The sequence below is a fragment of the Amycolatopsis orientalis DSM 40040 = KCTC 9412 genome (genome assembly GCF_000478275.1).
Lineage (GTDB): Bacteria > Actinomycetota > Actinomycetes > Mycobacteriales > Pseudonocardiaceae > Amycolatopsis > Amycolatopsis orientalis.
Genome location: NZ_ASJB01000031.1, coordinates 1 through 57,671 on the forward strand (window position 1 = coordinate 1; position 57,671 = coordinate 57,671).

A 57,671-nucleotide genomic window follows, 5' to 3' on the forward strand; every position below is an offset into this window, starting at 1 on the left:
CTTTCACCGAATCGTGCGACGCCCCTACGCGCCACCGAACATCCGCAGCCTAACCACACACCTAGCCACCGTCGCACTAGGACATCACCGTCGCAGAAGGCAAAGCCGGTCAACCGGTGAAACCGCGGTCCTCGCGTACCGATGATCCTGGACGTCCCGACTGCTGTGGCGGCAGACCTGAGCGGCTCGGGCATGCCGTGGTGGTAGGACGGACAGGTCCTGGGCTGTATGTCACCACCATTGTGTCCATCTGGACTCCGCGGGTACTACCTGGGCGTTACTGGCAATGTCTGCTATCACAACCGGCGGAATAGCTTCTTCCGACGCATCCGAGACGACGCGATCAGAGCAGGTCCTATGGCACCCGGTCGTCCTCCATTGCCCGCGAGGCGAGTGTGCCAGCGCTACTCGGCACCGTTTCGCGCTGAAAGGTGCTCAGTTCCGGAGCGGTGAGGTCGGCTCGGCGACGCCGGCCTCTGGTGTCGGGTGTTGCGTTTTGGAGTCGTTCAGCGACCTTCTGGGTTGACGTCGAGTTCATGGGAGAGGGGATTGACGGTATGGGTTTGGAAGTGGTGGTTGGATTCTTGATCGCATGGGCAGTCGGGAAGGTACGACGGGCGGGTCAGCAGCTGGACGGGGTCGCTGACCAGGTGGTAGACGCCTCGGCGGAGCGGCTCCGGGACGTCGTGCTGCGCAAGCTGGGTACCGATTCCGCGGTCGAGCGGCTTCAAGTGGAAGCCAGCCAGCCCGACGGGGTCAGCGACCGAACGCAGCAGTGGGTGACCCTGGCACTGGAGGAGGCGGTCGAGCAGGACACCGACTTCGCCGCTGAACTCAAGTCCGCGCTGGCGGAGGCGGAGAAGAACGGCGTAGTCGCTATGTCCGGCGGGACCGTGGTCAGCGGCCCGGTGACCGCCAGCGGGCACGGTATCGCGATCGGCGCTGTCGCGCGGGACGCAAACATTAAGCAGGCGCCGGACCCTCGCCAGCCGGACCGGGCATAGAGCACCCCGCCACCGGCACCACCTCCGCTCACCCCGAACCTCCGCGCGTGCACGCCACGCACGGAGGCGCCGCCCTCGGCATCGTTGGCCGAGACGCTTATTTCTACCCACCCGCCGTGACGGGCGCGGCCGCGGTCGTCACCACCATCACCGGCAGCACACAGAACGCGCGAGAGCTGTTCGTCGGCCGCGACGAGCAGATTACGCAGCTTCTAAACCTGCTCGCCCCCTCCGGGCGGTGGCCGGGAACTATCGCAGTCTCGGGGATGGGCGGGCTCGGCAAGACGGCGCTAGCCAGCCACACAGCGTCAGCCGCCGCAGATCGAGGCTGGTTTCCCGGCGGTGTGCTATTTGTGAACCTGCGCGGCTACGAGCTGGACGACCAGCAGGTCATGCCTGGGCGGGTGTTCGCCTCGATGCTCCGAATCCTCGACCCCGACGGCCAGGTCCCAGCCACGGTCGACGAGCAAGCAGCGGCCTACCACTTGGCCCTGAACCGGCTCGCGACGCAGGAACGACGCGTCCTGCTGGTTCTGGACAATGCCGCCGCCAGCACCCAGGTGACCGACCTGCTACCGCGGCAGGGCCCGCATCGAGCGCTCATTACCAGCCGCGACACCCTTGCGTTGCCCTCAGCGCGCCAGTTCGTTCTCGACGTCCTACGCGCCGACGATGCCCTGCGGCTGTTGGTCGGCGGCCTTGCTCGACGTTGTTACGACGACCGGCGAGCCGAGCTCGAACTGGATGCCGCGGAACGACTCGCGGTGACCGTCTGCGGTGCACTGCCACTGGCGGTAGAAATTACAACTGCGGTCTTGGCCGACGAACCCGGCCTCTCCATCGCCGACCTGATCGCCGAGCTCACCGCAGCAGATGGAAACGGAGTCCACCGACTCTCCGACGGCGAACGCATCGTCGCCACGGCCATCGACCAATCCTGGCACCGTCTACGGGCCCGACACACAGATGCCGCACAGTTGCTGCCACTCCTCACCATCAACCCGGGACCGGACTTTCACACCGATGCTGCCGCAGCACTCGCCGGACGGCCCGCGGCGATCACGGTGGCCTGGCTACGAACACTGCGGCACGCCAGTCTCCTACGCCGCACCGAAAACGGGCGGTGGACGATGCACGACCTGATCCGCAGCCACGCCCGCGAGCATCTCCACCACACCGACACCACGAACCAGAGCGCGGCAACCCATCGGCTCCTCGAACACTACGCAAACACCACCGCCGCAGCAGAAGATCACTTGCAAGGTCTACCGGGCCAACCCGTTCCAGAGCGATTCGCCGGACAAGTAGAAGCACTTGCATGGCTCAACGCCGAGCGAGCCAACCTCACGGCCGCAGTCGACCTCGCCCTCACCGCACACCAATTCGCCCTTACCACGCGGCTGGCCTCCTCCCTCGGCCCGTACCTAAACTGGCGACGCCATCTCAACGACTGGCTTATTACCAGCCAACACGCTCTCACCGCCGCACAGCACCTTGACGACCCCCAGGCACTCGGCATCGGCTGGAACGACCTTGGGAACGCTTTACAAGAGTTGCGGCGCTTCGACGACGCCATCACCGCACACCAAACAGCCCGCGACATCAGCCAGGAACTCGGCAACCGCCACCTCGAAGGTATGGCATGGGACGCGCTCGGCAGCGCATTAGGGAGCTCGCAGCGCTTCGATGACGCCATCACCGCGCACCAAACAGCCCGCGATATTTTCCAGAAACTGGGCAACCGTCACCGCGAGGGAATGGCTTGGAACAATCTCGGAAACGCATTGCAAGACCTAAAACGCTTCGACGACGCCATCACCGCACACCAAACAGCCCGCAACGTCTATCAGGAACTCGGCGACCGCCGTCGCGAAGCCTCCGCCTGGCACAACCTCGGCCTGGCCCTACATGAATTACGGCGCTTCGACGACGCCATCACCGCATACCAAACAGCCCGCGACATCAGCCAGGAACTCGGCAACCGCCACCTCGAAGGTATGGCATGGGACGCGCTCGGCCGCACACTGCGGAAACTTCGGCGCTTCGACGACGCCCTCACCGCACACCAAACAGCCCGCGACATCTACCAACAACTCAACGACCACCACGGCGAAGGAATGACGTGGAGAAATACCGCGATCACACTGCGGAACCTAGGACACATCGAGGAAGCAAAGGCCTCTGGAGCAGAAGCACTCCGCGCGTTTCGCATAGCGGGAGATTTACACGCCGAGAAATATGTGAAAAAGTGGCTGGATAAGCTGCACTAGCTTTCAAACAGCGGTTTAACCTACCAGAAATAGGGGACACTAGCGCAATGGTGGTACAGTCGTTATGGTCGCAGTTGACTCGGCACTGCGTCGGCTACGATGGATCACCACCATTTCTTCGTCCATCTCGACTCTGCGGGCACCACTCCTTGTTCGATCTGGTGTGTGCACGGGTGCGGGCTCTGGGGGCCGACTGCTCCCACCGTGGCCCAGAACGCGACGGTGACGGGGTCCTCGCCCAGGGGCAGCATCGTCCAGTGGTAGCGGGTCGCGCGTGCTCGGGCGGCTGCCACCAGTACCCGTCCGGCGCCTCGTCGCCGGTGTTTCTCCTCCACTCCGACACTGACCAGGATCGCGCGCCGATCATGGCCGCAGAGCGAGAATCGGATCTCGCCGAACGCGGTGTGTCCCAGTCGTAGTTGGATGGCGCCTATTCCGGCGGCTGTCGGCGGCCGGAGCAGGACGAGGCGGAGTCCGTACTCGTCAACCTGGTCTTCGGTGACCTGCCTGCTGGAGCGGGGGTCGATCATGGCCCATACTCCGGACGTCGCGGACAGGCCATGGCAGGCCTCGCACGTCCATTCTGGCGCCTGGTAGTCCTGCGACCAGCTTTGCCGAACCCCCGCGACGGCGAGGTCGTGGCCCCAGGGGCATCGTGTGGGTGAGCCCGTGCCGGGGCGGATGGGGACTTCCAAGGTGCGCCAGTGCCGGTTCGCGCCGGTCACCGGAAGTCCCGCGATTTGGCCGCCAGGTCCCGGAGATCCAGCGGTCGTACGTGATCGGCGACCAGGGTGGCGGTGTTCGCGGCTACCTGCGCGATGCCGCGGAACAGCAACGCGTTGCTGGCCTGCAATATCTTGCGGTAGTTGTGGAACATTCCCGGTGAGACGAGAATGTTCGCCATTCCGGTTTCGTCTTCCAGGTTGAAGAACGTGATGCCGCCGGCGGTGGCGGGGCGTTGCCGGTGGGTGACCGCTCCCCCGATCCACACGCGCGCTCCGTCCTCGGCCTGGGTGAGGGCTTGGGCGGTGATGGCGCCGTGGTCGGTGAGCCACTGGCGGAGGTATTCGACGGGGTGGGAGCCGGGTGAGATGCCGGTGGCCCAGAGGTCGGCGGCGGTGACCTCGATCCGGGTCATCCCCGGCAGCGCGGGTGCGTTTAGGCCGGGGGCGAGGCCGGGGAGGTGTTCGGGCCGGGTGGTGGCCGCGGCGCCGGCGGCCCAGAGCGCTTGGCGCCGCTGGGGGCCGAGGCTGGTGAACGCGCCGGCGGTGGCGAGGGCCTCGTGGGCGGGTTTCTTCAGCCGGACGCGTTCGGTCAGCTCCCCGATGCTGCTGTAGGGGCCGTTGGCTTGGCGTTCGGTGACGATCGCCTCGGCGGCGGTGTCGCCGACGTTCCTGATCGCGGCGAGGCCGAGTCGGATCGCGTGGCCGCCGGTGCTGTCGGGGTGGGGTTCGAGGGTGGCGTGGGTGAGGCTTGAGTTGATGTCGGGTTCGTGCACGATGACGCCGTGACGGCGGGCGTCGGCGACCAGCGATTGCGGGGAGTAGAACCCCATCGGCTGCGCCCGCAACAGGCCCGCGCAGAACGCCGCCGGGTAGTAGAACTTGAGATGCGCGGAGGCGTAGACGAGCAGGGCGAAGGACATGGAGTGGGCTTCGGGGAAGCCGTAGCCGGAGAACGCCGCGATCTGCTCGAACACTCCCACCGCGGTGTCGCGGTCGACGCCGTTCGCCGCGGCGCCCTCGAAGAACCGTTTCGCCAGCTTCCTCATCTTCGCACTGGACCGCTTGGAGCCCATCGCGCGGCGGAGCAGGTCCGCTTCGGCCGGGGTGAAGGAGGCGACGTCGACGGCCATCTGCATGACCTGCTCCTGAAACAACGGCACCCCGAGTGTCCTATCAAGACTCCGGGCAAGCAGAGGATGCTTGTGTTTCCAGGTTTCCTCGCCGCGGCGGCGGGCGATATACGGGTGCACGGAGCCGCCCTGGATGGGGCCGGGCCGGATCAACGCGACCTCGACGACGAGGTCGTAGAACTTCCTCGGCCGCAGCCGCGGCAGCGTCGCCAGCTGCGCCCGGGACTCCACTTGGAACACGCCGATCGCGTCCGCCGCGCACAGCATGTCGTAGACCTTCGGGTCGGCGAGATCCAACGTGCCGAGGTCGATCGTCTCGCCGTGGAATTCGGCGATGAGGTCGATCATGTAATGCAAGGCGGAGAGCATGCCGAGGCCGAGCAGGTCGAACTTCACCAGCCCGACGGCGGCGCAGTCGTCCTTGTCCCACTGCAACACCGACCGGCCGGGCATGCGGGCCCACTCGACCGGCACCACCTCCGACACCGGTTCCCTGGAGATCACCATGCCACCGGAGTGGATCCCCAGATGCCGGGGAAAGTCCTCGATCGCGTCGGCGAGTTCGAGGATCTCGGACGGGATCTCCCCCGCCGCCTCCTCGCCGGTTTTCCGCACACCGGCCCAGCGGTTGACGACCTTGCTGTAGGCGTCCTGCTGGCCGGGGCTGTAGCCGAGGGCTTTGGCGGCGTCCCGGATCGCCGACGGCGCCCGGTAGGTGATCACATTCGCCACCTGCGCGGCGTGCAGGCGGCCGTGTGTGTCGTAGACGTACTGGATCGCCTCTTCCCGGCGATCGGACTCGATGTCGATATCGATGTCCGGCGGCCCATCCCGTTCCGGCGCCAGGAACCGCTCAAACAGCAAGCCCCACTTCACCGGGTCGGCGTGACAGATCTCCAGCGCGTAGCAGACCGCGGAGTTCGCCGCCGAGCCCCGGCCCTGGCAGAGAATGTTGGCGTCGCGGCAGAACCGGACGATGTCCCACACCACCAGGAAATACCCCGGAAACCCCAGCTTCTCAATCACGTCCAGCTCGTGTTCCAGCTGGGCGTAGGCCTTCGGATAGTCGTCGCGGTGCCCGTAGCGTTTCGCCGCACCCGCCCACGTCAGCTCCCGCAGGAACGACATCTCGTCATGCCCCGCCGGCACCGGGAACGGCGGCAGATCCGGCGCGACCAGCGAGAGGTCGAAGGCGCACTCCACACCGAGCAGGGCCGCGCGGGTCACCGCGCCGGGATACCGCGCGAAGAACTCCGCCTGCTCGGCGCCGGACCGCACGAACGCCATGTGCGCGGCCGGGAGCCAGCCCTCCATGTCCTCCAGCGACCGGCGGGCCCGGACAGCGGCCACCGCGTCACCCAGCGGACCGCGCCCGGGGTGGGCGTAATGGACGTTGTTCGTCGCCACCGTCACCACCCCCGCCGCCTCCGCCATCGACGCCAACGTGTCGTTGAACGTCGAATCCAGCGGCAGGGAGTGGTCGATCAGCTCCACCGCCACGTTGTCCCGGCCGAACCGGTCCACCAGGGACACCAGCTCCGACATCGCCCCGACCTTGTCCCCCGCCGCCAGGGCGCGGCGGATCCGGCCCTTACGGCAGCCGGTCAGCACCAGCACATGCCCCGCCAGATCGTCGACCAGCGCGGTCTCGTCGTAGACCGGGCGGCCTTTCTCCCCGCCGGCCAGCTGCGCCCGCGAGATCACCCGGCACAACCGGCGATAGCCCTCCAGACCACGGGCCAGTACCAGCAGGTGCGCGCCACCCGGATCCGCCACCCCGTTCTGCGGCGCGGGCAGATCCAGCGACAGCTCCGCGCCGAACCCGACCCGCACACCCAGCTCGCGGGCCGCCTCGTTGAACCTCACCGCCCCGTACATCCCGTCGTGATCAGTCAGGAAGATCGCGTCCAGGCCCTGGCGGGCGGCCTCCTCGACCAGCTCTTCCGGGTGGCTGGCGCCGTCGAGGAAGCTGAAGTTCGAATGCGCGTGCAACTCCGCATACGGAACCCGCGGCACCGCCCCGCCATCGTCATCGCCTTCACGGACCCGCAGATCCACCGGCGCCCCAACATAGCCCTCCCGCTTACGTGACCAGGCGGGCGAATCATTCCCGTCCCCTTGGACGCGCGGCTGGCCGGAGGCCACACGGGCGATCTCCGACCACGGGACAGCAGGATTGTTGAATTGGAGAGACGGTTCGCGACTGACCGTTGACCGCTTGTGTTCCACTGTGGACGCCGTCCTGCCCGTGACTATCGCCGTGGGGAGACAGCGTTCGTTTCAAACGAGTCGAACTATAGTTCGAATCTGCCAGCGGAGCCAGGTGACCCTTGCAACAGTCAGATCTCCGCCAAAGCCGCTGCTAGAGCAGCAGTCGCGGGCAGCAGCCTGTCTATCACCTAGGCGACCCAGTAAACGTCTTGAGTGGAGCTTGCGTCGCGACGTGCCAGATGGACACCTTGACTTAGCCGACCGGGCTGCGGCGTTCGAGGAAGACGGTGTCGTGCCAGACGCCGTCGCGTTGGGCGATGCGTTCGCGGATGCCGACGGTGCGGTAGCCGGCGGAGTGGTGCAGGGCGATGCCGGCGCGGTTGTCGGTGAAGATCGACGTCTGGAGGGTCCAGATTCCGGCCGTGTCGGCTTCGGTGACCTGCTTGAAGAGCAGCGCTTTTCCGACACCTCGGCCGCGTTGGGTTTCGGTGACGTAGACGGAGGATTCGGCGACGCCCTGGTAGCAGTCGCGCTCCGAGACCGGGGTCAAGGCGGTCCAGCCGACGATGTCGCCGTCGATCTCGGCGACCCAGCGGTGGCTGGGCAGCCATTTCGCGTCCAGGGCCGCGCGGGCGGGGACGCTGGTGTCGAAGGTGGCGAGCCCAGTGGCGATTCCTTCGCCGTAGATCCGGCGCACCGATTTCCAGTCGCCGTCGGCCAAGGGGCGGACGGAGACGTCGTCGGGCAGGTTGTCCGGGCAGCACGGGCGCGGGGCGAGCAAGCCCATGACCGCGTCGGCCGCGTGCGGAAGTCCGCTGCAGCAGGCCTGGTTGATCGTCACGACCGTCGCGGTGCCCTCTTTACGCAGGTGAACGAAACCCACATCGGCCAGTTTCCGGACGTGGTGCGAGCAGGTGGACTGGCTGGTCCCGAGGATCTCGGTGAGCGCACCCACGGTCAGGCCGCGGGGCGCGGTCGCGACCGCGTGCAGCAGTTTGACCCGCATCGGCTCGGCCAGGCAGGCGAACCACCCGGCGTAGGTCGCGGCTTCGCGCTCGGGCAGGAGTCCGGCGAGGGGAACGGGCACCACCGTGGTCATGCCACCCAGTATCGACCAGAATCGATGGTTGCGTCAATCGACTCTCGTCGATACAGTCCCTCGCATCGACTCAATCGAGATGGATCGATGAAGGGTGTATGGGGATGAACGAGCTGCCTGTCGTGGTGATCGGGGCCGGGCCGGTGGGGCTGGCGGCCGCCGCGGAGTTGGTGGAGCGGGGTGTCGAGCCGCTGGTGCTGGAGCGCGGCGCGCAGGCCGGCGCGGATGTGGCGGCGTGGAATCACGTGCGGTTGTTCTCGCCGTGGTCCGAACTCGTCGCCCCGGCGGCCGGACGGCTGCTGGAGACGACCGGCTGGACCCAGCCCGACGTCGCGGCGTACCCGACGGGCTCGGACTGGGCCAACCGGTATCTGCGACCGTTGGCGGCGGCGCTCGGTGACCGGGTCCGCTTCCACGCCGAGGTGATCGGCATCGCCCGCCGGGGACGCGACCGGGTCGTGGACAGCGGCCGCGACGACGAGCCGTTCACCGTGCACGTCCACGCCGCCGACGGCGCGGAGGAGCGGATCGCGGCGCGGGCCGTGATCGACGCGTCCGGCACGTGGTCGACGCCCAACCCGCTCGGCGGTGAAGGTCTCCCCGCCGTCGGTGAGCGCGCGGCGGCAAAGCGGATCGCTTACCGGGTCCCGAATCTGGGCGACGAAACCGGGCGAGCGCGGTACGCGGGCAAACACGTGGTGGTCGCAGGCAGCGGACATTCGGCACTGACCGCACTGGTCGCCTTGTCCGGCCTGGCGAAGGACGGCACGCGGATCAGCTGGGTGCTGCGCCGGGGCGCGGTCGGCAACACCTTCGGCGGGGGTGAGGCCGATCAGCTTCCCGCGCGGGGCGCGCTGGGCCTGCGCGCCCGGGAAGCGGTGGAATCCGGGCTGATCACGGTGGTGACCGGATTCCGCACCGAGGCGGTCGAACGCGACACCGCGGGACGGCTGACCCTCGTCTCCTCCGGCGGACAGCGGATCGAGCAGGTCGACGAGGTCGTGACCCTGTCCGGATTCCGGCCCGATCTCACCTGGCTGTCGGAGATCCGGCTGGAGCTGGATCCGACACTGCAGGCACCGCTCGCGCTCGCGCCGCTGATCGACCCGAACGTCCACTCCTGCGGAACCGTGTATCCGCACGGCGCCAAGGAACTCGCGCATCCGGAGAAGGACTTCTACCTGGCCGGAATGAAAAGCTACGGCCGGGCACCGACGTTCCTCGCCATGACCGGCTACGAACAGGTCCGTAGCATCGCCGCCCAGCTCGCCGGTGACCACGAAGCGGCCGGGCGAGTCGAGCTGCGGATGGCCGAGACCGGAGTCTGCGGCGGGGCCGGCCTGTTCGACGAACCGGACGACGCACCGGCCGCCAGTGGCTGCTGCGCCACCTCGGCGCCGGAAGTCCTCACGCTGTCCGCGCCGTCGCGCTGACCGCCGTGCCGATCGCGACCGCCGCGGCGTCGCCCGGGCTGACCACCTCCGGGTTACGCCGCGTGCTGTCCGTCCTCTGCGTCACCGAGATCACCAGCTGGGGCATCCTCTTCTACGCCTTCCCTGTGCTGGCACCAGAAATCAGCCAGACCACGGGCTGGTCGACGGCATGGGTGGTCGCGGCGTTCTCGGCCGGTCAGGTCGTCGCCGCGCTGACCGGGATCCCGGTCGGGCGGTGGCTCGACCGCAGAGGTCCCCGCTCGGTGATGACGGCCGGATCGGCAGTGGCGGTGCCCGCGGTCGTGGCCGTCGCACTGGCGCAGAACCTGGTGTGGTTCACCGTGGCGTGGCTGCTGGCCGGGGTCGCGATGGGCGCGGTGCTGTACCCACCCGCGTTCGCCGCCCTGACCCGCTGGTACGGGCCGCGGCGCGTGTTCGCGCTGACCGTGCTCACCCTCGCCGCGGGCCTGGCGAGCACGGTGTTCGCGCCACTGACCGCACTACTCACCGCACACCTGGACTGGCGGGACACCTACCTCGTTCTCGCCGCTGTGCTGGCCGTCGTCACCATCCCGGCGCACCTGTGGGGCTTACGGGGACCGTGGCCGGCCGCCGAGCCGCCGCCCGGCACCCAACCGGAGCACAGCGACCCGGCACGGATCGCGAGGAGCATCTCGTTCCGGGGCTTGGTGATCGCGTTCAGCCTGGCGGCGTTCGCCGTCTACGCCGGGGTGATCAACCTCGTGCCGCTGCTCACCGAACGCGGCGTCAGCGGCACGACAGCGGCGATCGCGCTCGGTCTCGGCGGCGCCGGGCAAGTGCTGGGACGCCTCGGCTACACCACGCTGACCCGGTTGACCACGGTTCGAACCCGGACGGCGATCGTGTTCGGCGCCGCCGCTGTGACCACGGCCGTGCTCGGTCTGATCACCACCACGGCCGGTCTGATCGTCGCCGCGATCGTGGCGGGGATGGCGCGCGGGGTGTTCACGCTCCTGCAGGCCACCGCGGTGGCCGACCGGTGGGGCGCCACACATTACGGGCGCCTCAACGCGCTGCTGCAAGCGCCGCTGACCATCACCGTCGCGCTCGCTCCCTGGGCCGGGGCGGCGATCGCGAGCGGCCTCGGCGGATACTCGCCGACCTTCCTCGTGCTCGCCGCGGTCACCGTGGCCGCCGCGGTCCTCACTCTCGCGAGCACACCCCGACTTCTTCCTGGGAGGACTTCATGAACGACCACGACGCGATCATCGTCGGCGGAGGCCAGGCCGGTCTCGCCGCCGCCCACGCCCTGCGCAGCAGAGGCCTGCGCCCGGTGATCCTCGAGGCCGGGGCCGAACCTGTCGGGTCCTGGCCCCGCTACTACGACTCGCTGACCCTCTTCTCCCCCGCCCGCTACAGCAGGCTCCCCGGCCTGGCCTTCCCCGGCGATCCCGAGCGCTACCCGCACCGCGACGACGTCGTGGACTATCTGCGCCGCTACGCCTCCTGTCTGGACACCGACATCCGTACCGGCTACCACGTCGACGCTGTCACCCACGACGACGGCGTCTTCACCGTGCACACCGCCGGAGAAACCGCGCTCACCGCGCCGATCCTCGTCGCCGCGTCCGGAGGCTTCTCCCAGCCGTTCCGCCCCGAACTGCCCGGCATGGACACCTTCACCGGAATTCTTTTGCACAGCAGCGAGTACCACGGCCCGGGATCCTTCTCCGGGCAGCGCGTGGTCGTCGTCGGCGCGGGCAACTCCGCCGTCCAGATCGCCACCGAACTCGCCGCCCACGCCCGCGTCACTCTCGCCACCCGCGCACCGGTGAAGTTCGCGCCGCAGCGTCCGTTCGGGAAGGACGTGCATTTCTGGTCCGCCGCCGTCGGGTTCGACCATCTGCCGATCGGGCACCTGCTGAAGAAGCCCCTCACCTCACCGGTCAACGACCCCGGCATCTACAAAGCCGCGATCCGTCAAGGACGACCGGACCAGCGCCGCCTGTTCACCACCATCGACGGCGACACCGTGGTCTGGCCGGACGGGACACGCGAACACGTCGACACCATCCTGCTCGCCACCGGCTTCCGCCCCGGACTGTCCTACCTGGACGGGCTCGGCGCACTCGCACCGGATGACCGGCCGCTGCATGACCGCGGCCTGTCCAACACCCACCCGGGACTGGCCTACGTCGGCCTGGAATGGCAACGCAGCTTCGCCTCCGCCACCCTGCGCGGCGTCGGCCGCGACGCCCACTACGTGACCAAACGCCTTCTGCCCGCCGACTCCTCATCGAAGACGAAGTGCTGCCAACCCGCATCGGCGCGGTGACACATCTGGCACCCAGGGATCGCACATGATGCGATCCTGGGCGTCAAGGACAGGAGGCCGATCCGTGGGTTGTGAGCCACTCATCCTGGTGATCGAGACCGCGGCGGGGACCGTGATCCGGCGTATCCCGGACGCCTCCCCGCTGCCGGACGCCGCAACCCAGGGATACGCGGCCGAGGACGCCGTCCGGGACGCCGCCGCGACATGGGGTTTGCCGGACTTCGTGTTCCCGCCCGAGCAGCAACGCACAGGCTCGGGAACACGCGAACTCGGCGACGGGCTGCTCCTGGTCGGCGGCCACGCTGCGGTCGTCCAGTCCAAGAGCCGGGTCGGCCCCACCGACAAACGGGAGCGTGAACTGTCCTGGCTGAACAAGAACGTGACGAAAGCGCTCAGCCAGGGCAGCGGAACCGTGCGGCGCCTCAAGCTCGCCGCCGCGGCGATGACCAACGCGCGCGGGCGGACCATCCAAGTGGCAGGCGAGGACTACGAGTGGCTGACGGTCGTGGTGATCGACCACGCGGATCCTCCTCGCGGTTACCTGCCTCCCCCGGCACCGACCGACGTCCCGGCGATCGTGATCCTCCGCCGGGACTGGGAGTTCCTGTTCGATCACCTGCGCTCCACCCGCGCGGTGCTGGCCTACCTCATGCGCGCGGCCGGCGGCGACGCCGTCGAACTCGGCGACGAGCCACGCCGCTACCACGAATACACCCTCGCCGACATCGAAGCCATTCCCGGGGCCGTGGATCCGGAGGTGGCCTCGCTGCTGGACGCGAAACCGTGGGAGACGCTCTCCGTCGCCCGGGCACCGCTGCATCCCGCCGGACACGACGAACAGGCGCCGCACGTCATGCTCCGCATGATCATGGAGGACGTGGCGGAGACCCCGATTCCGGAAGGACGCGACGCGGATCTGCTGCTCATGCTCGCCGCCCTGGACGGCTTGCCGGTCGAGCACCGGACCGAACTCGGCCGCACCCTGATCAGGTTCATCGAGTCCGCGGCCCAGCACACCAAGCCCGGCACCCTCATCCACAGCCGCACGGTCGTCCCGTCCCCTGGCGACTTCACTCCCCTGCAGTTCGTGGTCGCCTCACGCCTCTCCGAGGAGGCGCGCGATGCCCTGCTGATCCGGCTGCAGGTCCTGCACCACGACTACAGCACCGCCATCGGCGACTGGGAGCACTGCACGCTCGGCGTCATGCTCACCCCCTCCACCGCGCCCGGACGGCTGTGGGACACCAGCACCACAGCGCTCTGGGGAGACCAAGAACTGGCGCCCGAGGTGATCGAGGAGGCGCGAGCCCTCATCAACGAAGCCGCATCACGCGCGGCGTCCGCGAACGAGGATCACGATCCCGGGACAAGCCCGGGCGCGGACAGCAACCCCGACAGCTGACTCAGCGTCTCGGTGCGCGACCAGTAGTACACCCAAGTCCCTCGGCGTTCGCTGCCGACCAGACCCGCCTCGCGCAAGACCTTCAAGTGATGGGAGATCGTCGGCCCGGTCAGGTCGAACGCCGCGGTCAGATCACACACGCAGCTCTCCCCCTGCGCGGAGGTGATCAGCGACAGCAACCGCAGCCGCACGGGGTCACCGAGCGCCTTGAACGCCTTCGCCAGATCCACCGACTGCTCCGCCGTCAACGGCTCGGCCACCAGCGGCGCACAACAGCCCTGCTCGACCACCGGCAACAGCTTCAGATCCGACTCTGACTTCGACACCTGTCTATATTGACATCCATCTAAGCCGGGGGCAAACTGACACCACTGTTTCGATACGCGTCTAGATAGAGGTTCCGATGATCAAGCTCCTCCGTCGCCTGTTCACCAGCACGCCGACCGTCGACTACTGCGACTCGTGCGTCCAGGTGTGCACCGGCCAGTGCCGCGCCGACACCCTGCTCGACACCGCTCGCGACCGGGCCCTGCAGCTGTCCTCGCGCTTCTGAATCCCTCCAACGACAAGGAGTTCTGCGATGAGCAACGAAACTGTCGGCGGTTTCGCCGGCAACCCGGCCGAAGCCTTCACCCCGCCGGCCTCGAGCGGCTGTTGCGGCACCACCCCCGTCAGCCCGGCAACGGCCACGAGCACCTGCTGCGGAACCACCGAGGCCGCGACCGCGGCAGGATCGTGCTGCGACCCGGCCGCGAAGGCAGACACCGTGGCCAGCGGCGCCGGTTGCTGTTCATGACCCCGACGGTGTCCGGCCCGCGGTTGAAGGCGACGGTCGCCGCGTTGGCCGACGACCGGTTCGCGGGCCGTCGGGTGGGAACGCCCGGCGGCCATGCGGCCGGTCTCTGGCTCGCGGGACAGCTGCGGGCGATCGGCGCGTCGGTCACCACCGACGAGTTTCCCGTGGCCGATGTGCGGGAGCTGTACCGCACACCCGAGTTCTCCTGGAGCGCGGGATCGACGCATCAGCGAGAGGTGCACCGCCGAGACTTCGCCGAGCACCTTGTCTCGGCGGACTTGCCCACGCGCCGTACGGGCGAGCTCGCGTTCGCCGATTCCGATGAGTGGCGGGATAAATGGGTACTCGCGCCGGAACTGGGGGTTGCGGCGCGGGCACGGCTTGAGGGTGCGGCGGGGTTGCTGGTGGCTCGCGGGACCGACACCGCGGGCTGGATGCCGAAGATGATCGCCGGGCCGCCGGTGGGCGCTCTTCCCGTCATCGCCGTGCGAACCGGTCTCCACGACGAGATGGCCCGTGTGGGAGCGGGCACGGTGACTGCCTCGATACCGATACGAGCTGTCGAGGTGATCGGTTCGAACGTGCACGGCGTGTGCCGCGAACCCGCCGCCGGGTCGCCGGGTGTGCTGCTGACCGCGCACTTCGATGGCGTGGGCGACGACCCGCAGCAGCGGTTGCCCGCCGCCGCGGACAACGCCTCCGGGGTCGCCGTCGTCCTCGAAGCCACGCGCGTGCTCGTGCCACTGCTGCCGGACCACATCGGGCTGGCGGTGAGCCTGCTCGACGGTGAGGAAGCCGGGGCGCGCGGGGCCGCGCACCACGCACCCGGCGTCCGGCCCGGCACGTACGTGATCAATGTCGACGGCGCCGCACAGCTCGGAGACGGCGCCGCGGTCGAAGCGGGCGGTCCCGCGCACGACCTGCTGGCCGCGCTCGACCAGGCAGGCCGGGAAACCGGAGTGCCCTTGCGAGCAGGGGCGATGCCCTCGGACAACCGCCGCTACGCCGCCGCCGGGCTGCCCGCGATCGGGATCGGCATGGGAATGCCCGGCTACCAGACCCCGGCCGAGACGGTGGACCGAGTCGAAACCGAGACGCTGCTCGCGGCGACCCGGCTCGTCGTGGAGACCGTGCTCCGACTGGCGATCCACCCACGAGGGTCAACCGCGTTGCCTCACACGGACGAATTACAACGCAAGGGGTGAGAGTCCCGCCGTCCGCCGGACCGGAACAGCCGAGTGACCAGCGGCGATCATGTTCCTAGCGTGGAGGAGGTGGCAGGCTACCGAAGACTTCCCCGCAACCAGTACGAGTGTTCGTCCTGCGGGAAGGCCCACGTGTACGGATCCCAGCGCGGCGAAGAATGCCGGCGATCAGCGCACGGTTCGTCGTCCCGGTCCACGTCGGGGCGGGCCCCGGTCCACCGGCCGAGCTGGACATCGCCACCCGCAGCGATCCGGCACACGCCGCCGAGAACTTCGCCGCGTCCCGCGCCAGCGCCTCAGCCGCCCCGAGTCGTCGCGCCGAAGCCAGCCCCGAAGATCGAGCGCCGCCGGCGCGCCAGAGCAGAGCTGGGCCGCTTCCGGGCGCACATCGCTGACGACGTCGTGACCTACGCGTTCGATCAGGACGGCTTCTACGTCCGGGTCGCCGACCGCACGCTCGACAACCTCCCGTGGCTCTACAAGACCCGCCGCAAAGGCCACTTCCTCTGCCTCCGCCTCACCGAACTGGCGACAAGTCTCGACCCGGGCACCTACGCCAAACTCACCCAGACCCCGATCCGCGATGGGGTCCTCCGGCTGCGGTTTCCACGGTTCCTCGCCGACGTGCTGAGCTCGACGGCCGTGTTCGGGGTCAAGCAGATCCTCGGCGCACTCCCATACGACCACCTGGCTACGACGCTGAAAGTGATGATTCCCTTGGTGTGCCCCGATCTCGCTGTCTGCCCGGCACGCGCGGAGGTGCTCAAGACCTACGCCTCACCTGCACTGGCCGACCAGCTGAAGACGATCGCCGCAGGCGCCGGCTGAGCGGTCATCCCCCGTCGTTGTCCAGTGTGGCCTTGATGTCGGCGACCGCGGCCCGCGCGGTCATCCCGACGCCGATCAGCGTGGCCGACGCCGGACCAGTCCAATCGCCATAACCGAGAAAGTGCAGGCGGGGCTCTGCCACGGCACGCGTGCCCTCGGTGGGGATGCGGCCGCGAGTGGTCCGCAGCCGCAGTGGGGCGAGGTGGCCTAGTGCGGGGCGGAAGCCGGTGCACCAGATGATCACATCGGCGTGTTGCCGGGTGCCGTCAGTCCACACAGGACCATCGTCGTCGAGCCGCGCGAACATCCCGCGTGGCCGCAGCAGCCCGGCGCCGCGGGCTTCGCGGACGGGCGGGACGGCGACGATGTCGCCCAGCCCGGCGACCCCACCGGTGTCGGTCTGCCCCGTCTCAAGGGCTTGGCGGCGGCGGGTGGCGACGTCGAAGAGGGCCTTGCCGTCGATGTGATCGGGCAGGTAGCGCGGCGGGCGGCGGGTGACCCAGGTCAGGTTCGCCGTGCCGGCGAGGTCGGCGGCGATCTGCGCGCCGGAGTTCCCGCCGCCGACCACCACGACGTCCTGGCCCGCGAACTCCTCCGGTCCGCGATAGTCGACGGTGTGCAGCTGGCGACCGGTGAACCCGCCGGGCATGAGCGGCAGGAATGGCCGCCACCAGGTTCCGGTAGCGCTAATGACCGCCTCAGCGCTCCACTCCCCCGTATCGGTACTCACCGTGAATCGAGCGCCGTCACGGAACACGTCGGTCACCGTCTCCGCGCGGCGGATCGGGAGTTCGTAGCGCTTTTCGTACGCGGCGAGGTACTCGACGACATGCTCGGCGGTCGGATATCCAGGCCCGGGGTAGGGCGGCATCGGCCATCCCGGCAGGGAACTGTGTCGTGGCGGGGAGAACAGGCGCAGGGAGTCCCAGCCGTGGAGCCAGGCGCCGCCCGGCTGGGCCTGGGCGTCGAGGATGACGAAGTCCAGACCGGCGCGGCGCAGGTAATAGCCCGCGGCGAGACCGGCCTGGCCGCCGCCGATGACCACCACCTGCGCGGAACCGCTCATGCGGAGGGAGCCTTGGCGGTCCACCGTTTCCGCAGCCACAGGCTGACGTAGACCAGCGCGACCAGCACGGGTACTTCGATCAGTGGCCCGACAACTCCGGCAAGCGCCTGCCCGGAGGTGACGCCGAAGACGCCGATGGCGACGGCGATCGCGAGTTCGAAGTTGTTGCCCGCCGCGGTGAAAGCCAGCGTCGTGGTGCGCTCGTAGGAGAGCCCGGAGGCCTTGCCCAGCAGGTAGCCGCCGATCCACATGATCGCGAAGTACACCAGCAGCGGCAGCGCGATGCGGGCGACGTCGAGCGGGCGGGAGGTGATGTTGTCGCCCTGCAGGGCGAAGAGGATCACGATGGTGAACAGCAGGCCGTAGAGTGCGATCGGGCCGATCTTCGGTAGGAACGTGCCCTCGTACCAGTCGCGGCCCTTGCTCCGCTCCCCGATACGCCGCGAGAGGTATCCGGCGGCGAGTGGGATGCCGAGGAAGATGATGACGCTGAGCGCGATCTCCCAGGGCGAGAAGTCGATGCTGGTGGTGTCGAGGCCGAGCCAGCCGGGAAGCAGGTCGAGGTAGAACCAGCCGAGTACACCGAACATGATCACCTGGAACACGGAGTTCAGCGCGACCAGTACCGCCGCGGCCTCGCGGTCACCGCAGGCGAGGTCGTTCCAGATGATTACCATCGCGATGCACCGGGCGAGGCCGACGATGACCAGCCCGGTCCGGTACTCGGGAAGGTCCGGCAGCATCAGCCAGGCGAGCGCGAACATCAGTGCCGGGCCCAGAATCCAGTTGAGCACCAGGGAAAGCACCATCGTGCGCTTGTCGCTGGTGACGGTGTCGAGCTTGTCGTAGCGGACCTTCGCCAGGACCGGGTACATCATCAGCAGCAGCCCGAGCGCGATCGGCAGCGACACCTGCCCGATCTTCACCGCGTCCAGCACACCCTGCAGGCCGGGGATCACGCTGCCCAGCAGGAGCCCCGCTCCCATGGCCACGATGATCCAGACCGGCAGGAACCGGTCCAGAAAGGACAGTTTGTGCAGGACGTCGGTGTCGGCCTTGTCGGCGGTTCGAGTCACAGGGCTGGTCTCCAGAGGTCGGAAGCGAGGGTCAGGCGTCGAGGATTTCGGCGACCAGGCCACGGACGCGGCGATCGATCTCGTCGCGGATCGGCCGCACCGCCTCCACGCCCTGGCCCGCCGGGTCCTCCAGCGGCCAATCGAGATACCGCTTGCCGGGGAACACCGGGCACGTGTCGCCGCAGCCCATGGTGATCACCACATCGGAGGCCTCGACGTCCTCGGTCGACAGCTTGCTCGGCACCTCGGCGGTGATGTCCAGATCCCATTCGGCGAGCGCGGCCGCGGCGGCCGGGTTCACCCTCTCCGCGGGCTCGGACCCCGCGGACCGCACCGCGATCCGGCCGAGCGAATAGTGCTGCAAAAGCGCGGCGGCCATCTGCGACCGGCCCGCGTTGTGGACACAGACGAACAGCACTTCAGGCGTGCGGGTCATGCCCGTTTCCTTTCCTCTGAGAGATGTCAGTCGATGAGCTCGTCAAGCAGGTGCCGGACGCGACGGCCGATGTCGTCGCGAATCCCCCGGACCACGCTCAGCGGCTGCCCCATCGGGTCGGGCACGTCCCAGTCCAGATACCGCTTGCCCGGGTAGACCGTGCAGGCGTCCCCGCAGCCCATCGTGACCACGACGTCGGCCGCGCGGACCACCTCGTCGGTCAGCGGCTTCGGGAAGGCGCCCGCGAGCTGGACGTCCAGCTCGCCCAGCGCCTCGGTAATCACCAGCGGGATCTCGCCCTGGGGCTGCGATCCGGCAGAGCGGACCATGACATGCCCGAACGCGTGGTGGTTGAGCAGTGCCGCGGCCAGCTGGGAACGGCCGACGTTGTGCACACACGAACAGCACCTGCGGCGCGGTCACCATCGTGAGCCCGTCGACCTTGGCCAGGTCCACCAGACGCTGCCGGGCGAACCGGGCGGTCAGCGTCGGCAGGTAGGTCTTGACCGTCGCCGAGCGAACCAGCAGCCGATAGGTCTCCTCCACGAACGTCTCGACCGTCTCCCGGCCGAACGTGCCACGGAACCGGTCGGCCAGCTCGTCGGCGATCCGGTCGAGCTGGTCCAGCACCTCACGACCGGGCAAACCCTCGGTGGCATGGGTCATGACATCTCCCTCGGAGCACAGCTAGCTGGATCGAAGTCTGCCGATGCAATTGAAGAGCTTGGATCGAGCTTTGTCAATTCAGCAGGTATGATGGTCCAGGACAGCGCCCATGAACGGAGGAGGGACGCGTGGCGAGCGAGAACGGCCGCACCAGGAAACCGGTCCCGGTGACACTCCTGATGGCCGAACCCGCCGCGGTCGTCGCACCGGACGACGCCGACACGGCCGCGAAGCTTTTCAAAGCCCTGTCGGACCCGGTGCGGATCCGCCTGCTGTCCCTCGTGCGCTACTCCCCCGGCGGCGAAGCGTGCTTCTGCGACCTGGCAGAAGAATTCGACATGCCCCAGCCGTCGCTCAGCCACCACCTGCGCGTCCTGGTCTCCGCCGGCATCCTCGAACGAGAACGCCGCGGAACCTGGAGCTGGTACTCAATCGTCCCCGAACCTCTCGAAACCCTGGAAACCCTGCTCCGCTCCGGCGGCCCACTCGCCGACCGCCCCGCGCGCCTGTCAGACGCCGAACGCGACACGAGGTGCTGAGCCGCTAGCGGTCACCCTTCACCAGCACGGCTTAGAGCCGTACGGCCTGGGCGTGCCACAGCGGCTCGCGCCGCCGACGATGTCAGTCACTCGAACGGGACCTATCTGAGCCGGCCGTTTCCCTTACTCTTCGAGGGATGGATGCCTTGACCGCTGCGGAGGAGCGGGTTCGCGAGGCGTTCGCCCACGGCACCCGTGTCGAGTTCGGCCATGACGACCCAGCCGGTGGCGCACACTGGGGACAAGAGCGCACAGTCCGCGCGAAGGTTCTTCGGGACATTCTCCTCGGCTCCGGATCCGGCCCCAGCAGAGCTGCGCTCCGCCTCGCCGGTGCCCGCATCACGGGCGAACTCGACATGCGCAACGCCGCGATCCAGTGCCCGGTGGTGCTCTACGGCTGCTACTTCGCCAAGGCGCCGAACTTCTACGCGGCCCAGACCCGGCAGCTGGCGTTCACGAAGTCCGTGCTGCCGGGGTTGATCGCCACGGAGCTTCGCACCTCGGGCGCGCTGCAGTTGTCGATGTGCCAGATCAGCGGCACGGTCCGCTTGGTCAACGCTGACCTCGGCGCGCTGGCTGTGGACGGGGCCGTCATCACCGTCGACGGCGAGGCCGTGCAGCTCAATCCGGCCCGGATCACCAGCGACCTGACGGCGAGCGGCTTACAGGTCAGCGGTGAGTTGCGGCTCGACGGTCTGCGCGTCGACGGGGTGCTGAACCTCGAGAAGTCCTCATTGCACCGTCCTGCTGGGACTGCGCTGCGCGCCACCGGGTGCCGCGCCGCGGAGCTGCGGCTGGCCGGAGCCGCCGCGGTCGAGGGCGAGGTTGATCTGCGTCGCGCGCACTTCGAGGCGGTCGACGCCGCACCCGGCGTCTGGCCCGGCGCCGTCCGTCTCGACGGCTTCACCTACGACGCCCTGACACCGCGGCTGCCCTCGAAAGACCGCCTGAAGCTCCTCGCTCGCGACGTGGATGGCTACGTTCCGCACGCTTATGAACAGCTCGCCGCCACGTATGCGCGTCTCGGTGACGACCGTTCCGCGCGCGACGTGCGGCTCGCGAAACAGCGCCGCCATCGCGCGACCCTGCCCGGGTACGCGCGGGTCTGGGGCTACGCGCAGGACGTCACGGTCGGGTACGGCTACCGGCCGATGCGGGCTGCCGCGTGGCTCGCTGCGTTGCTCCTGCTGGGCGTTGCCGTGTTCGGCCTGCACCAGCCGCCGCCCATCGACGCGGCGAAGGCACCTGGGTACAACCCCGTGTTCTATCCGCTGGACCTTCTGGTTCCGATCGTCGACTTCGGGCAAGCGAAGGCGTTCGCGCCGCAGGGGTGGTATCAGTGGCTGTCGTACGTGTTGGTCGCGGCGGGCTGGCTTTTGGCGACCACAATGATCGCCGGCGTGACACGCACGATCAACCGCACGTAGACGTTGCCGCCTCACACGCATTGCTCGGCGCGTTGTTCCCGCGGAGTAGCCGACTGGGGTCAACGTCGCACCCGGGTGGACGACGCGACGTCGGCTCAATGTGGAAGGATTTATCGGCTTCCTGGGTTTGAAATCTTGTGCTGATCACCGTTAATCGACGCAGGCAGTGAGTGCGCGACACGAGAGAGTGAGCAAGCGAGTCGGGGCTCGCCCCGCGCCGACTCGTCGAATCTCGTACGGTTTCCTAGTCCAGCGCCAAGGCGACACTGGCGTCTGCGGAAACTTCACCCGCTGACCCACGCAACGTCGCGAACCCGTGCCTGGACGGCCACGACAACACCGCCCAAGGGCAGGCGTCAGGCGCGTGGGCGGACACGGTGAACCGACAGTGCGGCGTGAAGCTCATTCCTGAGTCGCTCGTTGACCAACGCGAGATGCTGGATCTGAGCACAAGCCACGTCCAGTTGTGCGCGCAGGTCGAGGATCTCGCGCCGCAGCCGGAGTATCTCGCTGCTGCGGTCATCGGTGTGGGACGGACGAGCCGGAGTGCTCGATGTCGGCAGTCCGGTAACGAGGTCGTCGACGATGGCTGGGAAGTGCCGCCGGAAGGTCGTGTTGGACAGCCCGACCGCCCGTGCGAGGGCAAGCACGCTCACCCGCGTGCCGGGTTCGGCGCGCAAGGTGCCGAGGCGCGCGAGGACCTCCTCCGTGCTGGGCAGGTCAATGTGACGGCTCATGTGTCCTCCAGCGGGGGCTGGCCGAGAAGGCGGGCGATTCCGTCTCGCCGCCGTTCGAGCCGGTCGAGCAGCAACGGTGGAAGAACTCCCCGGCGCAGTTCGGTCTTTAGCCGGATGATCTCGTCATCGAGGGCGCGGGCGTTGTCACGGGTGACAGCGACATTGGCGCATTCGAGGGGTTGGCACCGGCCGAGTTTCGGCTGTGTCGGCTCATCCGCAGCAAGTTTCGTGCCCTGCAAGCACCGGGCAGTGCCGGGGGTGAATACGCAAGTGCTGTAGGTACCGGGGTACACCTGTGGGTCGTGGCGTGCCAAGAACCGGTGGGCACGGGCCCGGTCGGTCACCACGTGACCGGGAAAGCCCTGGGCATGTGCGAAGTCAGCGAGCCGGTCACGTGCTTCCCTGGCAGCGGGCCCGCCAAGGATCTCATGGTCGTAGCCAGTGGCAAGATCCATGAGCTGTTCGCCACGCGCGAGTGCCTGTTCCGTCTCGACCTCGGCACGGAATCCCGCCCGGGAAGTTCCGGCGTAGCCTTCGAACATCTGGATGCCGTGGTGCTGGTACTGGATGGCACCGGCGATGGAACCTCCGGGGCGACGGGCGATGAACCAGGCCAGCGTTCGGCGGAACTGGCTGCCCCGTATACGGAACACCCTGCCGCCGACAGCGGGGATCGCGTCGTCGCGGCCGTGAGCGGCGCAGTAGGAGCTGATCCATGCGACGAGTTCGTTGATTGAGGCGTTGCTGGTGGAGGTCGTGATGACCTCGGCCGGCCCCGTACGCGCCCGGTTGCGTGGCGCGGAGAACAGCATGTCCTCATCGGAGGGCAGCAGCCGCTCAAGCACGGCCACCGCCCGAGCGGCGGATGCACCCACCACCCAGGTCGCCAGTTCGCCAGCGGGGTCGGCGGCGCGCTTGAAGGTGCGACTGGCAACCTTCCACCGGTACGGGCGTCCATCAGCGTCGGCGGACACGGTGACCGCACCACGCCTGAGATGTTTGATCTCCGAATCGCGCATCCCCGAAAGGAACGCGATCACCACGTGGCAGGCGGCCCTCAGCTGCCGGATCAGGATGTCGGCTGACAAGAACGGGTGCAATGTCGCGATCCCGTCGGCCCACCGTCTGCCGTCCAGCTGCCCGGAACACTCACGGACAAGCCAGGTGTGCGAGGTGAGCCCGACCTGGCCGGCGGTAGCGTGGATCATCGCCATCCAGCCTGGATTGTTGCGTAGCCGGGTCGGGCCCGCGGCGATCTGCGTGGCGATGTAGCGCGTGTTGGGCAGCCCGTTGCGCCCGGGCAGTGGCGTGCCGGTGTCGACCTGCGCGCGCAGGTACTGTGCCAGCCGGTCTTCGACAACAGCGGCCGAGGTGCGGTCGTGGTGGGCCGATGCGCTGTTCTCGTACACATCACGGGCGTACGCGGCAGTAAGGATGTCGTCGGCGAAGTCGTCGACGAACCGCAGGCACCAGCGCAGCAACGGCGCAAGGACCACTTCCGGAATCCGGTCGGTGCTGTTCTCGCCTGACGTTCGTAGGGTGGCGTACCAGCCGGATACGTAGCGAGGGTCGATCGTCAGTGCGTCGCTGAGCTTGCTGCGGTAGCGCCACAGCAACCCGACCGAGGTGTGGGCGCAGCCGCGCACGGGTACGGACATGCCGGATTCAGTCAGACTGTGGTCGTAGCGCACCAAGTCCTCAGCTGTCAACGTCCTCAGTGGACGCGCACTTCCTGGGATGTCGTCTGCACTGAGCCAGGTAAGGAACCTTTTCAACCTGTGGAAGTGCGAGCGGATTGTCGTGACGGCCTGCGGTTGCTCACCTGTTGGCGGCTCTCCGGAGAGCAGTTCACGGACAAGCTGCTTCACGAGACTCCGGTAGGCGTCGGGGATCTGTCCAAAGTTCAGGCGGAGGCTCTTGACGTGGCTTTGCAGGACCGCCGGTGTCAGATCCCAGACCACGTCGTCGACACGCGCGGTCGTCTCCAAGGTCACGCCGGGCCGGAGCGTGCGTCCACACAGGACGAATACGTTTCCAGCGCCGAAGGGTTCGGCGAGGTTTTCGGCGATGGTCACGGTATCTCCCAGGGCGCTTCGGCTAGATCCAGCGGAACCGGGCCATCGGAATGGGCCTCGGCGTGCTGCAGCTGCGCTGGAGTGAATTTCGGGAGGATGTCGTGCTGGATCGCGACCCAGGCCGGGCCGTAGCGCGCCCACCAGTCGTCCTCGGCGAGCTGGCCTCGTCGGTCGGTTAGCGCGTGGTTGAGCGTGAGCAGGGCGGGAAGATGGGTATCGGTGATCAGGCAGTTGCCGCACTGGAAGCAGTCCAGCAAGCTCGGCGTGCGGCACGTCCTCCCGGTCGATGGCCGCTTCTGCAGGTCCCGGCAGGCAGACCACGGGCCCGCCGAGGCCTCGGCGGGAACCTCGCTGACAACGGCCAGGTGTTCGCCGGTGTCGCCCTGCCTCCTGCGGTAGCCGGCCAGCGCTGCGGCTTCGGCGGCGCCGAGACCGTCGGCGGTGACCTGCTCGGCCCACTCGAGCGTGGAGGGGTCACCGCGGAGGTAGTTCGTGAAAAGGACCGGGACGGTGTTCGACCGGGCGGCGGTCGGCAGGTGACCGCCCACGGCGCGAGTGCGGCGTACCTCGACGCTGGTCCGCACCCGCCGCAGATCCACCGCCAGCGCCCTTGGCTGTCTCCCGGGTGCGGGATCGGCACAGAGGCCGCGCCGGGCAGCCCAGGCTGTCGGCGACGGAGCCGAGCTGAGTCGCGCGGCGAACGGTGCCTGGAACTCTGATGCGGTCTGTCTGGCTGTGCGCCGCACGGCCGGCCGCCAGATCACCCAGAACTGGCAGTGCCCGCTCAACGCGCGGGCACGCGACATCAGCCGATGAAGAAGCAGATACAGGCCGCCGGGCGTGTGCAGAGCACGGTGCCGAGGACCGATGTCCCAGGTGACCGTGTCGAACCAACCTCGCGCGCCACGGCGGCGTTTGACCACGCGCGCCTCGATGGCCCGGTCACCGAGGCGCCGGTGCTCTGTAGGCAGTTCCTTGATGGTTTCGACGTTCCGGCCGCTCACAGCGACCACCAGCACCAGCAGCGGAGACAGGTCGGCCCAGGTGAGGAACAGGTGGCCGGCGAGGTCGGTTCGCTGGGCGGGAGTCAGCGGCTGGCCGTCCAGGGTTGTCGGCACCGTCGCGGTGTCGGCGATGCTGGCCAGTGCCATGGCGAGCCCGCGGTCGTCACCCTCGATCTCATCCGGGCTATCACGCCACCGGGCCAGAAGGTGTTCTCCGCGCTCGATCCGATGCTGGATCGCTGTGGCGTCGGCGCGCGCGGCCGCAACGAGTCGGGTGAACTCGCCCTCAGAGTAGCCGGGAAGCGCGGCACGGCGCGTATGCACAGCCCTCGTCGATAGCACGTCGGACACACCGCCCCGCAGCCGCGAACCCTCCGGCAGCCGCCGCAGCAAGCGCCGTAGTTCTGCCATTTCCGCTTGCGTGTTCGCCGCCGAGAGCGTCATGGACCGATGCTGTCGATACCGGCGCAGCTGTTGCACCGTCAGTGAGCCTGGGGCCGCAGGAGCGGAATGAAGCCCGCTCAGGTATCGCAGCAACCTCGCGCCGACGATCCACGCGCTGTTCGCCGATTCCCTGGTCCGCAGGCCGCCCGCCGGTCCGATACGTGCGGACAGCGCCTCAGCAAGCGGTCGATGCCATCCCGGGAGCGGCAACCCAGAGAAGTCCCATGTCCGTGTCCGACCGTCATCGCCCGTGAACTTCACCTGGACCTCGCCGGTCATACCGCTGACCGGTTCCGGGGCGGCGTAGTCGCGGCCGGGTAGCGGCGCGTGCCTGCCTCTACCCGTGCTGCCTCGCCCTGTCACCACGCGGACTTCCCCGTGGTCGACTGGGCCGAGCGGTGGGGATCTGCCCAGTCGTCCGGCACGAGTGCTTGGCGGGTCTGCATCTCCAGCTCTGCCAAGGTGTGCAGGTAGATCTGAGTGGTCACGATCGACCGATGCCCCAGCCGCTGCCGCACCCAGTCCAGCGGATCACCGAACACCCGGACGTAGTGCCCGCGCTGCTCCGGTGTCAGTTCGGCGAGAGCCGCCACGTGCCCTCTTTGAAGTTGCTCCAGCGTGATCACTGCGAACGAGTGCCGCAACATGTGCGCATGTGCCGTCACGTCCAGCCCGGCTGTCTGGCATCGGGAGTTGGCGGTGGCGAACATCTTCTTCCACAGATCGGGCGACAGGGGCAGTCCACGCTCGCTCAGCCACAACGCCGCCGGTTCCCACCCCGCGTCCGTCTCGACCAACAGCTGAAGACGTTGCTGTGCCGAAAGATTCGCCAGCCGCACCCGTCGCCGCCCGCAAGCACCCCGGGCCCAGTCGGGCCGCCCGGCTTCGATCAGCAACGCGCCCTCGCCAAGGCGGTATCGGCCGGCGGCGCGAGCTCGTTCGATGACCTCTCTCCGGTCGCATTCCGCATAGTCCGTGAGATCGGAACCGACCGACCTCGGCACGTACACCGTGCGTGCCGATCCGCCCTTGGCGATCGCGGCAGGCAGCCAGAACGTGGAGAAGTCCAGCTCACTGCTCTTACCGGGAACCTCACTAACCAGCAACGCGGACTGCTCGGCCAACCGCAGCCCTGTCCGGATCATCAAGTCGCAGAACACGGCATTGCGAGCCGCCCACCGGCCGCGGAAACTCGACCGCGGTAGCCCCTCGACGTCAAATCCCCGGACGCCCACGTCGCGCCACTGCCGATAGGAACTAATCGGCAACCATCGCACCGGTGTCGCACCCACGTCACGGGCGTAGGTAGCTGGGCGTTGCTCGTCCAAAGTCGACCGCCGAGCCCGGTCTGCCTCGCGAGGACCTGGTCGCCGGAAAGCTTGAGGAATCGGGTGCACCCGGACATGACCGGCTTGAACCGCCCACCGGTAGAACTGGTTCACCGCAGCGAGTTCGCGATTCCACGTCGTACCGGCCACCAGCGGTCCCGCCGGGTCATACCGGCGCCAATGCAGATAAGCCAGGTGATCGTCCTCGGTGACGCCCAACCACGAGCGCTGCATGCGTGATGCCCACAAGAAGGTTAAGAACGCAGCAAGGTCTCGCGCGTACCCATGCTGCGTCCTCGGCGACGCGGTCCGCATGCGCGGACTCCGGAAGAAGTCATTCAACCGCACGTCGTAGGCCAACGAAGGCGACAACAGGTATGGCATCCCTGCCCACACGTCAACCTCGCGCATACGAGTCGACCAATCACCGTCGCGCCCAAGGCACTGCAGCGCCTCAATCGACACCGTCGACGGGGTGAACCGAACCTGCCACCTGTTCAAGATCATCATTAGTTGGCGATGATCCGGTCACTGACCGCTTCCACACAAGTTGAACGCCACACCAACTCCACACCACACACGCTCTGCCGTGGGGGGAAGCCAGCGACAAACACTCGAACACCTGTACGGTTTACGCCGCCGATCCTGCCTTCGAGCCAGTTCGAAAGTCAATGTGACGGACCACGCTATCTGTCACCGGCGGCGTGTGGTGCTGCGCATCGTCTGTTGCGGGTCACCGTTGTTGTCGCCGGTTGACCACGGCAGTTGGCACCGCAGAGCCGGATCCCGCGTCCGCAACAGCGTGTCTGGATCGGTCGAGCGATGGTCGCGCCGTGCTGGAACTAGCCGCGCGTAAGGCGGGGAGCCATCGGCCAGTCCCTCGTCGATGAGGGGAAGCCGACTACGACCAACACCAACTACCATCCCACTGCTCAGCGGATCCCGCGTCAAACATAGGTCCACAGGTTCTGCTACAGCAGTCGCGACCGTGTTGGACAGCGACGCGTTCAAACACTGACCCGCCAGGGTCGGATCGGCGAGGCTGTCAGCCAGCTCCGCGCTCGTGTCGACATCGGCGATCTCTGGGCCGGTCAGGCGTTTGTTGACCTGCTTAGCGAGCAGAATCGGACCGATGGGGGGCACTCACCTACTGCTAAACAGGACTATCCTAAGAGGATCCATGGAATGTTTGATCGTTCGTGTTTACGGCGGCGTCTTTCCTGCGTCGTTTGACTTCTCACCACAAACAAAGACCCTAGCATCGTCGCGCAGTCCTATCAGGATTTCGGCGTTTTGCCGCATGACCAGTGGATCGTAGTCATGGTTTGCTTTCAGGGACGACACTTTGGTGAGCACGTCCTCGTCGGTCAGCTGGCTTAGCCATGCCGAGATCTGCTCCCTGCCCGGGGAGTCTTCGAGCTGATGGAGGACGTCAACCATATCGACCCGAGCCGATGCCGCACTGAGGCGTTGTAAGTGACGTACAACGGCGGTCGTGGTTGACCCTGCCGCTATCGCGCGGCGTTCATCCTGATGTCCGACGCTGATCTTATAGCGGGCCGGCAATGGCGGGTCCGCTTGCTCGGTACCAGTGAGCAGGCGCGGCACCGCATGAACGCGGACCCAGCGGGAGATCTCGTCGAGCTCGTGCATCAGAACCGGCCACCGGCCCGTGCCGGGCCGGTTGATCCCCACAGTCGGGAACAGAGTGACAGCGACCTGGGCGCCCAGTGAGGTTTCCGCGATGACATCCCCGACACGCAAGGGTTCCTCCGGACGCGGCGACAGCTCCTGAAGGGAGCGGGGCAGCTGATCGTCGCGGTACATGGCCGCCAGGCGGACCGCCGTGATCGCGGGTGTCCGGTGCTTTGCGTGGTTCGTATGGAGTACCAGCCGGGCCAGCGGGTGCAATCGTGGGTCCGCGTGGTGGAAGGGCTGCAGGTCGGCGACGCGCCGATGAAGTTCGCCGCCCGCTCGCAGCGACACGGGGCCGTTGCTGGCTCGGTTCTTGGTCCACTGCTCGAACTTCTCGGGGGTTTCCGAGGCCGGCATGTCGACGAGCCGGGCCGCTTTCTCCTCCAGCGGCGCACCGTCGAGGTATTCGGCCTCGGCGAACAGTGCGTGCTCGAGCGCGGCCCGCAACGCCACGAGCACGTCCGCCACAAGCAGCGGCACCTTGCGAGGGATCGGGGCGACGTGGTCCACCACAGTGCGGCTCACCGCGTCTGCCCGAACTTCGTGTAAGCCGACTACACCCTCGGTTTGGGTCTGGTAGTCGAAGAGCAGATCGCTGATCTGCCCGATCAGCTCGTCGGCGTGCGACAGTGTCGCAGCGACGCCGAGATGATGCTCCGAGAGCCAGTCGTACACCGAGTCCACCATCCTGCGACTTTACGCGGCCCCGTCGGCGATTGCCCGGAACACCGCGGGAGGAAACGGTGCCGGGGTCGCTCGAACCAAGGCAGCGAAGTCGGGTGGGCCGCTACTAGGTGGTGACGTGGGCGACGTGGGCTGTGTCGTTGCCTACCTGGCGCAGCTGCGCCAGGTAGAGGCAGATGGCGTCGAAGACCAGGAGGGCGCCTTGGCCGAAAAGGCTGGACGGTGGACCGACGGTCGCAGGTTCGCCGTACTTGCGGTATTTGAGTGGCGGCCAGGATCAAAAGGACCGTGGGCGCGGTCTCGGCAGGCGGAGGCGGGATCGCTGGTCACGGCAAGGACACGGCCCCGGAGCGGATGGCCTCCTGTTCGGCGCGGAAGGTGCCGGCGGGGGGGGCAAGTCGCCCCCTAGGACGGTCGCGGCTGCGTGCCACGCAGCGCATCCACAGCGCCGGAGGTGCCGGCGGCCTCTTCCGCGGCGAGATCGTTCACGCGGTCGTACTTCAGCAGTAGGTCGATCAAATACCGGGCGCTGTCGGGACGGCTGCTGTCGACGTTAAGGCGGAGCATGGCGATGGCGTCCTCAACGCGATCGTGTGTGGCCAGCAAGTCCGCCAGCCGAACGACAGCAGGCGTGATGCCCGAGTGGGCAAGCGGGGTTAACAGGGCGATTGCATCGTCGGCGGAGCCTTGATTAACTAGCACATCGGCGAGCTGCATCGTTGCGAATATGTCCGCGTTATTGGCGCGTTGGGCGACTTCCTCGATCCGACCGTGTTCGATTAGCGCCTCGGCCAACCGTTCACTGGCACACAAATCGCCATTATCTGCTCGTTGGTTTAATTCATCGAATCGATTGTGTTCGACCAGCAAGTCCGCCAAGGTTAAAGCGGATGGAAAGTTCTTTATTGGGTCGGCGTCTGCGTGCATACTGACCACATGAAGGGCTTCATCGACCCGACCTTGACCTGCTAACAGCTTCGCTACCTGAATCGCTAAGACAGGGATAGCACTTGCATGGGGGCGGAGCAAGCCGATGGCTTCGTCAATCTGGCCCTGCCTAGCAAGCGTGCTAGCCAACTTAGCCAGCCCTTGCCATTGGCTGACGTCGGTGTATAGACGTAGCAAGGCGACGGCTTCATCGGTGCGATCTTGATCAATGAGCAGGTCAACCAGTCGTTGAGCTGCGATGATGTCGCCATTATGGGCGCGCTGGGTAAGTTCTTCGACGTGTCCGTGCTCCGTCAATAAATCAGCTAGCCGTTCAGCTGAGAAGGAGAGACCTTCATCGGCATACGGACGAATTAGAGTGATGGCCTCGTTGACTTGGCCCTGCGACCAACCCGTCAGCTAACTCGAGCGCCGCCAATCCATGCCAATGAGAACCGTCAGGGTGCGAGCGGATCATGGCGACACCCTCGTCGATGCGGCCTTTCACGGGCAAGATGCTGGCCAAGTACCTGGCAGCAGGCGAATTTCCGATGTCGACTCCACGTCGGGCGAAAGCCTCGGCGTAATCGTCGCGGCCCCGGCTCCCGGCACTGAATGCCAGTCGACCAGTGTCGTCGGGATGGTGGTGCACGACGAGTGCGCGCCAGGCGGTGTCGGGGAGGTGGATGGTGCGCCGGATGCGGAGCGCATGTTGGTGCAAGTAGTCGGCGACCCGGTAGCCGGCGATGCGTCCCATCCCGGCGGCGACCGGGGCGAGCACGGCGATGGCGCCGCGCAGCAATCTGGTGGCGTATTCCAGGGCGCTATCGAGCCAGTGCGGGGATGCTGTGGCCACTTCGCGCTCGTTGAGGTAGCCGGGTGCAGCATCGGCCAGGTAATCGCGGGTGAGTGGTGCGCGGGCGCCGACGCGGCGGGCGTCGAGTGCGGCGGTGATGACGGCCTTGGCGTACGCAGGTGCCTGTGTCCAGTGACGGACCAATTCCGGGCCCGCGGCCATGACTTGCGTGAAGCCGGCGTCGGGGGTGTCGAGCGCGACCCGGATCCGGTGATCGGTACCGGCTAGGTCCTCGGCGCGGCGCCGCTCATGGGTGCTGAATGCGGGGGGCACCTGCAGCACGTCGACCAGGCCGATCAGACGCCGGTCGTTGGCATACGGGTCTGGCCGACCTTCCTCGGACAGCGCCACGCGCTTGCTGTGCTCACCCGGCCAGCACGTCGCGACCAGCATCACCCCGGCCGCGATCAGCTCGCGAACCTGGCCCGCCGGCACTCCCCCAGCGAAGTCGAGGTAGTCCTGCAGCTCGTCCAGCCACACCACAGTCCGCCCGGCCGAATGCTCAGCGAACTGCCGCAACGCCCCGGCGTCACAAGGGTGCAACAGCCACCAATCCGGTACCACTACCTTTACCGCCTCGAACAGGGCGCGGCTCTTCCCGACTGAGGAGTCCCCTACTAGCAAGACGAACCCGCCCTGTTGCGCGGTCAGAGTGAGCTTCGCGCGTAAGTCTGCGTCGAAGTCCTGTGGCACGTACAGCGGCAGCTCCGCCTCACCATGTGCGGCCTCGGGCGACTGGCCGGTCTGGATCGCGGCGTGCACCCCCAGCATCCGCGGTCGCGCATTGCGGACCCGCACCGCTCCCGGCGGGCGCCGTTGGTGTTGGGTCGCCACTCTCTCCAGTGCCTGCAGCCAAGGCCGCTGCGCCTCCTCGTCGTGGATGCCGCAGGCGGCTAGGAATATCACCAGCGTCGGCCTCGGGCACGGACTTGGCGTTGAGCAGGTCACTGGCGGTGGACCGTGGAAGAGCCGGGCGTCGTCCGCCTCGCGTCGGCAGCTTCCCGGCTGCATCGGCCAGCCCCTGCAGGGACAGCGACCGCTCGCGGCTCAACCCTTTGAGCGCATCGGCCAGCTGGGACAGCGTTCTGATCTCCGTGAGATCCATGGTCACCTCCCCAGTGCCGCCCGATACAGCGTCCGGCGAAGGCAACCGGACAGTGCCGGACACCGTACTCCCGCCAGCGGCGCCCCTGCATTCTTCCTGGTCAGCTCGCCGTAGCCAGCAAAGCAGCGGGCCCCGTCGCCCGGGTCGGTACGGAGCCCATGCCGGACCCCGCCTCGGGCTGGTCGGCTGGTCCTCGAGCACGGACTGGCCGGGCTCACGAACCCCAGAACAGGACGCGACCATGTGGACGCCGTTGATCACCCTCATCGCGCTGGTGCCGCTCACCGCCGTCACCGCCGCCGTAGCACTGGCGCTCACCACCACCGACGGCCAACGCGCCGTGCGGGCGCTAACGCTGCTCAAAATCCTGCTCGGTGCCATCCTCGGCAGCAGCGGCCTAATCGCCGCCATAATCCACCTGCACCGAGCAGGACTGCTTTGAACCGCGATTGGACTGTCGCGCGCCAACATCCGGTTCGGGCGGAGCGCAGTCGAATACCCCACATTTGAATATGTGTACTGCACCAGTAGAACGAGCGAGCGGCGCGGAGTTGAGGCTCTCACAACAGGCTCCGTGGTCAAGGTCGAGGCATGTCTACCGGCCCGACCATCTCAGGTCGCAAGGTCAGCGGCACCTCTGCTCAGTGGGCCAAAATATGAAGGTCGATCGTCTCAGAGTCCTGAGCGGTTCAGTACAATGACGTCCCATCCTGCAGCAATCGCAAACTCGCCCTCGGGGCCGATGGTGACGTCACGGACACCGCGTACATCGAACATTTCCAGCTCGTCTGCCGTTTCCAGATCCCAGACTCGTACTGTTCCATCCCGACTAGCTGTAATGGCAACCGTGCGCGCGTTGGATTCGCCGCATGCCACGCTGATAATCGGACTGATATGACGCGCAAAAGTGGATATTTGTCTCGCCGTTTGCAGGTCCCAGACTCGCGCCACCCCATCGGTACCCACAGTGACGGCAACAGTGCGATCATTGAGTACGCCGCATGCAACTCCAGTCAATCGACTCTCGCGATGCGCGAATATGGCAATCTCTTCGGCTGTTATAATGTCCCAGACTCGCGCTAATCCATCGTCGCTCGCAGTGATGGCGACGGTTCGATGGTCAAGCTCGCAACATGCAATTCCTGACACTGGACTAGCATCGCCGGAGAAACGCGCAATTTCCTCTCCGCTCGCCAGACTCCAGACATTAATGGTCCCATCAGCACTGCTAGCAGTAACGACGACAGTCCGACTGTGCACCTCGTCGAATGCAACGTCGAACGCGCGGCCAGAAGTGTTGGAAATATGAAAAAGTTCTTCCGTGGTCAATAAGTTCCAGATCCGTAAATAGCCATCTTGTCCGCATGTCACCGCGACGTGTTGGCCGTCGAGCACGCCGCAGGCCACTCCGCGCACAGGCGAAGAGTGGCCAGCGAATTCCGCAATCTCGTTTGCACTCACCATATTCCACACGCGCGCAGTTCCGTCGACACTGGCGGTTACTACGACGGAATGACCCTCAAATTGTGCGCAGGCTATACTTTCGATTGGTGCACGGTGACCAGAATTCGCTGACCGGTTGACGCGGGACCGCTTTGGGCGCCACACGCGTGCGGTCGTATCACGACTGGCCGTGACCGCAATCATTTGGCCGTCGAGTGATCCGCAGGCGACCGCGTTCACCGAGCCGGTGTGGCCAACCAGCGATATGAGTTGCTCTCCGGTTGCTAGATCCCACACTCTCGCCGTCTGATCACTGCTTGCAGTAACGGCAACCGAGGAACCGTCGAATTCACCCAGTGCGATCCCGAGCACAGGGCCCGTATGACCAATTAGAATAGCGCGTTTCTTGCCAGTGGCCAGTTCCCAGACTTGCACCCTAGTGTCAATATTGATACTGGTGTCTGTGATGGCAGTGAGAGCGACGTCGCGACCATTGACTGTACCACATTTCATTCTGATTATTGCGGATCGCTCGCTAGCGTATCCTGCATGGTCGGAAAATGTCGCTATCTCCTTCGCGGTTTCGAGTTCCCAGACTCGCACTGTGGTCTGAGCGTATCGGCTGCCCACTGTAGCGATGACTAGGCGACCGTTGACTGTGCCGCAGGTGGCACGCAACACTGACTCTTTGCTGTCGACATGTCCGAGAAAGTCGCTGACTCGTTTCTTGCTATCTAAATCCCAGACGTGCAGTAGACTGCGGCCGGTGATAGCGAAACACCTGCCGCCATTTGTATGAACGAACAACTGAGCGGGCATTCTTTCGGGATCGTCGAGATCGTCAAGGTTGTCGTAAGTTGCAGTCTTTGATGCGGAAGCAGCGTCCCACAGGTCCACTACCGACGCCCGTATCGTCATTACGGTCGGTCGACCGTTAACCACAGTGAAGGCTACGCCTGCTTCACTGGTGATAAATTTGCTGTCGAATGTTGTCATCTCTGCACCGGAGATGCAATCCCAGACCCGCAGTCTTCCATCCCCCTCATTACCCACAGTGACTGATACGAGTCGACCGTTAAGGTCACCGCAGGCTACCGCTCCCACCGCACCAGAGTGGCCTGTGAAAGTTGTAAGCAACGACGGATTCGTCTGGTGTCCGGTGGCCCATAGTGGTGGAAAGGTCAGCGTGGTTGATAGATCGCGCTGAAGGCGGGTAGCCTGAAATCTGGCGGCGTCGACAGCCAAAATCTGTCGGCGTCGAGATGCTGGAAGGTTGCGATGAATGTCGGCAGAACAGCGGTAAATCGCAGCGATGGTGGCACCATTGTTAGTAGCAGTATGAAGTAATGCGAGCAGCAGTGAGCTAGGATCGGCGTGGACAAGGTAGTCGGTATCTGTGATGAGATCGTCGAGCAGCCCTGCGTATTTGGCGTGTGTGGCGAGATGCCGCAAAATGTAAGGATGGGCGTGGGACCAGTCGCGTCGGCTGTCCAGCGTTCGCGGTACCCGTTCGTGCAGGGCTTCGGCGACGGCGCGGTGCATGTTCGGAGAGGTGATGTCATTACGAAGGTAGTCGGCGAGGGCTTGGTGGTAAAGCCGGTAAGTGGAGCGGCCGAATTCGGTGGCCTCGACGACATAGGAGCCGGCGTGCCTGCGAAGCCAGAGGAGGTCATCGTCGGTGTATGCCGCGCCGGAAGCCTTGGTGGCGACGGCTGCCCAGATGTCTTCCCAGGGCAAGCCCTGGCCTTCGGCGAAAGCAAGAGGGCGGAGCAGGTCACGCGCTTTGGCGGCGTTGGTGCCGAGGCGACTTTCCAAGTCGCGGTGCATCGCTTCGCCGGGATACGTCGGCAATGACCGGCGCCAGGCAGAATCAGCTGGGTCGACGGCCTGGTGCTGCGCGGCGAGGGTGGCGCTGGTGATTCGTGCAACCAGGAACGAGGGGTTGGCGGCTGCGGCGACGGCGTCTGCCACGGCTCGGATTATCGGAGGCGGCGTGTCGAGGTAGGGGCTGTCGGGGCTGGCTTCGAGCAGCCCTCGAGCGGCGTAAGCGGTGAGAGCGCCGAGGTCGGCGTAGCGGTCGGCATCCAAGTCGATACTGTCTTCCCGGTCCAGACCGAGGCGGTCGAGCAGGAAATCCCGGGTGCCAACCAGCAGCCGCAGCTGCCCTTGGGCGTGATCAACCAAGGGGCGGAGCAGGCGGCGAGTGAGATGGTCGGGGTCAGCGGCTTCGTCGAGGGCGTCGACCAGCACGGTCAGCGGTGTGTCCCTGCCGTTGAGCGCCTCGATGAGCTGGCCAGGTGTGCTGGCATGGGAGTGCACGGCTGCTGCGATGCCGGCCAATACTTGGTCGGTGCTCAGGCTCTGGGCGTAGATCGCCACGTGCACGGTGCCCGGCTCGGGCACGGCGGCACCGGGAAGCCCGAGGGTGTGCAGTGGAACGGTCGCACGGCGCTGGGGATGGGTGAGGGCGGCAATCAGGCCAAGAACGGCGGTCTTGCCAGACCCCGGATTTCCGGTAACAACCTGAAGCGGCCGTTCCGGATCAGGGTGGTGCAGCCACGCGGTGATGTCCAGTAGCGCGGTGTGCCGGCCGGCGAACCACCAGCCGTCGCTACCTCGGCTGCTGCCACCCATCGCGCGGACCAGCAGCCGAGTCCGGAACTCGGTGTCACGGCGTTCCGCCTGGACCTCGAATTCACTGGCGTGCTGGATCGCAAGATCGACCTCGGTCATCCGCGGGTGATGTCGCGGATTGGGTAGGAAGGGAGGGACCTCACCGGTCAGGCTGGCTACGCTGTGACCGATGGTCTGGTGGCCGGGTTTGCTCGCGCTCGTGTTCATCGCTTTGACGATCGAGTCCAGCGGCAACGTCGCGGGGTTGTAACCGGCGATAGGCAGGCCGCGAATCGCGTCGCGCAGGAGCAGCGGAAAGGCGCCCGTCTTGGCTTGCTCACACGGCTGCGCGGAGGTGATGACGGCCAGGCCTGATCCGTCGTCGTCGCCCCAGCTGCGGGTCATCTTGGTGATCGCGACCGCCGTGAGTTCGCTGCCGCCCTGGCCGGCGTAGCAAGTATCCAGCATCAGCAGCACCCGCCGGACCCGGGTCTTGAGCAACATCTTCCGCGCCAGCTCCGCCGTGGGCAGCGCGTCATCCACATCATCGGGGTCGACGTCGGTGGTCAGCAACGCATGCTCACGGGTGTCCTCGAGGACCTCACCGTGACTGCCGATGTAAACGGCCACGAGGTCGTCAGGTTCCCGGGCCTCGTCACGGCAGAACGCACGCAACAGCATGGTCAGCTGATCTTTGGTCGGGTTCAGCCCCAAGGTACTGACATGCTGGTAACCGAGTTCGTCGGTGAACAACCTGATGATCTCGTCGCGGGCCTGGACCAGCCCGGGCCGATCCCACTGCGGCGCCTTCGGGTACTGAGCGACCGCGGTCGCGATCAGGTAGCGCCGCGGCTGATCGCCGTCATCGTGCATCCAGGCCTCCCGCGATCGCAGCGCCGGTGAGCTTGTCGGTCAAGTACGCGGCGACGGCGTGTGCGTGAGCGCCGTTGTGTACCACGGCATTGACCACACGCGGCCCGAACCGCGGTCGCAAGTCCTTCTCCAGTGCGACGACGTCCCCGTGATCGGCCAGGTTCGTCCACGCCAGGTTGTCTGAGCCCGGCCAAGCTCCGAGTCCGTCATGTGGCGTCGGGTCCAGCTGGTCGAAGATCAGGTTCGCGATCCCAAGCGGTGACCCCAGCGTAACCAGCGCCCTCACCTTATGGCCCGGCAGCATCGCCAATGCCTCGTACGCGACTACTGACCCGAGGGAGTGCGCCACGACGACCCGGGTGTCTGCTGTGATCAGCTTCCGTACTATGGCTCGCGCCGCTTCCCGCAGATGCGGGTCGCGGAAATAGCGGCTGACCTGCTTGAGGTCGAATACCAACGCCCGCAACGCCAGACCACCGAAGAACCGCGATCGGGATAACTGCCGCAGCGCCGTCTGCGCCGAACCTGGCGTGCGCACCAGAGTGTCCACCCCCGGATGCGCGACCTTCGGATCCACCCGCGCGGCCTCCCTCCACCACGCGAGCAACACATCCTCCTCCAGGCCGGCCTCGACGTCGTCCGCCGTGAACATCGGATCGCCGACTGCCAGCAGCTCCCCCGCCGGCCGGAACAGATCCCCGTAGAAGCCCATCACCACGTCACTGGCGATCGCGGCGTCGCCCTGGCCAGCGCGGTTGAGCCCGTCCAGAAGTGCCGGCGTCCACTCCCGCAACAGCGACTGCTCTCCAGCGACCTGCTGCCCGATACCGTGCACGCACACGATCTGCCCCACCACGCCTCCCACCACGAGAACGCACGATCTACGTGCGCGCTACAGCAAGTGATCGATCGTCTCGCCTCCGCCGTTCCGATTCGGGTCGCCGATCACCCGATCGGCGCAGCGGCGAGGTACTGCGACTGAGCCGGTGGCTCTAAATCCGGTTAGGCACTGACTCGAACACGTGAGCGCCGACGCCAATATTGCAGGCTCTCCTAAATCTTTGCGATCCCCGGCTTTCTTTATTTTTTCTTTCGTCTCCGTGATATCCCCGAGATCAAAAGCTCGACCACATAGGGGATCAAACCGCCAGCCAATCCAATGAGCGCAGCGCTAATGAACAATGATCGACTAGCTGAGACCTCTCCTGTTATTGACGAAAGGCTCATATTTCCAGGCTGCAGCACTGTCTCGTTTGTTTTCCATCCGAACCCCGACGTAGCAGTGGCCGCAGGCTGGATCGCTTCAAGCTTAACTTGCGGTGGAACCTGTACCAAAGTCGCCTCAATCTGGAATTGCGCGCCTGGAGACAGGTTGCGGTCGACTGCAATTGCGGGGAAGTTTGCGGACATGCGGTAGCCGCTGGTCGCCGCCTGTCCACTCCTAGTTATTCGATACACCCCCTTCATGTCACTCGTGGCCACGCCTCCCGGCCCACCTTCCCCACCTGGACAGACTTCCAGCGCGTATTCATGAAGTGCAAGCGCCTCCATGTCGCCGGTGATAGTCGGAGTAATTGCGGTATCGGGATCTACTCCGATCGTGTCCAATGCATTGACAGGCGCAGGGTCAGGCACAAACTTGGCTGATATCGAGACACACGTATTGCGAGCTTCATTCAGTGTCATCCTGATGATGATATCAGCTTTGGTTCCAGTTGTCGCATTTGAGCCGGGAAATTTATCTCCATATCCTTTTAGGGTGCTACGTTCGAATGGATCACTCAAATACTCGATAGCTCCGAATTTTACGTTCGACGGGAGCGTGAATATTATAATGGCATGGTCACTCGTTAACGATGGAGCAGGGGAACTACTGGTCTCGAAGCGATCCCAAGCGCTCAATCCCAAAACCGCGCCACCGATCGCGATTAATAGAGCACAGACAAGCTTAACGTTAAGCCAGCGAGCAAGGCCGCCGAACTTACGTCGCGTTTTGTCAGGGATCACGGCGGTTGGCGCGGCTGAGCTTGCAGCGGGTGTCCTGGTTTCTTGTTCCGGGGTCTGCGATCCCCTCTTCGCCCACTCAGCATGCGCTGAAACTCGTCGCCTAAACAACCGCGCTAGTCCGATCAGTAGCGTCACAACGGACGCAGTCGCTAATAGTCGTCTCATGATGGGGCTCCGTGTACCGCGTGGACCCGCGCAGCGCTCGAATCCTTCGCTGCGGCACCCTGTCCCGGTGGCCGACTCCTCGCAACCTTGGCCACGACGACCACTGTGGTCATGGTGACGACCCGCCAGCTCATCCCTGAGTTCATGCCGCTAGCGGATATTTACCGGGTTTACTGCAGCAGCCACCAGAGAGACTGGCGGATGGAGGTACGGTCTCGGCCTCCGGCCCGGCGTCGGCCAGTCGAACCCCCAAACCATACGAGAACCCCTGCCAGCACCACCGCGTCCGCCACTCAATCTCCATGCACTACAGTCGCAGCCTCTGCTCGATTTGCAACACGCCCCGGCGGAGATAGACAACGACACGCGGATAGGCCGGGCTCCCGACCTTCAAGAACAGAACGCAGCTTGTGGACGCCGTTGATCACCCTCGGCGCCCTGGTGCTACCCACTGTCACCGTGCTGCCGCGACCGTGCCACTCACAACCGACGACTGCGCGCCCACCCAACGCACCCTGGCCCTGCTCAAAACTATGCTCGGCGCCATCCTCTGCAGCAGCGGCCTGATCGCCACCGTAAACCAGAACGGACTGCTGGGACGCCGCGACTGAACGGCCTTGCGCCGAGATTGGTCGGCTCTCGGGCCAGCCGAAGAGTTGGATTCCTGCGCGCCGTGTTGGCTCACCTAACCGGTATCGAGAGAGCGACCACTATCGACTGGAATCGACGCGCTGCAACGACGGGCCAGCAACGATCAGCTCACTCTCACCGATAAGGTCGCGGCCGGCGCCGACACCAGCGGAGGTACGCGACGCTGCCTCGCTCGGCGGCGCGGGAGCCCCTCTGAGCACCGAGAACGTCCTGAAGGTGGGGGCGGGTCCTCCCGGCGACGAGGACCGCGGTGGGCCTAGATCCTGCGCGTTCGCCGTCAGCGGCCGTGCTACGTGGCTTGCACGGAGGTTTCGCGCGCTGATGATCTTGCGTGGGCGGCCCTGCAACACCTCCTCTGATGGGCGTTGACCTGCACAAGAGCAGACTTTCGAACCCTGTGGCGGGCATGCTGGAACGTCACACCGGCGACGATGAAGCAGGGCGTCATTTCGCGGGCGGAACCGTGCCTGATCAGCGGTTTCTCCCTCGCCAGAGGTGGCAGGCACCGGCCTATACGGGCATGACAACGATTCAGGTACAACGGCCGCTGCTCCGCCGTTTGAGACCCGAGGAAGCAAAACTGCTGGTCGCGGTCGGTTTGGTCGTGATCGCTTGGTGGCGCCACTGCGGAGGTCCAGCCAGGTGAGCGGGGGCCAGATCCAGGTCGAACCTCGCCTGATCAGCGGTTTCTCGCCGCCAGGCACCCGCTTCTTGGTCAATTGGCGAGGCCACGGCCGTGGGACAGCCTGCAGTTGGCACGCCAGAACACCGGGATGCCAACCGCATAACCGCTGGTCTCGACGCCTTTGACGACGGTCAGTCACCCACGCCGTCGCGCGAGGCTGCCTCCACGTCGGAGTGCCGGACGATCCGCGCACCCGCTCCGAGCAGCAGTTTGTCACGGTCGGAGAGGAACATCTGGCCGATTTTGCAGTCGCGGTCCGGTTCTGCCGTGTTCCTGACCGCAGGAGGGCTACGAGATCAACAAGGCATAACCGCTGGTCCCGCCGTGTTTAACCATGATCGATGGGAACTTTCCCGTTTGTCGACGGCGCAGGTTCACGGAACGACCTTTGACGTCTGCACCCCTTCTGAGCAGCGGTTTCACATCGTCGCGGCGTACGACTTGGCGAATCGTGCTGGCTCAACAAGGAATTGTCCCCGGCGAGTTCGCGCTTAGGGGCCTAGACCAGCGGAAACGGTAACCACCGTCCGAGATGCGGCGTGCGACCGGGCTTCGCCATTGCCAGGGAGCCCTCAGAAACGCAGTTTGGGAGGGTTTTGGGTCAAGCTGGCCCGATAGGCGAAACCGCTGGTCCGGGCAGGTTTTCGTGCTGTGGCACAGGATGTCTCCTGCCGCGGGGTCGCCTCGGCTTGAGAAGTGCCCATGGTCGCGGAAAACCTACCCTCACCTGCGAAAATGAGACCTGCTGAAGGCCGTTCACTTCGCCCTGCCGGCCCGTCACGACCGCGTCCCGGTGCTCGCCGCGTGGCCTTCGCCGAGGCGCCGCTACTGTGGCACGGGTCACAATGAAGGGGGGTGTGTTTTGGTTTCCCTTGCCGTGGCGGTTGTGGCAATGATGGAGGACATCCCGGCGCGTTCCACCCCAGCGATTTCACTTATGAGATCGGCGGCCAGCGCCTATTCCCTCTTTATTGCAAGGAGTTCTCGTGCTCATCTCGCTGTATCAGATTCGTCTTCGACTGCGATGGACCTGTGGAACGTTCGCTGACGACCGCAGCCCATGGTGGTTTCTTTTGTTGGCGGCCTTCGTGATCGTGCTTCTCGTTTTGGGCCAGTCGTTGGTGGCAGCTATCGGCGCCGCGGGAACTCTCGCAGCATTAGCGTCGCCGGAACGTCGCCATGCGGCCTATTCGGCGATAGGCCGGGCACTCGAAGCCGCGCTCGCGGCATTTCGCGGGGCGCAGCGATGACGAGACCGGATGCCCGCCGCTTGGCCACAGCGATCTACCGCCGGTTCGCGGCTCTCTACCGCGAGCGCCATCCCGGCACTGGCTCGGTCACCGAGGAGTATCTCGCGGTGCTGATGGTCGGCGTGCCGGAGATCGACCTCGACATCGACACCATGAAGGTCGTGCTCCACCCGGAATCGCGGGTGGCGGCGTGGAGCCGGTACGCGTCGACACTCCGGGCCCTCACCGATGACGACGACACCGTCACATGGTTCAAGGACATTCATGGCCAGCTCGCCAAGCTGTTGCCTGCCTGGACGCCTCCCCCGCGCGACATCGCCGCTATCACCGATGACGCCGAGTTCATGGCCACGATCCGGCGTCTACGCGATACGCCTCGCCCGATCGCCGTGGCAGAGCTTGCGCGCAGGATGCGTGACCGCGACAAAAAGAACTCCTGGGCGCGGACGCAGCTAGGCGTGAACCTTAAGACCCTTCCGAAGGACAAGCCAGACCACGTCCGGAATCTGCTGGAGACGCTGTGCGACCACGCGGGACGGCCCCCGGCTGACGCCAGCCACCTTTACGAAACGTGGCGACGGCTCCGAGGACTTGAGAGGAAGCCGCCACCCCAGCCACACGAGCAGCGGGAGGTCGTCACCGCCAGCATGCCGGTAGTCAATCCTCAGCCCGAACCCGAAACCACGCTCCCCGTCGCACCCATCGTGCCGCGATGGCCGCTGGCGAGGACGCTGCTCATTCTCGGCCTGGTCGCGTTCGCGATCATCATCGTGATCATCGCTGTGATGTGAGCATGGGGTCAACCGGGAAGTTCATCGCCCGCCTACGTGGCTCTGGCGAACCCCGCCTCCTGGAGCCGCAGCCCGCCGCCAGCGACTCACGGGCCGGGTGGGCAGCACGATCGGGCATCGCCAGCGGTGATACCCCGCAGCCTCGGCAGCTACGTGGAGCGGGCGATGGCGAGGGCTTTGTCGTCGTGGCGTTTGGCGCGTGGGAGGTGCCGGGCGTCGGGGTCGTGCTCTCTTTCCCACGCGTGGCACTGCTTCAGGATCGCGTCAAGGTCGGCGGCGGAGACGGAGCTGATGACGGTCCAGTCGGTGATTCCGAGGTGTCGCATGGGTTTGTAGGCGCCGTCGGTGGCCAGAACTGCCCAGAGGGCGTCGTCGGTACGGATCCGGTGGACGATGGCGTGTTGTGCGGCGGTGGGGTCCGCTTCGGCGATCCAGTAGCCGCCGGGGCGGTTGCGGCGAGCGGCTTGCTGTGTCTGGAGCTCATGCAGGAGAGCGCGGTGCGTCTGGTCGAAGCCGGATCCGTGTGCGAGGCGTCGGCGGTAGAGACGGCTGGGTTCGAGGTCGAGCCGGCTCAGCCTCGGGTCGGTGATGGTCAGGCCGGGCAGGACGGCGAGGTTGTCGCCGAGCATGAGGATGTCGGTCCAGCCGTCGTGGGCCCGCAGGATCGTGACCGTGCTCGAGGGCGAGTGGCCGGGCCGGAGGTCGAGCCGGGCGGCGACCTCGTGGATCGTGTCGGCGAGAACAGTGACGAGGTCCGCCGCGGGGGCGGCCTCCAGGCACTGATGGAGGCCTGCGCCGAGCGCGTCGGCGTAGACGCCGGGCGGGACGGGCACGGGCATGAAAGCGGAGGCACCGTCCAGCATGATCACGCCGTTGCCGACGGTGATGATCTTGTCGTCGCTGGCGTGGAACGGCGGGTCTTGGGCGACGCTGACGTGCATGGCGTTCAACATTCCGGTCAGGCGGCGCGCCAGGAGGAGTTGTCTCGTCGGCGCAGGGACGCGATCCGGGTGTCGAGTTCGTTCACGGCGTCGGTGTCGCCGTGCTGGGCGCGGCGGATGAAGGAGCCGAGGGTGTGCAAGTCACGGAGGCCGGTGAGGGTGGGCAGGCCGGGCCAGTCGCGGGGGTCGTAGCCGTAGGCGGCGGTGAAGGCGTCGAGTTCGGCGGTGCTGCGGCCGAAGCGGATTCCGCCCTGCAGGGTGGGCGCGAGGTCGAGTTCGCGGGGCCCGTAGGCGGGTTCGTCCCAGTCGCCGAGCAGGGCTGTTCCGCCGTCCCAGAGGGTGTTGCCGGGGTAGGCGTCGCCGTGCAGCATTCCACTACCCAGTGGGAAGTCCAGGGCAGCGTAGTCGGCGAGCAGGCGGCGGCGTTCATCGATCAGCCACGCCCGGTCGCTGTCCGGCAGCACGGTCGACGAGGCGACGAGGTCCGCGAACTGCTGCAGCGGGGAGGCCGCAGGCAGGTCGACGGGCGGGGCAGGGAGGGAGTGCAGGTGCCGGAGAAGGTGCCCGAGATGCCCTGCGCTGGGTGCCGGGCGGTGGGCTTGGTCGTAGTGCTTCCAGAAGGTCACGACGAACTCGCCTGCCTCGATCGGCTGGGTGACGTCGGCCGGTTCCGTGCAGGGGAAGTCGTGTGCGCGGAGCCAGCGCGTCAGGTGCACGGCGCGTTCGGCGCGGGCGCGGGTGGCGCGCGGGGCGACCTTCGCCACGAGGTCGTGTCCTGTGGCGGGGAGACGGTAGACGGCGGTGGCGTGTCGCCGGAGCGGGACCGCGCCGCTGGGATCGAGGCCTGCTTCGCGGCAGGCTTGGCGCAGGGCAGCGGTGTCCGGGAGGTCAGGCACCGGCTGATGGTAGTGCCCGTGGCGCGGGTCCGGCCGTGGCCAGGTAGCCCGCGAGGCGGTCGTCGAGCTGGGCGGCGTCGGGGTGGCCTCGCCGGGTGAGGGCCCGTGTGCCCGCGTGCACGCGCCGGACGGCGTTGTCGATCTGCTCGATGCGGAGCTGGCGGTCGAGGGCGAGGACGGGTTCGGCGGCCGCGAGCGCCCCGGTCACGTTGTCCTGCCCGAGGCGGGCGAGGGTGACGTCGAGCCTGGCAAGCGCCTCGTCACCGTAGGAGCGGTCTTCCGGGGCGCCGGTCTCGTAGTCCGCGATAGCCCGGAGCGCGCAGGTTTCGGCGTGGTCGTAGTCGCCGAGGAGGGTGAGGGCCCCGCCGCGGTAGTAGGTCAGTTTCGTCTCGGGGAACCTCAGCAGGCCCCCGAAGCGCACCACCTCGTCGTCGCCCGCGGCGGGGTTGAGGTCGTCCAGGCGTGCGAGCGCCTCCCGCGCGGTGGGTGCGTCGCCGGCGCGGGCCGCCGATCGTGCGGTGATCGCCAGGAGGCGACGGTGCGATTCGGCACTCGCCGCGTGGTGGAGGCCCTTCTGGGCGCGGCGGGCGGCCTCGTCCGGGCGGGAGGACCATTCGAGCATCAGGGCCGCCGTTCCGAGACCCCAGGCGCGCAACGCGTCGCTGTCGGCCACGGTCGCGAAGGTGCTGGCCGCCCGCAGCTGCCGGAGCGCGGATTTCGGGTCGCCGGAGTTCTGGCTCGCGTGCGCCAGCAACAGGCACAGGACACCGCTGAGGACCGTGATCTCCTGCGCGTCGCCGGGCCGGTGGTGGGTGCGCGCGATCGCCGACAGGGTCTTCTGCGCCTCCCGCAGATCGGCCACCACATCCGCCAAGGGTGTGTGGACGTAGGCGACGGCGATCCGGCAGAGCTCATCCCGCAGATAGGTCAGCTGCTCGGCGGACGAGGCCAGGCGCATCGCGTCGTCCGCCATCGTCATCGACTGTGCCGCCGCGTCCTGGATCTGGGCGCCGATGTCGGATCCGTCGATGGTGTCCACCGGGCTGCCGGTTCCGACGGCCACCGTGGACCAGAACCGGGTCTGCACCTGCGAGCTGGCCCGCTCCAGCGCGACCGAGAGCAGTTCCTGCGCTTCGAGCCCCGGGCTGGCCGAGGAGCCCGGGGCGCTCCAGTGGCTGACAGTGCTGCGGCTGAGCCCGAGCAGATCGGCGAAGTCGGCCAGTGTCAGGTTCAACGCGGCTCTCAACGCCATCGCCGAGTGCGCGGTCCAATGAAAAACCATTCTCGCCCTCCCCTGGTCCGCTCCACTGTGCACTCGGCGGCATAGGTCCTGCAACCGGGCTGCAGCGGCGATTGCAGCGCGATGCATATGGCTGCAGCGACAAAGGGTTCCGCAGCCCTTACCCCGCCAGGCACGCTCGCAGCACCACGGCGGGAACAGCGAACCCGGCACCGCCGCCGGGCGTCACACCAGCGGTTTCCGCTACTTCCGTGCCGGTACCGGTAGTCGCAGGACTTGAGGAAAAGACGTGACCTCAGAGAAGTCAGATACCCGCCTCATCGTGGCGATTGTTCACCACGACTGCGTTCTCCAATGGACAGTGACCGCGCCGTTTTGCACCCAGGTGTGGGAACTGCCGTCGCTGGACAATGTCCCAGAGGCCTCGATCGAGAACGCGGTCACCTGGCTGCTCTCGGATTGGGGGTTGACCCCGACAGGACTCCGGCATCTCGGCGCGACCAGCCAGATCGCGAACGACGACCTTCAGGCCGGGACGCTCGTGATGGTCACGATCGCCGACCCGGTTGATCTCCGTATCCGGGCGCCGGGGGTGCGGGGCGTGCGGTGGCGCCATTTACGCGACAGCCCGCCGGAAACCCGCAGCGCCGTCGACCACGTTCTCGCGACGATCCCCCTGCCGGGGACCGGGCCGCCGTCTCCTCCTGCGCACGGCGCTACGGCCACGGCCAGACCTGTCGGCCGCGCCCCAGCCGCGGGCACACCGATCAACGCCGCCGGCCACGACGGTGCGGCGACATCCTGACCCGCCCTGCCCCTGAGCCAGGTGCTCCGCGCCGCGCGCCGCGACCAACGCTGACCGGAATTCCCCCGAGCACGGTCAGCTCAGGCGGCCGCCATCCGTCCGGCGCACGTCCCGCCCCGGCGCGGAGCACCCTCCCCCCCCCTTGAGCGACCCGTCACGAGGAGCTGATCCACATGCAACCCGCGCCTGTTCACCCCGGGAACATCCCGATCGTCGTCCGGCCCGGGGTGTGTTTCGAAGTCGGTGGCCATCCCTGCATCACATGGGAGTGGAAGGCGGCCGGTTACGAGTGCGTGCACGGCTTCGTCATGTGGAAATCCCAGGTCCGCGACGCGTACCGCCCCGACGCCCAGCAGGACAAGCCACCGATGACCACCACAGACGGTCCCGGCGCGGACCATGCACCCGCGACGCCGATCCGCACTGCCCTGGCCGACCAGGCAGACCCGCTCCCCCACCGCGGACCCGACCTCCCTGCGGAGCGCGTCGTGCACACCGCCATCACCGCAGGCACCGACGCGATCCCCGCGGCCGCGGCCCTGGCAGACCTGCGGTTCCCTGACGGCGACTTCCCGGTCTAGGCCACCGTGTCGTGCGCCCGGACTCACACTGCGCCGGATGCGCCAACGACCAGCACGTCTGGGGCCCGGCGGCCACCGAGCCAGAACGCGCACTCACCACCTGGACAGTGCGCCTGACCCGCCGAAGCTGCGCCTGCCCACACTGCCCGTGCCGCAAGCGCGAACTGACCCTGACCGCCCGCGCCCGCCACACGGACCCGCCGACCACCTACCTGCCCCTGGCGGGATCCCTGACCCTCGACCAGTCTCCCGCAGTGATGCCGGCCCCCACGGTTCCCCGGTACCGGCTGCCCCCGGCCGCCATGCTCCCCGCCGACCTGCTCACCTACCGGCCACCCGCGCTACCGCTCGCGCGGCGAGCGGCGTTATTCGCCGAAACACAAACACCACATCCCCCTCTGCCCATACCCGACAACGCCGTCATGCAACGCGTCCTCAAGAAACTCAGGGAACTGCCCGCCACCGGGCCAGAACAGCCGCCGCCCGAATCCCCACCATGAGCCCGCCGCGAACCGCCCCGACCACACACCTGCAGGGAACCCTCATGCCCCGATACGACACCGACCCGGACCAGGCGGCCGACACCTGCCCGTTCTGCCAATTCCGCAACCCCGAGATGAACCGAATCCTGGTCGAGGGCAAGGAAACCTATGTCCGCTGGGATAACTTCCCGGCGGCCGAAGGTCACATCGAGATCGTCCCGAAACGACACGTGGAGTCGTACTTCGACCTCACCCCTGGTGAAAACACCGAAATCCGCGACCTGCTCCGGCACGCCAGGAATGTCCTCGCGGACCGGTTCCGGCCCGATGGCTACACCATCGGCGTCAACGAAGGCCGCGCCGCCGGCCGCACCATCGACCACCTGCATATCCACATGATCCCCCGCTACCACGGCGACGTGCCCGACCCCCGAGGCGGCATCCGGCATGTCCTGCCTGGCACGGACCCCGACGCCTGGACCCCGTAGGCGCGGATGCCCCGTACACACGCCCGGCTCGTCCCAGCCCTTCGTGTCAGCACCGCCGTCGGTTGCGGCCATCGGTCCCCGGACCGACGGCAGAAACCTCACCAAGGAGTACCCGTGAACTACGTCCTTACGCAGGCGTTCGCCGACGATGTGGCCGAACGCCTCGACACCTACGACGACCTCGCCCGCCAGGGCGACAACGCGTCCCTCACACAGCTTGCTCCGGGCGGAATCCTCCTCCTGACCGCGGCTCTGCGAACTCTGCTCGCCCAGCACCAGGTCGATAGCCACGGCCACTGCAAGGCATGCCCCCGCAAATGGTGGCAGAACCGAACCCGCTGCCAAGCAGCCCGCGACCTCAGCGCTCTTCTCATCGACCCGGCCATACTGAATAGCGCCCCTGGACGGCACGCGCTACTACGCGAGCCGGGCCTCCCCATCTGAACTGGGATGGTCGGCAACGCGGCTCAGTCACTGCGGCGGCCATGGCACCACGTACGGCCCGAAGCCTTGATCGGCTGGTGCAGGTCCGATCTGGCCATTTCTCCCTACAGGTAGGGGAAATCGCGCGTTCCGTGGGGAATGCTTTCGAGAATCCGTGGCCTGACATGGATGACCCCGTTCACGGACCCTCCCTGCCGTACTTTTCGTGTGCGTCGGGCATCCAGTCCGATCGGCAAGGTGCCCCAGCGTCCCTGAACCCGCTGGCTCGCGGGGTCCGGTCCTGACCGGTGCTCTGGCCCTGCACGAGAACCGGCAGTCACGGCCACCGCGAGGCTGTCCCGCCCCAGACGACGCTGCCGGACCCCCGCTGCCGTCCTCCACGCGATGCCGGCGTTCTCCGGTCCGACTTGGAGAAGCTCGACCACGCCACCCACCGGTGCGTGCTACGTCAGCCCCGACGCATCCTCTGACGATGCACTCACCCTACGGGGCCGCGGTTCGCTTGCCGCCTTGTCACACACAGCGTCCAGCCCTGCGCCCGGGAGCCGATGGCGTTCCTTGAGGGCCTTGTCGATCCGGACACGACTCCCGTCCTCATCAAGACTGGCCTCGCTCAACGCGGCGAACCATTCCGCATAGAGGGTCACGCTCCGATGGTCCTGGAGTGTCAGTAGCCCGCCGGGTTCCCCCGGTGCCTCGACGAATACCGTGTGCCGTCCGCCACGATCGGTCGTGATCGTGAACGCGCCTCCGGGCGGGGGCAGAAGCGGCGACTCGAAATGGTGGATTCGTATGCTGGCGTGCCTGTCATCGGCGCTTTCCCGGAGACGATGTAGCTGAGCGATCTCGATATCGGGCCTCTTTCTGCGCCGTTCCAGACCTGTGAGCACGTGCTCGCTGATCACAAAGGACGCGTGCACGGGCGGGTCACGCCTGAGCGCGGCTTGGCGGACTGGCAGCAGCAGGGCACCCGCGATGGCCGCGAGTGGTCGGTGACGTTCACGCTCGGCCCACATCCGCTCGGCGTACGGTCTCGCCATCAACAGATCAGGGACGTTTGGCCCGCCGTAACAACGGATCGTCACCGCCGCCTCCTCGGCCAGGCAGCGGTCCAGTGCGCCGGCACGACCAGCGTCAGCATTGTCCACAATGGTCACCTTCGTTCGCCATCACGTAGTTCCCGTCGCATGCCGGCGCGGGCCGCCGGAAACGCGTAGCCAGGGTCAGGGCGTCCTGTCACGGTTCGGCGGTGTCGCGGACCGGGGCAGCGAGGACCAGCGGGGACGAGTCCGATCTCCGGATGCCGGTCATCGCCTGCCACCGCTGGCTGAAAAGCACCGCGTTCCGCGGCCAGGACGACCCTGGATCCAGCCTGTGGACCTGGTTCCTGCCCAGGAAGTCATTGCTCACCACGAACTGGAGATCCCCGGACACGTCGGCCGCGGCGGACGCGCGATCAGTGAGCCGTCCCGCGGCGGCCGCGAGGCAGGGAATGAGCTCCCCGCTGCGGAGCCGGGTGAACCGGCCGTTCAGCATCTTGGCGTTCCCGCGGTACTCGAGGTCGATCAACAGGCCGAGGGCGACCGCGCGACGATGCGGTCGCGGCCTTCTCCATCCGGAATGGTGTTCGTCGTGGCAGGCCAGGAGTGGCAGCACGGACAGCCATCTCGGTCCGTCGTACTGGTCCGCTGCCCGGGGCACGGCTGTGGTCCTCGTGGTTTTCTCTTCGCGCGGTGGTGGCGGCCAGGCTGCCGGCGGCACCGCTGCGCCGCGCGTTGTGCCGGTGCGGTGCATACAGCCCCGGCGTTGATCCGGGACTGTATGCACCGCCGCACGGACTAGGCGGATTCGGGTTCGTACTGGCCGTCGAGATGCTGGGCCAGGAACCACTCCGCCCTGGCATAGAACGTCAGCCGGTTTGCGGGTTTCTCCAGCCCGTGGCCTTCGTCCTTGAACAGCAGGTACTCGGGAGGTACGCCGTTGGCCCGCAGCTTGGCGACGATCTGGTCGCTCTCGGCTTGCGGGACCCGAACATCGTTGGCTCCCTGCGCGATCAACATCGGGAGCGTCATGCTGTCGGCGTGGAAGTACGGCGATCGCGACCGCAGGAACTCGGGCTCGGTGTCCGGGTTGCCCACCTGCGCGTAGATCTCGGCGAGCATCAGGGTGAAGTAGGGCGGTATCGCACGCAGGAGCGTCTCAAGGTTACTCGGCCCACACAGGGAGATAGCGCAGCGAAATACCTCCGGGGTGAACGCCGCGGCGCCCAGGGCCGCGTATCCGCCGTAGGAGCAGCCGTAGATCCCGATCCTGTCCGGGTCTGCATACCCGGACTCCACGGCGAACGTGATGGCGTCCAGGAGGTCGGTGTGCATCTTGGCGCCCCATTCGCGGTTGCCGGCGGCGGTGAACGCCTTGCCGTAGCCGGTCGAGCCGCGGAAGTTGACCTGAATGCAGAGGTAGCCACGGTCGGCCAGCCACTGGGCTTCCGGGTTCAGCCGCCACGTGTCCCGCGCCCACGGTCCACCGTGCACCAGGAGCACGGCCGGGAGCTTCTCGGCGTTCCCGGCCGGGAACGTCAGGTATCCGTGGATCTCCAGGCCATCGCGAGCAGTGAAGGAGAACGGCTTGACGTCGTTCAGCCTGCCGGCGAGACAGGGGCGGTCATGGAACAGAAATTCTGCTCGGCTGGTGACCCGGTCGTACACGTAGCTGGCGGTCGGTCCGTCGGCATGGACGTAGGAAACGACCCATGTGCGGTTCGCGCGGTCGGCGGCGACGATGTGAAGGTCTCCGTCATCGAGAGCGGCGAGCGTGTCCAGGTCGCGCTGGATCTCGCGGGTCAGGGCCTGTGTGTGCAAGCGTTCACGCTGGAACGACACCAGGACCGGCAGTTTTGTCGAGTCATCGACGAAGACCGAACCCACGTCGTAGGTAGGGTCTTCGGCGACGACCTCCTGCTCGCCGGATTCCACGTCGATCCAGACCAGCCGCGTGGCGTTGACGTCCGCTGACGTCTTCACCAGCAGCCGGCGACCGTCTCCGTCGAACCCGAGCGGCACGGTGCTCAGAGCGTCGATCTGATCAACCGTCAGCAAGGGGCGCCACTCGCCGCCGACCTCGCGCACCAGGATCGTCCGGCCGCCATCCTGGTCCGACCGGACGCCGGCCCGCACGTCCAGCTGGCTGTCGGCCACCAAACAGAGAAGCCCCGGATTGTCGAGGACCTTGACCAAATCGCCACTCGCCACGTGCAGTTCGTAGACATCGTGCAGCCGGGGATTGTTCTTGTTGAGTCCGACCAGCACTCGGTCGGTGATCTGGAGTTCCTGGGCAAGCAACACTGCTTTGACACCGTCGAACGGTGTCAGGTCCCGGACCTCGCCGCTGCGCACCGATACGACGTAGAGGTGCGAGTTTTCGTCGCCGCCCTGATCCCGCAGGTAGAGGATGTGAGCGCTGTCCGGCGCCCACATGTACTCGCGAATGCCTCGGTCGCGATCGGCCGTGACCGGCCGGGCATCATCGTCGGTGCCGACCTGCCTCACCCACACGTTGAGCACGCCCTCGTGGGGGGCGACCCACGCCAGCCACCGGCCATCCGGCGAGATCGACGGCGTTATGTGCTCAGGATTGCCGAACAGATCGACACGCGGAACGACGCTTCCTACACCCGTCTTCGGGTGCTGGGCCGTACTAGTCACGCTACGAGTTCTCCTACTCTTGTATTCCTGGTTGGATACTTGGGTCTGCGTCGCGGGCAGGTCAGCACGCATTGGCACACAGATCACCCACTGCCCGTCCCCTGATCTCCGAAAAGGGGCGGAACGTCGGCCCGCCGCGGCAGCGGGTCATCACCGCCGTTTCCTCGGCCCTGGCAGCGGTCCAGCGCACCGGCACGAACAGCATCAAAAATGTCCACAATGGTCACTCCCCTCATCATCAGGTGGTTCCGCGCGCCGGCGCGGCCACCGGAACCACGTAGCCAGGGCGGCGACGTGCTGTCACGGGTCGGTGGCGTGGCGGACTGGGTCGGCGAGGATCAGCAGGGTCCAGTCCGATCTCTGGATGCCGGTCATCGCCTGCCACCGCGGGCTGAACCGCAACGCGTCCTGGGGCCAGGACGACGCGGGCTCCAGCCTGTGGACCCGATTTCTCACCAGAAAGTCGCTGCTGACAACGAAACGGAAGTCCCCGGACAGGTCGGCGACGGCGGCACCCGCGATCAGCGAGCCGTCCCGCGGCAGCTGCGCGAGACAGGTGTAGAGAACATCCCACGACAGCCGCTGCCAACCGGACCGCAGCGCGCGAACGGTCGACGCCGCGGTGCGCAGCCGATCGCGGACCAGCGCCAGCCCGTACACGTCGAACACGTCGTCGGACAGGTCGAGAACCTGTGCGGGCTCGGGAAAAAGCTGCTCCCGCCCCAGGCGGGTGCCATAACACTCGCCCAGCCCTATCGCGGCGTCCCGGTACAACCCACGTGCCTGCTCGGCGGGCATGGTGCACCGGAAGACCGCGCCGACCAGCGCGTCCCACAGATCACTTGACCGGGCCCGCGTCACCGGGCCCCTCGCGAGCAGGACCTCACGCAGCCGGGAGCCGGTCTCGGTGAGCGTGGCCGGGTCGACGACGTCGACCCGCGGTGCGGCGCCGGGCCGCCCGTCGACGAGCTCGACCTCGATCTCGTGACCACCGCCAGAGGACGGGGTGGCCACGGCGAGCCACACCGCGTCCGGTGACCGCAGAAGCCGACGCAACCGGCCCTGGCCATCACGCCGCCACCCTGGGTGATCCGCCATCACCGCCGGCCGCCGCCGCGCGCCCACGCCCTGATGCCTCATGGGTGTGGTTTGGGCGGTCACCTGTCCGCCCGCGTCCGCACCGTGGGCACGACCAGCTCGGCCGTCTGCCCCGTCAGCGTGCACATATCGCCGCCCTCGACATCGTCGCCGTCGCGGGCGGCCATCGAGACCTCCACTGCCACGTCGTCGGCCAGGCCGATCGTGACGGTGCAGAACGAGCGTTGCTCTGAGGTCGTGGCGACCGCTGGGAATCCCGCTACCCGCTGCTCCCGCCACATCCACCCCTCGCCCGCAGACCGTGACGGATAGACCGCGCTCAGTCCATGGCGATGTTTCGTCGCACAAGCGCCCCTGGTGATCATTCCGGTCACCGGGTTCTCCCACAGGCACGTCGGACCCGGCGACTCCGCACGGTCGACCTTCCCCGCGGTCTCGACACCCAGCGCCTGCCGGACCTGTCCGGGCGTGAGAGCTGTCGTGCACGGCGAGCCGGATACCGCCGTGACCGGCAATGGATCACGCACCGCGGGCACTCCCGCGTACGGCGGCACCCGGGTCGTCAACCCGATCGTCCGGGTTGACGTCGGCGACGGCGGCAGCGGGCTCACCGGGGCTGGGCTGCATCCGGCCACGACCGTCGCGATCAGTAGCGCCGTGCTCGACCCGGCCAGCCTGGTCATGCTGCCGCCTCGACGATGACGTCTGCGCTGACCATCAGATGGTCATTCCGGGGCGCACCTCTGCCGAGGAGCGGATGGCCGTGGACGGCGTACGTGTCGGGGTCGAAGCGGGCCGGTGACCGCTTCGAGAGCACGATGCGATCGATCCGCAGCGCGGTCTCCGGATCGGTCGTGGTCGGGGTGAAGTCACCGGCGACCTGGCCCGCGTCCCACCAGCCATGCTCCAGGAACCGGTCCATCCCGGTGTGCGTGACCCAGGTGCCGTCCGGACGGCGGATGCCTTTCTGGCTGCGCATCCACGGACGGCCCACCCGGTCGCAGCGCGCACCCCAGTTCCTATACACCGTCTCGCCCTCTGCCGAGCTGGTCGTGTTGAAGTCGCCGGCGTAGAGCGCGTTCTCCGACGCGCCCTGACCGTCCTGATCCGCCTGTTCGGTCAGGCCGGTCGGGCCGCGGGATCCGTTCCAGTGCAAGCACTTCAGCCGAAACGGGTGGTCGTTGATGGTGGCGGTGAGGGTGTTGGCCAGCTGGGTCCGCCTGCCGGCGAGCCCATACCAGGCGCGCGGCTGGATGATGCGGGGGTCGACGAACAATCCGGGGACGTTCACCGATCCCGGAACCTCAGAGATCCAGGCCCGGTAAGGGACCTCGCCGAACTTCCGGCCATCGGGACCAAGGGTCGTCCACAGCGAGCCGAGCAGCTTGAGGACTTCCTCGATCGGATCCGGATCGTGGGGTGTGCCGGTGTAGTGGGTGCACTCGGACAAGTACAGCGCGTGCGGCGCTTCCTGAAGTGGTGCGAGCATCGCCGCGAGCTTGTCGTGTTCGTGGAACCGAGTCTTGCGGTTGTACCCCGCGCGCTTCAGATTCGCCGTCGCGACCCGCAGCCGCACAGCCGTGTCCGTCATACGTTCTCCCCGCCCTCTGATCACGATCTCACCGCGACCCTCATCCACTCTTTCCCTGCCGCACCAGCCATCCCGCGCAGCCACGGCCACACGTTCGCCTCCGGGACCACGCCTACCGGGATCGCGTGCGCCCGCCACCCCCAGCCGATCCAGCGACCGCTCATAGCGGGGTAGCCACGACACGACGGCCCCGCTGCCGTCCCCGGCCCGAACACCCAAGACCCGGCTGGTCGCCGCCGGGTACCTGAAAGGTCTGCTCACCGATCGACGACCGCGGGGCGGACCGGGCACTTACGCTGCCGCCTACCACGGATCCGCCCCGGCGTACCGTCGCGTCCTGACCACGAATCGCGCGACGGGGCCGTAACGCCTCCTCCCGACTGGACGGGACTGCGTAGCCCCCGGCGACCTGCGCCTGCGATGCCGCTATCCATCGGCCGCTCCACGAGACCCCGCGGCTATCGCCGCCGGGGCGTACGTCACGACGAACGGCAGATGATCCGACGCCCGCCGCGTCAGGTCGCTGTCGATGACCTCACACGACACCAGCGCGGACACCACATCTGTCGTGGTCCGGACGATGTCCAGCCGGCGCAGCCCGCACACGTCGTCGCCATCCCAATGCCCCACCGTCGCCGCCCACGGAGCCTCCAAAGCTGCGGCCGCGTCGACCAGCCCGCCGTCGCGCAGGATCCGCCCCGCGGACCGGTCCGCTTCCCAGCCGAGGGTCCCGTCGCCGTTCGTCCAGGTCCTGCACTGGAAGACGAACTCGCGATGCCAATCCACCGACCGGCACCGTTCGCCGTGCCGGACGTGATACGGATCCCGGTCGTACTCCGGTGCGACAGCCCAGCCATCGCAGACCCGCAGGTGAGCCCCAGCCCGGTCCGCGGACACACCATTCCAGTCACCACCGACCAGCGTCGGCTGGTGCGGTGGCCGGAACACCTGCTTCAGGACGACCTCAGCCTCGTCAGCGCGCTGACGTAACCCGTTCGACCGCGCGTGATAGGACGCGTGCGCCACCGGTCCCACCGCACCGACATCAAGATCGACCTGCAGATACGCATGCCACAGCGCCCGACCGGACACCGCAGCGAACCCGCCCGCCGGGCTCAGCTCATCCGACCACATCAGCCCCGGGTGGTAACGCTGACTACCGACCGCGACGGCCGGCCTGTTCCGCTCATACTCACACCGCAAGCCAGTCGCCTCGGCCAACGTCTGCAGCCGCCACCCCGCACGTACCGCCTTGCTCCGCGAACCAGACCATGGCCACCAGCGACGACACCCCCGCCCCGACCGGACACCCGCCGCTGGATCTCCGGCGATCAACTCCTGCACCGCGACCACCAACGCATCACCCGCCGCGGACGCCGTCGCCCGCGCCTCACGGATCACCCTGTGGACCAGCTCAGCCCGCTCAGGATCCTCCCCGTAGCGCATCGCGTTGTAGGTCATGACCTGGACACGACCGGACCGCGCAGCGGGCCCGCGCATGCTAAATCCCTTCTGCAATCGTCAAAACGCCTGTCATGACGCAACGGACTAGAACCGCGAGGTTTCCTTCTTCGAATCCGGAGTCGCGCAGGTCTCCGCTGTGCGACAGCACATCGCCCTCCGCGTTCATCAACGCCATAACCGTCGACGACCGTGCGCGAACGACCTGGGCATCGCTGGCACCAGCGCGCTCGACATGCCCCTGCCACGCCGCACGTTGGACCTGTTGATAGGCCAGCAGCGGCCGATCAACACGCACCGACGACCACCAAGTCCGGGGAACTGCAGTCGATGAGGTGTCAGAGGTGACGAACGGAAACCAAGTTGTGGCGGCCTCTGATGCATTACCCAGGCAGCGCACACAGTCCACAGGGGACAGTCGTACACGGAATGCCGGTGCCCCTCGACGCCCCCTGTGGACATGGCCTGCACGAACAGACGCCGATAGGCATAGCGGAATGAGGATCTGACTCTGGTGCCACGCATCGAGATCAAGCACGTGCACGACGGTTGACTGAGCCGCTGAAACCCCATAGGTACCGGCAGGCCATTCCGCAGGCAAAGGCGGGGCTCGCCGAACCCTCCCTCCGCGTTCTGCCTCAACAGATCGCTGTTGCGGCATGAACACTCGTGAGCTACTTGAACTCTCCTCCCTGGAACGTGACGTCTCAGGCATCGCGAGGCTTTCACTGTGCTTCCTTCGCAAGACGACCAAACGAATTCCGCCGGCCAGCATTGAGCAGCGGAGGCGTCGGCCAGGCACGACGCGGAACTGCGGAACACGTCCCCAACAGACACATGATCTTGCGGTGCGACAACTGACCCGCACCAGGGCGCCCGGTCAGCCGTAACCGGAAGCGAACCGGAAGTTTGGTAGCCTTGACCAGCGACAATGTAGGTCACTCGTGCCCGAGAGGAGCCTGGTGAAAACTTCACGT

General features: G+C 66.9%; 48 protein-coding genes and 2 pseudogenes (1 of these 50 running past the window's edge). 19 read left to right on the top strand and 31 right to left on the bottom strand.

Annotated elements, in window-relative coordinates:
- Positions 1-584 precede the first annotated feature (584 nt).
- Positions 585-1,004 (top strand): chromosome partitioning protein, encoded by a 420-nt coding sequence (locus L324_RS40855; RefSeq protein WP_152546754.1) that lies wholly within the window; start codon positions 585-587, stop codon positions 1,002-1,004.
- Positions 1,005-1,051: 47 nt separating this feature from the next.
- Positions 1,052-3,274, top strand: a complete 2,223-nt coding sequence (locus L324_RS09200) for a tetratricopeptide repeat protein (protein ID WP_051173792.1) — start codon at positions 1,052-1,054, stop codon at positions 3,272-3,274.
- A gap of 104 nt (positions 3,275-3,378) precedes the next feature.
- On the opposite strand, the gene L324_RS09205 is transcribed toward L324_RS09200, so the two are convergent.
- From L324_RS09205 to L324_RS09215, 3 genes are all read right to left on the bottom strand, one after another.
- A complete protein-coding gene (locus tag L324_RS09205) occupies positions 3,379-3,804 on the bottom strand; it encodes a GNAT family N-acetyltransferase (RefSeq protein WP_037305701.1) in 426 nt (141 codons plus the stop codon).
- Positions 3,805-3,995: 191 nt separating this feature from the next.
- Complete coding sequence (locus tag L324_RS09210; RefSeq protein WP_051173793.1) at positions 3,996-7,358, bottom strand: error-prone DNA polymerase; 3,363 nt, start codon at positions 7,356-7,358, stop codon at positions 3,996-3,998.
- A 235-nt stretch (positions 7,359-7,593) separates the two neighbouring features.
- Positions 7,594-8,439 (bottom strand): helix-turn-helix domain-containing GNAT family N-acetyltransferase, encoded by an 846-nt coding sequence (locus L324_RS09215; RefSeq protein WP_037305702.1) that lies wholly within the window; start codon positions 8,437-8,439, stop codon positions 7,594-7,596.
- A gap of 104 nt (positions 8,440-8,543) precedes the next feature.
- Between L324_RS09215 and L324_RS09220 the strand changes: the two genes are divergently transcribed.
- From L324_RS09220 to L324_RS09235, 4 genes are all read left to right on the top strand, one after another.
- Positions 8,544-9,872 carry an FAD-dependent oxidoreductase gene (locus L324_RS09220; protein ID WP_037305703.1) on the top strand — a complete coding sequence of 443 codons (1,329 nt, stop codon included), beginning with the start codon at positions 8,544-8,546 and terminating at the stop codon, positions 9,870-9,872.
- 5 nt (positions 9,873-9,877) lie between these two features.
- Positions 9,878-11,104, top strand: a complete 1,227-nt coding sequence (locus L324_RS09225; protein WP_235783470.1) for an MFS transporter — start codon at positions 9,878-9,880, stop codon at positions 11,102-11,104.
- Complete coding sequence (locus L324_RS09230; RefSeq protein WP_037305704.1) at positions 11,101-12,189, top strand: flavin-containing monooxygenase; 1,089 nt, start codon at positions 11,101-11,103, stop codon at positions 12,187-12,189. Before L324_RS09225 ends, L324_RS09230 begins: the two co-directional genes overlap by 4 nt.
- A gap of 64 nt (positions 12,190-12,253) precedes the next feature.
- Positions 12,254-13,591 carry a hypothetical protein gene (locus tag L324_RS09235; protein WP_152546755.1) on the top strand — a complete coding sequence of 446 codons (1,338 nt, stop codon included), beginning with the start codon at positions 12,254-12,256 and terminating at the stop codon, positions 13,589-13,591.
- Here the strand turns inward: L324_RS09235 and L324_RS09240 are convergent.
- Positions 13,543-13,917, bottom strand: coding sequence for an ArsR/SmtB family transcription factor (locus L324_RS09240; RefSeq protein ID WP_235783471.1), 375 nt, complete (start codon positions 13,915-13,917; stop codon positions 13,543-13,545). The genes L324_RS09235 and L324_RS09240 overlap by 49 nt on opposite strands.
- Positions 13,918-13,994: 77 nt before the next feature.
- Between L324_RS09240 and L324_RS42710 the strand changes: the two genes are divergently transcribed.
- The 3 genes from L324_RS42710 to L324_RS09250 all read left to right on the top strand — a co-directional run bounded on the left by L324_RS42710 (position 13,995) and on the right by L324_RS09250 (position 16,420).
- Positions 13,995-14,144, top strand: a complete 150-nt coding sequence (locus L324_RS42710; protein ID WP_161780836.1) for a hypothetical protein — start codon at positions 13,995-13,997, stop codon at positions 14,142-14,144.
- Positions 14,145-14,245: 101 nt separating this feature from the next.
- The gene (locus L324_RS09245; RefSeq protein ID WP_201769644.1) at positions 14,246-15,592 is read left to right on the top strand and encodes a M28 family peptidase; all 1,347 of its coding nucleotides are present in this window, start codon (positions 14,246-14,248) and stop codon (positions 15,590-15,592) included.
- Between the two features lie 402 nt (positions 15,593-15,994).
- A complete protein-coding gene (locus L324_RS09250) occupies positions 15,995-16,420 on the top strand; it encodes a hypothetical protein (RefSeq protein ID WP_037305705.1) in 426 nt (141 codons plus the stop codon).
- Positions 16,421-16,424: 4 nt separating this feature from the next.
- Here the strand turns inward: L324_RS09250 and L324_RS09255 are convergent, their stop codons facing one another.
- The 5 genes and pseudogenes from L324_RS09255 to L324_RS43995 form a co-directional block, all read right to left on the bottom strand.
- A complete protein-coding gene (locus L324_RS09255) occupies positions 16,425-17,486 on the bottom strand; it encodes an ArsO family NAD(P)H-dependent flavin-containing monooxygenase (RefSeq protein ID WP_037305706.1) in 1,062 nt (353 codons plus the stop codon).
- Entirely contained in the window at positions 17,483-18,562 is a 1,080-nt protein-coding gene (gene arsB / locus L324_RS09260) for an ACR3 family arsenite efflux transporter (RefSeq protein ID WP_037305707.1), read from the bottom strand. The genes L324_RS09255 and arsB overlap by 4 nt, the downstream gene beginning before the upstream one ends.
- Positions 18,563-18,593: 31 nt before the next feature.
- Complete coding sequence (locus L324_RS09265; RefSeq protein WP_037305708.1) at positions 18,594-18,998, bottom strand: arsenate reductase ArsC; 405 nt, start codon at positions 18,996-18,998, stop codon at positions 18,594-18,596.
- Positions 18,999-19,024: 26 nt separating this feature from the next.
- The gene (locus L324_RS43285; RefSeq protein ID WP_328286144.1) at positions 19,025-19,393 is read right to left on the bottom strand and encodes an arsenate-mycothiol transferase ArsC; all 369 of its coding nucleotides are present in this window, start codon (positions 19,391-19,393) and stop codon (positions 19,025-19,027) included.
- A 109-nt stretch (positions 19,394-19,502) separates the two neighbouring features.
- A pseudogene (locus L324_RS43995) lies at positions 19,503-19,664 on the bottom strand (three-helix bundle dimerization domain-containing protein); the annotation flags it as partial.
- A 128-nt stretch (positions 19,665-19,792) separates the two neighbouring features.
- Between L324_RS43995 and L324_RS09275 the strand changes: the two are divergent.
- A complete protein-coding gene (locus L324_RS09275) occupies positions 19,793-20,203 on the top strand; it encodes an ArsR/SmtB family transcription factor (protein ID WP_063624579.1) in 411 nt (136 codons plus the stop codon).
- 137 nt (positions 20,204-20,340) lie between these two features.
- A complete protein-coding gene (locus tag L324_RS09280; RefSeq protein WP_037305710.1) occupies positions 20,341-21,630 on the top strand; it encodes a hypothetical protein in 1,290 nt (429 codons plus the stop codon).
- A 356-nt stretch (positions 21,631-21,986) separates the two neighbouring features.
- Here L324_RS09280 and L324_RS09285 read toward each other — a convergent pair whose 3' ends face one another.
- From L324_RS09285 to L324_RS40860, 8 genes and pseudogenes are all read right to left on the bottom strand, one after another.
- Positions 21,987-22,367: a hypothetical protein gene (locus L324_RS09285; RefSeq protein ID WP_037305711.1), complete on the bottom strand. Its 381-nt coding sequence runs from the start codon at positions 22,365-22,367 to the stop codon at positions 21,987-21,989.
- The gene (locus L324_RS09290; protein WP_037305712.1) at positions 22,364-24,442 is read right to left on the bottom strand and encodes a hypothetical protein; all 2,079 of its coding nucleotides are present in this window, start codon (positions 24,440-24,442) and stop codon (positions 22,364-22,366) included. Before L324_RS09290 ends, L324_RS09285 begins: the two co-directional genes overlap by 4 nt.
- Complete coding sequence (locus tag L324_RS09295) at positions 24,439-25,890, bottom strand: hypothetical protein (protein ID WP_152546756.1); 1,452 nt, start codon at positions 25,888-25,890, stop codon at positions 24,439-24,441. Before L324_RS09295 ends, L324_RS09290 begins: the two co-directional genes overlap by 4 nt.
- A gap of 359 nt (positions 25,891-26,249) precedes the next feature.
- Positions 26,250-27,035 (bottom strand): site-specific integrase, encoded by a 786-nt coding sequence (locus tag L324_RS43535; protein WP_235783472.1) that lies wholly within the window; start codon positions 27,033-27,035, stop codon positions 26,250-26,252.
- Positions 27,036-27,308: 273 nt separating this feature from the next.
- Positions 27,309-27,728 (bottom strand): annotated as a pseudogene (locus L324_RS44105) (site-specific integrase); the annotation flags it as partial.
- 693 nt (positions 27,729-28,421) lie between these two features.
- A complete protein-coding gene (locus L324_RS09305) occupies positions 28,422-29,600 on the bottom strand; it encodes a Clp protease/crotonase-like domain-containing protein (RefSeq protein WP_051173796.1) in 1,179 nt (392 codons plus the stop codon).
- A 402-nt stretch (positions 29,601-30,002) separates the two neighbouring features.
- The gene (locus L324_RS42200; RefSeq protein ID WP_152546757.1) at positions 30,003-30,842 is read right to left on the bottom strand and encodes a tetratricopeptide repeat protein; all 840 of its coding nucleotides are present in this window, start codon (positions 30,840-30,842) and stop codon (positions 30,003-30,005) included.
- 37 nt (positions 30,843-30,879) lie between these two features.
- Entirely contained in the window at positions 30,880-32,142 is a 1,263-nt protein-coding gene (locus L324_RS40860) for a hypothetical protein (RefSeq protein WP_152546758.1), read from the bottom strand.
- Positions 32,143-32,726: 584 nt separating this feature from the next.
- Here L324_RS40860 and L324_RS09320 point away from each other — a divergent pair.
- Positions 32,727-32,927 (top strand): hypothetical protein, encoded by a 201-nt coding sequence (locus tag L324_RS09320; RefSeq protein ID WP_037305715.1) that lies wholly within the window; start codon positions 32,727-32,729, stop codon positions 32,925-32,927.
- Between the two features lie 230 nt (positions 32,928-33,157).
- Here the strand turns inward: L324_RS09320 and L324_RS41495 are convergent, their stop codons facing one another.
- From L324_RS41495 to L324_RS42205, 3 genes are all read right to left on the bottom strand, one after another.
- Positions 33,158-37,414 (bottom strand): caspase family protein, encoded by a 4,257-nt coding sequence (locus L324_RS41495; protein WP_081736260.1) that lies wholly within the window; start codon positions 37,412-37,414, stop codon positions 33,158-33,160.
- Positions 37,404-38,267 carry a lipase family protein gene (locus L324_RS09340; protein ID WP_173426363.1) on the bottom strand — a complete coding sequence of 288 codons (864 nt, stop codon included), beginning with the start codon at positions 38,265-38,267 and terminating at the stop codon, positions 37,404-37,406. Before L324_RS09340 ends, L324_RS41495 begins: the two co-directional genes overlap by 11 nt.
- Before the next feature lie 227 nt (positions 38,268-38,494).
- Positions 38,495-39,421: a hypothetical protein gene (locus L324_RS42205; protein ID WP_152546759.1), complete on the bottom strand. Its 927-nt coding sequence runs from the start codon at positions 39,419-39,421 to the stop codon at positions 38,495-38,497.
- Between the two features lie 2,487 nt (positions 39,422-41,908).
- On the opposite strand from L324_RS42205, the gene L324_RS42210 reads away from it, so the two are divergent.
- Positions 41,909-42,172, top strand: coding sequence for a hypothetical protein (locus tag L324_RS42210; protein ID WP_152546760.1), 264 nt, complete (start codon positions 41,909-41,911; stop codon positions 42,170-42,172).
- Positions 42,169-42,963 carry a hypothetical protein gene (locus L324_RS09345; RefSeq protein WP_037305719.1) on the top strand — a complete coding sequence of 265 codons (795 nt, stop codon included), beginning with the start codon at positions 42,169-42,171 and terminating at the stop codon, positions 42,961-42,963. The genes L324_RS42210 and L324_RS09345 overlap by 4 nt, the downstream gene beginning before the upstream one ends.
- A 149-nt stretch (positions 42,964-43,112) precedes the next feature.
- Here the strand turns inward: L324_RS09345 and L324_RS09350 are convergent, their stop codons facing one another.
- From L324_RS09350 to L324_RS09360, 3 genes are read right to left on the bottom strand one after another with little or no spacing between them, the layout of a single operon-like run.
- Positions 43,113-43,904: a hypothetical protein gene (locus tag L324_RS09350; RefSeq protein WP_235783473.1), complete on the bottom strand. Its 792-nt coding sequence runs from the start codon at positions 43,902-43,904 to the stop codon at positions 43,113-43,115.
- A gap of 17 nt (positions 43,905-43,921) precedes the next feature.
- Complete coding sequence (locus L324_RS09355) at positions 43,922-44,800, bottom strand: phosphotransferase (RefSeq protein ID WP_037305723.1); 879 nt, start codon at positions 44,798-44,800, stop codon at positions 43,922-43,924.
- Positions 44,793-46,082 (bottom strand): helix-turn-helix domain-containing protein, encoded by a 1,290-nt coding sequence (locus L324_RS09360; RefSeq protein ID WP_152546761.1) that lies wholly within the window; start codon positions 46,080-46,082, stop codon positions 44,793-44,795. The genes L324_RS09355 and L324_RS09360 overlap by 8 nt, the downstream gene beginning before the upstream one ends.
- A 319-nt stretch (positions 46,083-46,401) precedes the next feature.
- Between L324_RS09360 and L324_RS09365 the strand changes: the two genes are divergently transcribed.
- The 4 genes from L324_RS09365 (at position 46,402) to L324_RS09375 (ending at position 48,840) form a co-directional block, all read left to right on the top strand.
- Positions 46,402-46,845 (top strand): hypothetical protein, encoded by a 444-nt coding sequence (locus L324_RS09365; protein ID WP_152546762.1) that lies wholly within the window; start codon positions 46,402-46,404, stop codon positions 46,843-46,845.
- A 173-nt stretch (positions 46,846-47,018) separates the two neighbouring features.
- Positions 47,019-47,426: a hypothetical protein gene (locus L324_RS40865; protein WP_051173799.1), complete on the top strand. Its 408-nt coding sequence runs from the start codon at positions 47,019-47,021 to the stop codon at positions 47,424-47,426.
- 544 nt (positions 47,427-47,970) lie between these two features.
- Entirely contained in the window at positions 47,971-48,396 is a 426-nt protein-coding gene (locus tag L324_RS09370) for an HIT family protein (protein WP_081736261.1), read from the top strand.
- Positions 48,397-48,510: 114 nt separating this feature from the next.
- Positions 48,511-48,840, top strand: a complete 330-nt coding sequence (locus L324_RS09375; protein WP_037305726.1) for a hypothetical protein — start codon at positions 48,511-48,513, stop codon at positions 48,838-48,840.
- A gap of 443 nt (positions 48,841-49,283) precedes the next feature.
- On the opposite strand, the gene L324_RS09380 is transcribed toward L324_RS09375, so the two are convergent.
- The 8 genes from L324_RS09380 to L324_RS42215 all read right to left on the bottom strand — a co-directional run bounded on the left by L324_RS09380 (position 49,284) and on the right by L324_RS42215 (position 56,992).
- Positions 49,284-49,997 (bottom strand): Scr1 family TA system antitoxin-like transcriptional regulator, encoded by a 714-nt coding sequence (locus tag L324_RS09380; protein ID WP_037305727.1) that lies wholly within the window; start codon positions 49,995-49,997, stop codon positions 49,284-49,286.
- Positions 49,998-50,076: 79 nt separating this feature from the next.
- The gene (locus L324_RS09385; RefSeq protein WP_037305729.1) at positions 50,077-50,541 is read right to left on the bottom strand and encodes a hypothetical protein; all 465 of its coding nucleotides are present in this window, start codon (positions 50,539-50,541) and stop codon (positions 50,077-50,079) included.
- 137 nt (positions 50,542-50,678) lie between these two features.
- Positions 50,679-52,544 (bottom strand): S9 family peptidase, encoded by a 1,866-nt coding sequence (locus tag L324_RS09390; RefSeq protein WP_037305732.1) that lies wholly within the window; start codon positions 52,542-52,544, stop codon positions 50,679-50,681.
- 300 nt (positions 52,545-52,844) lie between these two features.
- The gene (locus L324_RS09395) at positions 52,845-53,684 is read right to left on the bottom strand and encodes a hypothetical protein (RefSeq protein ID WP_152546764.1); all 840 of its coding nucleotides are present in this window, start codon (positions 53,682-53,684) and stop codon (positions 52,845-52,847) included.
- 17 nt (positions 53,685-53,701) lie between these two features.
- Positions 53,702-54,325: a DUF3558 family protein gene (locus L324_RS41500; protein ID WP_081736263.1), complete on the bottom strand. Its 624-nt coding sequence runs from the start codon at positions 54,323-54,325 to the stop codon at positions 53,702-53,704.
- On the bottom strand, positions 54,322-55,233 hold the full coding sequence (locus L324_RS09410; protein WP_037305737.1) for a hypothetical protein: 912 nt from the start codon (positions 55,231-55,233) through the stop codon (positions 54,322-54,324). The genes L324_RS41500 and L324_RS09410 overlap by 4 nt, the downstream gene beginning before the upstream one ends.
- 426 nt (positions 55,234-55,659) lie before the next feature.
- Positions 55,660-56,367, bottom strand: a complete 708-nt coding sequence (locus L324_RS40870; protein WP_152546765.1) for a hypothetical protein — start codon at positions 56,365-56,367, stop codon at positions 55,660-55,662.
- Positions 56,368-56,734: 367 nt separating this feature from the next.
- A complete protein-coding gene (locus tag L324_RS42215) occupies positions 56,735-56,992 on the bottom strand; it encodes a hypothetical protein (RefSeq protein ID WP_152546766.1) in 258 nt (85 codons plus the stop codon).
- A 664-nt stretch (positions 56,993-57,656) separates the two neighbouring features.
- Between L324_RS42215 and L324_RS09420 the strand changes: the two genes are divergently transcribed.
- Positions 57,657-57,671: the 5' portion of a helix-turn-helix domain-containing protein gene (locus L324_RS09420; protein WP_161780837.1), read on the top strand. It continues 1,344 nt past the right edge of the window; 15 of the gene's 1,359 nt are visible here — the first part of the coding sequence; it begins with the start codon at positions 57,657-57,659; its stop codon lies off the right edge, out of view.

Excerpts from the sequence above, each read along its gene's own strand:
- L324_RS09205 (WP_037305701.1), bottom strand. The coding sequence starts at position 3,804 with ATGATCGACCCCCGCTCCAGCAGGCAGGTCACCGAAGACCAGGTTGAC.
- L324_RS09215 (WP_037305702.1), bottom strand. The coding sequence starts at position 8,439 with ATGACCACGGTGGTGCCCGTTCCCCTCGCCGGACTCCTGCCCGAGCGC.
- L324_RS09220 (WP_037305703.1), top strand. The coding sequence starts at position 8,544 with ATGAACGAGCTGCCTGTCGTGGTGATCGGGGCCGGGCCGGTGGGGCTG.
- L324_RS09230 (WP_037305704.1), top strand. The coding sequence starts at position 11,101 with ATGAACGACCACGACGCGATCATCGTCGGCGGAGGCCAGGCCGGTCTC.
- L324_RS42710 (WP_161780836.1), top strand. The coding sequence starts at position 13,995 with ATGATCAAGCTCCTCCGTCGCCTGTTCACCAGCACGCCGACCGTCGAC.
- L324_RS09255 (WP_037305706.1), bottom strand. The coding sequence starts at position 17,486 with ATGAGCGGTTCCGCGCAGGTGGTGGTCATCGGCGGCGGCCAGGCCGGT.
- L324_RS09265 (WP_037305708.1), bottom strand. The coding sequence starts at position 18,998 with ATGACCCGCACGCCTGAAGTGCTGTTCGTCTGTGTCCACAACGCGGGC.
- L324_RS09280 (WP_037305710.1), top strand. The coding sequence starts at position 20,341 with ATGGATGCCTTGACCGCTGCGGAGGAGCGGGTTCGCGAGGCGTTCGCC.
- L324_RS09285 (WP_037305711.1), bottom strand. The coding sequence starts at position 22,367 with ATGAGCCGTCACATTGACCTGCCCAGCACGGAGGAGGTCCTCGCGCGC.
- L324_RS09295 (WP_152546756.1), bottom strand. The coding sequence starts at position 25,890 with ATGACGCTCTCGGCGGCGAACACGCAAGCGGAAATGGCAGAACTACGG.
- L324_RS43535 (WP_235783472.1), bottom strand. The coding sequence starts at position 27,035 with ATGATCCGGACAGGGCTGCGGTTGGCCGAGCAGTCCGCGTTGCTGGTT.
- L324_RS09305 (WP_051173796.1), bottom strand. The coding sequence starts at position 29,600 with ATGGTGGACTCGGTGTACGACTGGCTCTCGGAGCATCATCTCGGCGTC.
- L324_RS09320 (WP_037305715.1), top strand. The coding sequence starts at position 32,727 with ATGTGGACGCCGTTGATCACCCTCATCGCGCTGGTGCCGCTCACCGCC.
- L324_RS41495 (WP_081736260.1), bottom strand. The coding sequence starts at position 37,414 with ATGCACGATGACGGCGATCAGCCGCGGCGCTACCTGATCGCGACCGCG.
- L324_RS09345 (WP_037305719.1), top strand. The coding sequence starts at position 42,169 with ATGACGAGACCGGATGCCCGCCGCTTGGCCACAGCGATCTACCGCCGG.
- L324_RS09350 (WP_235783473.1), bottom strand. The coding sequence starts at position 43,904 with ATGCACGTCAGCGTCGCCCAAGACCCGCCGTTCCACGCCAGCGACGAC.
- L324_RS09360 (WP_152546761.1), bottom strand. The coding sequence starts at position 46,082 with ATGGTTTTTCATTGGACCGCGCACTCGGCGATGGCGTTGAGAGCCGCG.
- L324_RS40865 (WP_051173799.1), top strand. The coding sequence starts at position 47,019 with ATGCAACCCGCGCCTGTTCACCCCGGGAACATCCCGATCGTCGTCCGG.
- L324_RS09370 (WP_081736261.1), top strand. The coding sequence starts at position 47,971 with ATGCCCCGATACGACACCGACCCGGACCAGGCGGCCGACACCTGCCCG.
- L324_RS09395 (WP_152546764.1), bottom strand. The coding sequence starts at position 53,684 with ATGAGGCATCAGGGCGTGGGCGCGCGGCGGCGGCCGGCGGTGATGGCG.
- L324_RS41500 (WP_081736263.1), bottom strand. The coding sequence starts at position 54,325 with ATGACCAGGCTGGCCGGGTCGAGCACGGCGCTACTGATCGCGACGGTC.
- L324_RS09410 (WP_037305737.1), bottom strand. The coding sequence starts at position 55,233 with ATGACGGACACGGCTGTGCGGCTGCGGGTCGCGACGGCGAATCTGAAG.
- L324_RS40870 (WP_152546765.1), bottom strand. The coding sequence starts at position 56,367 with ATGTGGTCGGATGAGCTGAGCCCGGCGGGCGGGTTCGCTGCGGTGTCC.